Here is a 57,671-nt window from a genome sequence, read left to right on the forward strand (position 1 = left end):
AAGCAAACGAAGCCGCGCTTAAGTTAGCTCGTCGTTATGCATTGGACGTATATGGCGTTGAAAAAACGCAAATTATTGCATTTAATAAAGGTTTTCATGGTCGCACATTCTTTACAGTAACTGTGGGCGGGCAAGCGGCTTATTCAGATGGCTTTGGTCCAAAACCTGCTGACATAGTACATTGTGATTTTAACGATATAGCGGCATTTGAAGCGCTGATCAGCAATAAAACATGTGCTGTTATGATGGAACCATTACAAGGTGAAGGCGGTATTATTTCACCAACAGATGAATTTGCTAAAAAAGTACGTGAACTTTGTACTAAACATAACGCGTTACTTATTTTTGATGAAGTACAAACGGGTGTTGGCCGCACAGGCGATTTATACGCTTATGAAGGTTTAGGGGTTGTTCCTGACATTTTAACAACGGCAAAAGCATTGGGTGGTGGTTTTCCCATTGGCGCTATGATCACTCGTACACCTATTGCTGAGCATTTAAAAATTGGTACTCACGGTTCTACTTATGGCGGAAACGCACTTGCTTGTGCTGTGGCCGAAGCGGCATTTGATACAGTAAATACACCAGACGTACTAAACGGTGTTAAAGAGCGCGAGCAATTATTCCGTGACGGATTAAACGCAATTAACGGAAAATACAACGTATTTAGCGAAGTACGTGGTAAAGGCTTATTAATTGGCGCAGTACTAAATGACAAATTTGAAGGCCGCGCACGCGACTTTTTAGTAGCCAGTGCTAATAATGGTTTGATGAATCTTGTAGCGGGTATGAATGTAATTCGTTTTACACCGTCTTTAATTATTCCGTTTGAAGATATTAAAGAAGGCTTAGCGCGCTTTGAAAAAGCCGTTAGCGACGTAGTAAACGGTTAATATAGTTTAAATTAGCACGCCTACTGGCGTGCTATTGGAGCAAGCAATAAATGCAAGTATTACGTCCTATTACTGCCAATGATTTTGACGCGCTTAAACAAATAGCGATTGAATCCGGTCATGGGTTTACCTCTTTACCTGTGGACGATACACAGCTTAAAGAAAAAATTGAACGTGCTGAAAAAAGCTTTGCCAAAAACATTAACCAGCCACTTGATGAAAGCTATTTATTTGTTTTAGAAGACAGTGAAACAGGTGACGTTATTGGCACAACCGCTATAGAAGCCGCAGTAGGTTTATCGGTGCCTTTATATCATTATCATTTGGGTAAAACAGTACACCACTCGCCTACTTTAAATGTATATAACACCGTTGATATTTTAAGCATGTGTAACGACTACACTGGTTGCTCAGAAATATGTACATTATTTTTGCGCGAAAATAGCCGTAAAGGCCTAACGGGTCGATTTTTATCTCGTTCACGCTTTTTGTTTATGGCTCAGCACAGCGAGCGTTTTGCCGATACTGTTATCGCAGAAATGCGCGGTGTTAGCGACGAAGACGGTCATTCTCCTTTTTGGCAATGGCTACAAGAGCACTTTTTTAGTATCGAATTTCCACAAGCGGATCACTTAGTTGGCTTAGGCGATAAGGTGTTTATTAGCGAGTTAATGCCTAAATACCCTATTTATGTGAACTTGCTTAGTAAAAAAGCCCAAGCAGTGATTGGGCATGTGCATGAAAAAACAAAACCTGCGCTAAAACTATTAGAAAAAGAAGGTTTTGAGCACAGAGGCTACGTTGACTTATTTGATGCAGGCCCAACAGTTGAAGCAAAGCTTGGTAATATTCGCAGCATTCGCGACTCTCAAGTTTGCCCTGTTACGATTGGCGAGCTTGATCACATATCACAAAATAGCTCTGATACGCTGGCTGTATGTAATCAAGGCGTAAGTGGCTTTAGAGCAACATTTACCAAAGAAGCACATTACAATCATGCAAAACATACCCTCGTCATTAGCCAAGATGTGGCTAATGCGCTTAATTTAAGCCAAGGAGATGCAGCGCGATTTTTCCGCCTGTAAATAATTTATGAATACACACCTAATTAATAATCAGTGGCATGTGGGACTTGGTCCAGCATTTGAGTCAATCAACCCAAGTAATGGCGATGTTGTATGGCAAGGTAATGGCGCAAACGCCCAGCAAGTAGATTCTGCTATAAAAGCAGCCAGAGCTGCGCAATTACAATGGGCAGACAAACCGCTTGAAGAGCGTATCGCCATTTTAGAAAACTTCGCAGCACAATTAAAAGAACACAGCGAAGAATTTGCTACTATTATTGCACGCGAAACGGGTAAGCCATTATGGGAAACCCGCACCGAAGTGGGCGCAATGACAGGCAAAGTAGCTATATCTGTAAAAGCGTACCATGAGCGTACAGGTACAACTGAAAACCCAATGCCCGGTGCTAAAGCGTTTATTAGACACAAACCGCATGGCGTTGTGGCTATTTTTGGCCCGTATAACTTTCCGGGGCATTTACCAAACGGGCATATTGTTCCTGCAATTTTAGCCGGTAATACCGTTGTATTTAAGCCATCAGAATTGACTCCGCACGTTGCAGAATTTACCCTCTCACTTTGGTTAAAAGCAGGTTTGCCCGCGGGTGTTATTAACCTTGTCCAAGGTGAAATTGAAACAGGTAAAGCGCTTGCTTCTCATAAAAATATAGATGGCTTGTTTTTTACCGGTAGCTCAAACACAGGCCACTTATTACATAAACAGTTTGCAGGACACCCTGACAAAATTTTAGCACTTGAAATGGGCGGCAATAATCCTCTTATTGTAAAAGATGTGAGTGATGTAAGCGCTTCTGTGCACGATATTATTCAATCAGGCTTTATTACCTCAGGCCAACGTTGTACGTGTGCACGTCGCTTATTTATTGAAAAATCAGCCAACGGCGATGCTATTTTAGAAAAGCTAATAAGCGCAACTAAAAACATAGTTGTAGACGACAGTTTTGCTACAGAGCAGCCTTTTATGGGTGCAATGATAAGCGAAAAAGCAGCACTGGGTATGGTTGCCGCGCAAAGTGAATTAGTCTCAAAAGGTGCACAAATCCTTGTTGAACTTAAGCAATTAAAACCAGGCACAGGTTTTGTAAGCCCGGGTATTATTGATGTAACAAGCATTACTGACATGCCAGATGAAGAGCATTTTGGACCGCTAATTAAAGTGTATCGTTATACCGACTTTGACAGCGCAATTATTGAAGCTAACAACACAAGCTTTGGTTTATCTGCAGGTTTACTTAGCGACAGTGAAGATGACTACACTCACTTTTTAAAGCGCATTCGTGCCGGTATTGTTAACTGGAACCGCCCTATTACGGGTGCCTCTAGTGCAGCTCCATTTGGCGGTATTGGCGCCAGTGGTAATCACAGAGCAAGTGCATACTATGCCGCCGATTATTGCGCATATCCTGTAGCATCTGTGGAGTCAAACAAAGTGAGCTTACCGCAAACCCTAGCGCCGGGCTTAGTAATTGAATAAGCAATAAAACCAAATTTTAGATTTAAGGACTTAACATGCATACTGATGTAAATACATTATTTGAGAACCTTTGGGAAAACTATTTAAACGTAACTCCATCGGCAGATAAAATTCATGACCTTTTAGGTTCAACGCAAAAAGATGACATCATTAACGATCATATTGCGCTGCGTACATTTAATATAGAAAAAGTGAGTCTTGAAAAGCTCGCCGCTCACTTTTTAGCAATTGGTTACAAAGAATGTAGTGAGTACCACTTTGAAGCTAAAAAACTTTACGCAAAACACTATGAGCATAGCGATCCTAATCAGCCAAAAGTATTTATCTCTGAACTATTAGTAGAAAAATGCTCGCCAGAGTTACAAGCCATCGTGACAGATATGGTAAGTCAAATTGACGAAAGTGCAGTTACAGCAGACAACTTTTTATATTCAGGCACGCATTGGCAAGTAAGCACCGATACTTACAAACAACTGCTAGCTGAAAGCGAATATGCAGCGTGGATGTCGGCGTGGGGCTACCGCGCCAATCACTTTACCGTAAATATTAATACGCTTGCTAAGTTTGATAACATTCATGATGTTAACCAAGCCCTAAAAGATGCTGGCTTTTCGCTTAATACGTCAGGCGGCGAAGTTAAAGGCTCACCAGAGGTGTTACTAGAGCAATCGTCAACACTTGCTGATGAATACTCTGTTACCTTTAGTGACGGTGATATGAGCATCCCTAGCTGTTTTTATGAGTTTGCTATTCGTTACCCTAAAGCCGACGGTGAGCTTTATACTGGTTTTGTTGCAGCCTCAGCTGACAAAATATTTGAAAGCACCAACGCTCGATAGCAAAACCTAAAGTACTTTATTTAAAAAGCCCGTTATGGGCTTTTTTTATGTCGGTAAGTTATGTTGATTAATTATAAAAATAACGGTTTATAATCGTTTTCTAACTTTTCAAACGACAAGTCGCCAATAAAACGACCGAAGCTCAACCAAGTTGCCAAACCGCGTAAATCTTTAAAGTGTGGTGGCACAAATTGTGGACTCTCTATTACACCTAAATCATGAAGCTGCGATATTAATCTAAAATCATCTATTGATATTTTACCTACCAGTAATAAAGGGAGTCTATCTATTCGACCAAGCTGTATTGCAACGCGTATTAAGTTATAAACCAATACAAAGCCTTTAATGTAGGCAATATCTTTTGTAAAAGGCAAACCTGTTGGCGTACTGCCTCTAAATACACGCTGCGCTAATGTGTAACTGTCATCTTTTGATAAACCCTGCGCTACGTAATCACGGTAAATATCTACAAACTCAGCACCATCAATTACCTTTGTAACAGCTTGAATACGATTTACTAATTTAGATAAACGCCTTGGGGTCGATTTTAATGTAATAATTTCGGTAAGGACCGCTAAGCCTTCTTGGGTAATAGTGGAGCTAGGTGTGCCTTTACTTAAACATGTTAAATACGGCTGTGCTAAACCATTTTGAGTGGTACCTACGTGTATCCACCCTTCGTGAACTTCTAAGATATCAAGTTCACGCTGCGAAAACTTAACATCTTGATTAAGCTTTATATTATTAGCACCTGCGGCTGCATCACTGACAATACCATCGCTAAGCATTACCTCTACATTTATGCCTGCCATACTGGCATTTACTTGCTCAGACAAAATACGCACTGCATCAACAGCATCAATATTTTTAGGGTCGTCAGGCAGTATGTCGGCTATAAGTAAATTTTGCAGCGGTTTATCTAGCATATTAGCTAGCTCAGAAAGTGAGGGCTCACCGGCATGAAATAAATCTTTAGGGTGACCAAATAACTCCACCGATAAGTCATGAAACTCTGGCGTTCCACGATACTCAAGCATACTTAATACTGTTTTATACTCTGTGCACATTTTTCCCATGTATTGAGCTATGGGATTTAACTGCCCCAATTGGTTAATAATGTTACGGTGCAAAGTAGAAAACGCTTGGCGTAACTCGCTAGGTACAAAACCAAGATCGCGCTGTTGATAGTATGCACGATCGATCAGTGGATTTTTTTGACATTTTTGTCTAAAAAACTCCTCTTTAGTTTGTTTATCCCAATTAATAGCATCGAGTATCCTAATTGGCGTTTGCAATGCAATTAATTGATCCGATAACTCACGAGTTTTTAGTAGTAACGCCTTGTCTATCATGCTCTAAGCTCAACAATAAATGAGTTTTGAGCATAATTTAAAAAAGCGAAATTACAAAGTAATATCACACTTTTTTAGCTATTGTTTTTAAGATGATCGACCCTCATATCTATATCGTATTAGCTTTTTAATAAAAGGTATAAAACATGAAAAACGAACTCGACAATAAACAGATTTTAGCCGTATATGAACGCATAATTCAAAAAGGTGAAATGACTGATGAAGGCAAACATTATCAGGGAGTTACTGCATATTCAGACGTAGACGGTTACACCGTATATCTACAAGGTAGCGGCGTAGAACTGCGTTTTGGTTTTCATAATACTTACCACCTTGACTACGAACATGAAAAGCATAAAGACGACTTTTTGAAAAAATTATATAACATTGCAAACGAGAGCTAATGCACCCACGAAAACTAAGACACCGCCCGACCAGTAAGCTCAATACTACTTTTATTAATCAAGTAGTAGAAGAGCTTAAAGCTAATCCAAGTAAAGTCTCTATTATTCAAGACAACCTAGAACAGTACCGTTCTCAAACTCATTTAAAGCGTGGTTTTTTACTGGCTATAGAGCGCTTTGATTGGGTATTTGAAGCAAGCAAAGATATTGATTTCATTTGCCAGCAAATTTTAGCTGATGACTACATTGGCAATAGACTAAGACGTTACCCCCTACTTTTTAAAGGCGTTATTAATAATGCCTGACCTTCAATACCAACCGCTTTAAAACGATAAAACCACAAATTTTACTCTCTATATAAATTTATTAGAGCACTAAGCAATTGCAGGTTTAGTGCGCTTTTGTATCAAAATAATACTATTAGTACTCTAACTATTATTGCTCTAATGGTTTTTTGACATTTTATTCATTTATTGCTGTAAACAAATCATTACTATTATTTAATTTCAAAATTAAATTCACAAGCCTTTGTTTTAAATAAAATAAAACAAAGTAAAACCTTATCTTCTTTATCGCATTAGTTTCGCTTTTATTAATGATTAATCTACATTTTGGCATCTAGATATTTACTTCAGCCTTGAATTGTTAGAGCTATTACCTTAAGCTTATCTTTATTGAACGTTCAATTAATAAAAATTATGCCTAAAGTCGGAATGGAACCTGTCAGACGTCAGCAGCTAATTGACGCGACTATAGAGTCAGTTGCAACTAATGGACTACAAGGCACAACTATAAACAGCATTAGTAAAAATGCCGGTTTATCGTCAGGCATCATTAGTCATTATTTTAATGGTAAGCAGGGGTTAATTGAAGCCACTGTTAGATACTTACTAACAAGCTTAAAACAAGGCTTGATAAGTAAAGTAAATAACCAAACGAATGCCATTGAACGTTTAATGATTATTATCGAAGCCAACTTTGCGCTTGTACAACAGCGTAATGATACAACCCGAACGTGGTTAAGTTTTTGGGCGCAATCGATGCATGATGAAGAATTACACAGACTACAAAACGTAAACAGTAAACGCTTGCAAAGTAATTTAGCATTTTCTTTTAAGCAATTAATGCCTATTGAGCAAGCAAAGCAAGCTGCAGAACTTAGCGCCGCAATGATCGATGGCCTATGGTTAAGAGCAGTACTGAGTAAATCAGACAATAATCAGTTTAAACACAGTGAAAAGTTAGCAAAAAGCTATGTACTTTCACTTATCAAGCAATATGGAGCCTAGCGTGACTACACCTGTCTATCAAAATTTTATTAACGGCCATTTTCTTGCAAACCAGAGCGGCAAAACATTTGATGTAACAAACCCAGCAACGGGTGAGGTTATTTACGCAGTAGAAATTGCCGACGAATTTATTCAAAACGCAGCCATTGCCAGTGCAAAGCAAGGTTTTGCACAGTGGTCAGCAATGACACCTATTGAACGTAGTCGTATTTTATTAAAAGCAGTGGCTATTTTACGCGAGCGCAATGATGAGCTAGCACTCGTAGAAGTACTCGACACCGGCAAACCAATGCAAGAAGCTAATTGTGTTGATATTGAAACCGGCGCTGATGTAATTGAATACTTTGCAGGCCTTGCGCCAGCACAAGTAGGCCAACAACAAATGGTTGGTGATGACTTTTACTACACACGTAAAGAGCCATTAGGTATCTGTGCGGGTATAGGTGCATGGAACTACCCACTACAAATTGCATGTTGGAAGTCGGGCCCTGCCCTTGCTGCTGGTAATGCATTTATATTCAAACCATCTGAAGAAACACCACTTGGCGCAATTAAACTTGCAGAAGTATTTGTTGAAGCTGGCGTACCTGCAGGTGTGTTTAATGTTGTTCAAGGCGCAGGCGATGTAGGCCAGTGGCTAACGCAGCATAGCGATATTGATAAAGTATCGTTTACGGGTGAAGTAGGCACAGGTAAAAAAGTAGTAGCGAGTGCTGCCGGTACGTTAAAAGATGTCACGATGGAACTTGGTGGTAAATCTCCACTATTAGTATTTGATGATGCCAACATAGAGCAAGCGGTTAGCGCTGCTATGTTAGGTAACTTTTATACGCAAGGCGAAATTTGTACTAACTGTACACGTATTTACGTTCATAAAAATGTATATCAGCAGTTTATTGATGAACTTAAAGCGCGCACTGAGAAAAACATTATTGCTGGCGACCCACAAGATTTAAATACAAACTTTGGCGCACTTATCTCTAAAAAGCACCAAGAACTAGTAATGAGCTACGTGAATAAAGGCATCGAAGAAGGTGCAACGCTATTAACTGGTGGTACAACGCTTTCACCTGAATCTGCACCTAATGGCTATTTTGTAGCACCGACTGTGTTTATTGATTGCAATGACGATATGACAATCGTTAAAGAAGAAATATTTGGCCCTGTAATGAGCGTGCTTGTTTTTGACGACGAAGACGATGTTATTGCACGCGCTAACGCAACTCACCTAGGCTTAGCCGCAGGCGTATTTACTAGCGATATTAAACGTGCGCACCGCGTTATCCATAAGTTACAAGCTGGTATTTGTTGGATTAATGCATACGGTAACTCACCTGCTGAAATGCCAGTTGGCGGTTATAAACAATCGGGCATTGGCCGTGAAAATGGTATACAAACTCTTGATCAATACACGCAAACTAAGTCTATTTATGTTGGTATGGCCGACATAGAAAGCCCATTTTAAGGCGCCTTACTATGAGTAATCATTACGACTATATTATTGTTGGCGCGGGTTCGGCGGGCTGTGTTTTAGCAAACCGCTTATCTGAAGATTCAAGTAACCGCGTGTTACTACTAGAAACTGGCGGTAGCGATAAAAGTATTTTTATAAAAATGCCAACCGCGTTATCTATTCCTATGAATAGTGACAAATACGCATGGCAGTTTCATACCCAGCCCGAGCCTCATTTAGATAACCGTGAAATGCATTGTCCTCGAGGCAAAGTATTAGGCGGCTCGTCATCTATCAACGGCATGGTATACGTACGTGGCCATGCAAAAGATTTTGACGAATGGCAGCAACACGGTGCAAACGGCTGGGATTACCAATCGTGTTTACCGTATTTTCAAAAAGCAGAAAACTTTTATCTTGGTGAAAATACTTACCGTGGTGGCAAAGGCCCGCTTGGCGTTAATAACGGCAACGAAATGAAAAACCCGCTTTACCGCACCTTTATCAAAGCAGGTGTACAAGCCGGTTACGCGTCTACAGATGATTATAATGCATCGCAGCAAGAGGGTTTTGGCCCAATGCACATGACTGTAAAAGACGGCGTGCGCAGCTCTGCTTCGCGTGAGTATTTAGACCCTGTTAAATCGCGTAGTAATTTAACAATTATTACAGGTGCACTAGCACAGCGCGTGATTTTAGATGGTAAAAAAGCCACAGGCATTGAATACAAAGTAAATGGCGACGTTAAAACAGCACATGCTGCAAAAGACGTAATATTAAGTGCAGGCCCAATCGGCTCTCCACATATTTTACAACTCTCTGGTATTGGTGATACTCAATCGCTTGAAAAAGCAGGCGTTGAAGTACAGCATCATCTACCAGGTGTAGGTCAAAACTTACAAGATCATCTTGAGTTTTACTTTCAATACAAGTGTAAGCAACCTATCACGCTTAACGGCAAACTAGGCATTGTTTCAAAAGGGTTGATTGGTGCGCGCTGGTTATTAACGCGTTCGGGTTTAGGTGCAACGAATCATTTTGAATCGTGTGCGTTTATTCGCTCAAAACCAGGTGTTGAATGGCCAGATATTCAATATCACTTTTTACCAGCGGCTATGCGTTACGATGGTAGAAGTGCATTTGCAGGTCATGGTTTTCAGGTACATGTGGGTCATAACAAACCAAAAAGTCGCGGTAGTGTCACTATTGCTTCTGCGAACCCTGAGCAACCACCAACCATTTTATTTAATTACCTTGAACACCAAGACGATATTGAAGGCTTTAGAGCGTGCGTTCGCTTAACACGCGACATAATCGAACAAAGTGCCTTTGATGAATACCGCGATGAAGAAATTCAACCAGGTAAACATATTCAAACAGATGAAGAAATAGATGCCTTTGTACGCCAAGCCGTAGAAAGTGCCTACCACCCTTCTTGCTCATGCAAAATGGGTGAAGATGATATGGCCGTTGTTAATTCAAATACGCAAGTACATGGTATTGAAGGACTACGTGTTGTTGACTCATCTATATTCCCAACAGTTCCTAACGGAAACTTAAATGCGCCTACTATTATGGTTGCTGAAAAAGCAGCTGACATAATTTTAGGTAAAGAACCATTACAGAAATCGGATGTGAATGTTGCCATAACAACAGATTGGCAAGAAACACAACGTAGCTCGGAGATCTAATTTTAGCCACATGCTCAGGTTTAGCCTCGTAGGGCTAAACCGTTGCGTGCCTTGCAGTGGCACACGATGTAAATAGGTTACGTTGTGTTAATGCGAGAATAAAACAATAAAATACGGAGTGCTTATGAATTATTTTTATTCATTATTGGAGGGTAACAATGACTATTTGGCTTAATGCAGGCATCATTTTTACCTTACTTGCTATTATCACTATTTTAATTAAATGGGGTAATGTTCGCGTAGTAGGTGTAACACCAGTTAGAACCTTTACGTTTATAGCAATACTATTTACTTCTGGCCTTGATGTTGGCCTAATTATGTTTCCTTTAACTGAGTTTGCAGGTTATGCAGACATAAAAGCAAGCCCAGAATACGCGTTTGCAAATCCACTGGCTATTGAGTTTGGCTACTGGGGATTTTTGATCTGGGGATTTTACTTTCTTACGTGCTTTTATTTCTGTGTAATAGAACCTAAAGTGAAATTTTTCGAAATTCCTTGGGTTAAATTTATCAATAACGTTGTAATTATTGGTACATGTGCATTTACCGCTTATTTACTGCTTACAAACCTACCATGGTATTTACCCGTATTAGGCGATGGAACAAGTATAGTTTCTGAGTTTTATTTAATTGTATTCGCGGCTATTTGTTTTGCTGTGTACTCAAGTACTGACATTAAATATGTACGTATTTTAAGTATCTCTACTACGTGGTTATTCTTAGCCTTAATCGCCTTTATGTGGGCTGGCGCATTTGTAATAGGTGATAGTCAAATGTCAGCATTTACAGATAACTTAGGTTCTATTGGTACTTACTTTGCAAACATTAATGAATTTGTTTTACCGCTTAATGATTACCATGAGTTTTACTTATTCTGGTGGTTTGCGTGGAGCATAATGATTGGTCAATTTACATCACGCTTTGTTGGTGGACTTAAAACATACCAAGTATTAGCTGCAATGTTGATTTTCCCTTCTATTCCTATTGCGATTTGGTTTAGCGTACTTTATCACTACCATGAAGCGGGCATCCCAACTCAAGGTATTAAAAACTTCGCTATGGTATTTGTAGGTATTGTATTTGTAATTAACTCACTTGATTCGTTAGTGCGTTTATATACAGATAACCTAAACTTTACCGTAAAGCGTTTTGGCAAAATGAAATACATAATCGGAAATGTTGTTGCTCTATCATTACTTACACTATTGTTTAAATTAGAATTTTTACAAATTCAGTGGGTAGGCGCATTAGTTATTGGCTTGTTCTTTATCTGTGCAGCTTTTATTGGTTACAGTAAATTTAAAACAGTAACGAATATAGATAGCTCACCAAAAGCAAACGCAATTGATTACACAAAAATAGACACAGTACACTAGAGATTAATAATGAATAACAAACTAAAACAACTTGTAGTAGCACTACCATTTGCACTTTTATCAACAACTGCAGCAGCTGATTGGTCAACAACAATCACTGCGGCGTCTGACTACACTTTTAATGGTGTAACACAGACCGATAGCGACCCTGCAATTCAAGGCAGCTTAGATTATGCCTTTGATAGTGGTGTTTACGCTGGTGTTTGGGCTTCAAACGTAGATTTTGGTGACGACACTGATTTTGAGCTTGATGCTTACTTAGGTAAATATGTACAACTTGATGAGCAATTTAGCGTTGATTACGGTATTGCTTATTACACTTATCAAGGTAATAACAGTGACGGTAACTACGCTGAAGCTTACACTAAGTTTGGTTATGCAAGTGAATACGGCCAAACTGAGCTTAACTTTTGGTACAGCTGGGATTACTTTGGTCAAGGTGGAGGCCACGTTATTTCGATGATAGCACACACTTATGAGCTAGCTCCTAATCATGCACTACGTGCCAGCTTTGATATTTCAAACTCACTTGATGGTGATAAGTATGAGTGGGATGATATTAAGGGAGACAAATCATATTACCACTATCGCTTGGCATACCAAACAAGCTACGAAGGGTTTGGTATTGAAGTGGCAGCTGAAAATACAAGCCTTGACTACGACTATGCTGATGAGCGTATTGTACTTGCTGTTTCACGCACATTTGATCTTTAATACAATAATTACTGATTAAACAAAAAATGCCACTCTATTTAGAGTGGCATTTTTATTTGTAAAATAACTAACTAACTAACTAACTAACTAACTAACTAACTAACTAACAATATCCCACGCACTTGTACCCGATGCAGAAAGATTACTGGTGTTATTACGTAATACTTTATTGCCTACATTAGCTGATGACTCAGGTCGGCTTACTAAATACCCCTGAACAGAGCTCACCCCCATTTTTTTAACAAGCTCAAACTGCCCTATTTCTTCAACGCCTTCAGCTACAATTTTAAGGCCCAGCTTCTGTCCAAGTTCACTAATTGTATTTAATATATCATTGTATTTTTGGCTTTTATTGGCTTGAGCTATAAACGAGCGATCAATTTTAATAACATCAATTGGTAAATCCGCTAATGTACTCAACGAGCTAAAACCTGTACCAAAGTCATCAATTGCAATAGTGATGCCTTCTTCTCTTAATCTACTTAGCTCTTTAATTATTCTAGGGCTGGCTTGAATAAATGTTGATTCGGTAATTTCAAGCATTAGAGACGTCGCCGGTAAGCCGGTTTTTTTTAGCTTCTTCATTATCCAATCATAAATATCACGGTGCTTTAACTGAATGCCCGAAACGTTAACAGATATTTTTACTTTGCGCATACCTGCATTATGCCATGCAGCCATTTGCCGACACGATTCAAGCATAATCCAATCGCCAAGCTCTAATATTAAATTCGACTCTTCTGCTATTGGAATAAATTCTGAAGGTGGGATCATACCTTCAACCGGGTGGTCCCAGCGTGTAAGCGCTTCAAAATAATCAATCATACAATCTTCAACATGTACAATTGGCTGAAAAGATAAGTAAAAATCTTTACACGCGAGCGCTAAACGCAATTCTTCGAGTAAATAATGATAACGGCGCATTTTGTTACCCATTTCTGGCGAGTAAACTTTAAATACTCCTTTACCATCGCTCTTAGCTCTGTACATAGCAACATCAGCTAATTGTAAAAGTGCTTGTGGGGTTGACGCACTTTCTGGGTAAGCCGCGATACCAATACTGGCACTAATTTTGACTATTTTATTGCCAAGCACAAAGTCTTTTTCAAGCTCACTTAGCACGTGCTTCGCTATGTCAACAACTCTGTCGCTATCATCGAGTAGTTCTATAAATATGGAGAATTCGTCCCCTCCTAACCTTGATAAATTTTGCTCTAATTGGTTAGCGCTATTAATATTACTTAACTTATGGTGACGTAAAACATTTGCAAGTCGACTGGCCACTTGAACTAATATCTCATCACCAAAACTGTGGCCATACGAGTCATTTACTTGTTTAAAGCCATCCAAATCGATAAATAGAAGCGCACACTTGAGATCTTCCTGATTAGCATGATTTATTTGTCTGTCTATGTGCTCAATATATGCATGGCGGTCAATTAACTGCGTCAGTTTATCTTGACAAATACTTGTTTGAGTTTGTTTTACATAATTAACTACATGTGAGTTTAAGCTATTTATAGATTGGCTTAAGCTGCTTACACCCATAGGATTCTCTGGTGGCGTAACTTGTAAATTAAATGCCGTAAGTAAACTATTGGCTTGGCGGTTAAGCTCCGCTATTTGATTTTTATAATGACGTTTTCTACGTTCTCTACGTAAGTAGATACCTGAGCCAAATATCAATATACATAAAAATAAAAAGTTCATGGGTGATGCGAGCGTCATCATGATTAACTTATTAGAATCAGCTGCTACAAATTGGGTATCAGTGGTTTTGATAAGTAAAAAATCAGCTGTTGGCTGCTCAATTATATAATGGCCATTTAAAATGGGATTATACCAAGGAGCCATATCAAGGGAGGTATTCGTGATCTCGAAACTTCGTATATCAATATTAGTCTGAAATAGATTTATACGGTTGATCTGATTAGTTAACTCTATGTTTATGCAGAAACAAAATAGAACTATGATTAAGAAAATAAAACCGAGCGGCTTAAGTTTATTCATAAAAAAAATCCATCTATTTTGCTTCTCCTATCAAACCTATTACCAAAAACGGATTATATCGCTTGCATTTAGTACTACGCAAGCATTGATATAATCCTAAGCCATTAGAATAACAAAAAATTGTAAGTATAATGGATTAACTAACTATATCTACATTATAGTATAGGTGGGATTAATAAAAATAAACAAAAACGTTTTAATTGTTTAAAATTTAATACATTCGGTATATAAGCTTTGTCGTTTTTTTTGCCGCATTAATCTATGCCTCACCACTACAGCTTTAAGTACTTATATTTACTCAACCTTTATCGCATTTGCTCCGCTGTCGTACATCATTTAAAAATTATTCTTGCGCATGATGCATTGCTACTCAAACTAGTTAAAAATCATCGCTAGTACTGTTATTATTAAAATTTAAAGCTGCCATGCATAGCTAACTTTTGTAAATAAGGTACGCTGATCTCGCTCAATATTTTTAAGTGAATCGTCTTGGTAACCTCTATCTGAGTAACCCAAATAAAACAGTGTTTGCGCATTAATTTTATATGAGTAAACAAGCTGACTACCATAGTCTTTGTTAATTTGGCTAACTTGATAAAAGTAGGCATTTTCGTCTCTATCAATATCTTCAAATTGCAAAATAAGCTTAAGGATTGAACGCATACTAAATTTATAATGAAGCCTAAAATCAACTAAGTTAGCTGTAAATACACGCTCCCCTTGTGGGTTATCTAATTGGCTGTAGTTATGTTTTACATCGAGCTGCCAATGGTCGTTAATGTCCCACACCATTTGGGTTTGGGTGTCAAACGCGTCGCCTAATTGCTCATTTGCATAATCAATGCGGCTAGCGTATTCAACATATAATGATAACTTTAAATCTTTAGTGGGTTTAAAGCCCGTATAAATGTAACCAATATTTTGATTATAAAAATTGTCATTATAATTTTCATAACGGTGTACTAAACCAATTTCAAAAATAGATTGTTTTTGGCCTTTAAAACTCAAAAAGCCTTCGTATTCTTCTTCAAGTAAGTCGCCATTTTGCGCCCACGTTTTATCCCAGTCAGCTTCGTATGACCATGAGGTAAGTAAATCAGACTCATCTCTGTACCATGTTTGTCCGCCACCAAAGCCTACTTTTTCATAATCGACTTTAGCTTGATAACCTAAATCAGTGCGGTAGTCCTGCCCAATATTTTCATAAGATGCAAATAATTTGTAATCACGTTTATCGCGGGTAAATTCTAGAGCATAAGCTTCATCTGATTGAGTTTCAGATAAGTTATAGTTTTGAATTAAAAATTCAGAGTTACGAGTATCAGCAGATGACACTTGATACAAAAGAGTATCCGATTGATTAAACCAGTAGCTACCATCCACTGATAATACAGTGTTGTGATAATCGTCACTTTCTCTGTGCGTGCTTGAAATACCAATAGTACCTTGCTGACCTAAGTCATATTGATAACGCCCTGCGGCTGCATTCGTTTTTTCGTTTAAGCTTGCAAAGCCAGAGCCCTGATTCGCTGGCAGTAAAATATTACTATTGTCGTCATCAGCTAGCATTAGCGCATAACTATGATCACCCGTTTTACCCGTCAGCTTTGCACCTAAAGTAGGCTCTGCAATTGTACGTGTATATAAAAGCTCAAATAAGCTACTTTTAAAGTAAGAAGCACCATCTAAAAAGAAAGGACGTTTTTCAGCGTAATAAATTGAAAAGGTTGTATTTACATCAAGCTCTAAAGAGTCAGTTTCTACTTGCGAAAAATCAGGATTAATTGTCGCGTTTAAAACAGCATCTTTTGTTAAACCCCAGCGTAAATCTAAGCCCACTTCAGTATCTATATCACCCTTATCCCAATCACCTGGCAACGCGGATTTATTATCGTTACGCAGTGTGGTTAATGTAGGTGTTAATTGGATATTTTTACTTGATTCAATGTCACTAAATCCAACTAACTTATCAAACTGGCAAAGGCTGCATTTCACATTTCTATCAAACCCCATATTTGATAGCTGATATAGCACATCACGTTGGTAGTTTCTCATTACAGAAAAACCCCACGTTAGCTCATTTTTATTTTCAGGAAAACGCAGTGCTTTAAAAGGAATACGCATTTCAACAACATAACCTTTGTCGTTAATTTGTCCTGCGCTATCCCAAATAGCATTCCATGAGGTATCAGAACTCCACCCATCGGTGTCGGTCATTCGTATATCGCCTTGCGCGCCCAGCGGGTTAACATGGAATTCATAACCACTGCGTTCATCATTAAATGTATCAATAACAAGAATAACGACGTCGTCTTCCCATAGCGTATCGCGGTCACGAAGTGATGCACGAATTTGCTCAGGGTTAGGATCCTCAGCAATAAAACCAACATATAAGTTAGTGCCATCTTCGTAAATAAAGGCATCAGTTTTTACAGGGGGTGTGCCTTTTTCGTTAGGCTCATCTTGGTAAAATAAAGATATACGTGTTGCATTTTGCCAGTGCGCTTCATCCATAACACCATCAACGGTGATATTTGAATCAATACGGGACAAGGATACTTGCTGTTTTTTAGCCGCTACATCAAGGCTTGAAAGTAATAAAACAAAACTTAAAAATAGGAAGATAAACTTTTTTATTATAGTTATAAAGTACTGCATAAACATCCATTTAGACTGTAATTACTCATAAGGAGCAACTTAAGCTGAGGATTGTAATTTATCCAGGTACATTTGTTAATAATTTGAAATAAAAAAATCAACTATTTAATGATAAAGGAGTAACTAATTGTTATGTATTATGTTTCGAGTAGTTTAAGCTTATCGTCTATGCCATTCCATACATCAGCGTCCTCTGGTGCAGGTTTAACCTCTGTAATGCGCGGCCAGACCAGTGCAAGTTCAGCATTTAATTCAGTAAACTCTTTTTGAGACTCTGGTAGCTCATCTTCTTGGTATATCGCATCAGCTGAACACTCAGGGACACATAAGCCACAATCAATACAATCAATCGGGCTAATTGCTAAAAAATTAGGGCCTTCAAAAAATGCATCTGCTGGGCACACTGATACGCAATCGGTGTACTTACATTTTATACAATTTTCGGTGACAACAAACGCCATACTATTTTAATACCTAAGATTTTGAACAACAGTTGTGGATCATACCCATCCACCCCAAAAATACAATAAATAAGTGCCATATCAGGCTATTTTAACGTAAGATGCGCGCCTAATGTTTGCACACTCGTTGTGCCCTGCATCCCCTTATTGTGAGCGGTAATAATACCCCGCTATGACACCTAAAAGAGATATAAATGATACGTTTAACCGAAATAAAGCTGCCACTTGATCATGACGAAGAGGCAATTGGTCAAGCAATTGTAAATAAACTAAAAATCCAACCTGAACAATTGCACAGTTTTAATGTGTTTAAGCGTGGTTATGATGCACGTAAAAAATCAGCTATTTTACTTATTTATACACTCGATATAGAAGTTGATAACGAAGCCGAGCTACTCGCAGCATTTGAAAAAGACCAGCATGTAAAAGTAGCACCAGACACAAGTTATAAATTTGTAGCCCAAGCTAACAATAATATCAAAGAGCGCCCTGTCGTGATTGGTTTTGGTCCTTGTGGTTTATTTGCGGGCTTATTACTTGCTCAAATGGGCTTTAAACCCATTATATTAGAGCGCGGTAAAGAAGTACGTGAACGTACAAAAGACACGTTTGGCTTTTGGCGTAAACGCACACTTAATACAGAATCAAATGTACAATTTGGTGAAGGTGGCGCAGGTACATTCTCAGACGGTAAGTTATACAGCCAAGTAAAAGATCCAAAGCATTATGGCCGAAAAGTCATTACTGAATTTGTAGAAGCAGGCGCACCCGATGAAATTTTATACGTAAGTAAGCCACACATTGGTACGTTTAAACTTGTCACCATGATTGAAAAAATGCGCGCTCATATAATAGAGCTTGGCGGCGAAATTCGCTTTAGCACACGTGTTGACGATATTCATTTAGACGACGGGCAAGTAACAGGTTTAACGCTTTCAAATGGCGAGCAGCTAAACACTCGCCATGTTGTATTAGCCGTTGGCCACAGCGCACGTGACACGTTTGATATGATCCACAAAAAAGGGATTTATGTTGAAGCAAAGCCATTCTCAGTCGGTTTTAGAATCGAACATAAACAATCAATGATCGATGAATGTCGTTTTGGCACAAATGCAGGAAACCCAATTTTAGGCTCTGCCGATTATAAACTTGTGCATCACTGCGACAATGGCCGCACGGTTTACAGCTTTTGTATGTGCCCAGGTGGCACAGTAGTCGCGGCAACCTCTGAAGAAGGCCGTGTTGTTACCAATGGTATGAGTCAATATTCACGAAGTGAGCGCAACGCTAACAGCGCTATTGTGGTAGGTATATCACCAGAGCAAGATTTCCCTGGTAATCCACTTGCTGGAATAGACTTACAACGCAAACTTGAAGAGCAAGCGTATGAGCTTGGTGGTAGCAACTACGATGCACCAGCGCAGTTAATTGGAGATTTCTTAAAAGGTAAATCATCTGCAGACTTAGGTGAAGTACAACCCTCTTACACTCCTGGGATTAAGTTAACTGACTTGAGTAAAGTGTTACCACAATTTGCAATTGATGCCCTTCGCGAAGCGATACCAGCGTTTAATAAACAAATTCGTGGTTTTTCAACTAACGACGGTTTATTAACCGGTGTGGAAACACGTACTTCGTCGCCTATTAGTATTAAGCGTGATAAAACATTCCAAAGTATTAACACCAAAGGGCTTTACCCTGCAGGTGAAGGCGCAGGTTACGCTGGCGGTATTTTATCAGCGGGTATTGATGGTATTAAAGCAGCTGAAGCAGTCGCACTGTCTATGTTAGAAAACGCTTAAACCTCTTTTTTAAGCTGTTTATCGAAAAGCCTCACTTTGTGAGGTTTTTTTGTGCTAAATGTATAGAAAATAATAACACCTCAAGCACCTCAACCATGATCAAAACATTTACCTTTTCGTTGCTTAGTGTATTAGCAATTTTTAACGCTAAAGCACAAGAGCTAAAAACCATCGATGAAATCCACACTGCATATAAAAATAATTCTATTAATGCACAGCAACTCACCCAAAATTATATAGACCGAATTAATAAACTTAACCCACAATACAATGCAGTTATTAGTATTGAGCCTACAGCGATTGCTCAAGCTAAAACGTTAGATGAACTTGCCGCCAAAGGCACTTGGGCAGGTCCATTACACGGAATACCTGTACTTCTTAAAGATAATATAGAAACGAAAGGCACACTTCCCACAACGGCTGGCTCTTTAGCATTTAAAAATAACGTTACTGATAATGATGCTTTTGTTGTTAAACAACTACGTAATGCGGGCGCTATAATTTTAGGTAAAGCTAATTTAAGTGAATGGGCAAATTTTCGTTCATCCTATTCGTCGTCAGGCTGGAGTGCCGTAGGCGGACAAACACATAATGCGCACGATGTAACACGTAATCCATGTGGTTCTAGTGCAGGCTCTGCTGTGGCAGTCGAACTTAACTTTGCGCCTATAGCATTAGGGACTGAAACAGACGGTTCAATTACGTGCCCTGCCTCAGTAAATGGAGTTTATGCAATAAAACCGAGTATGGGCCAAGTATCACGCTCTGGTGTTATACCTCTTTCAAGTAGCCAAGATTCAGTAGGGCCGATGGCGCATTCACTTAAAGATGCGCTGCTGGTTTTATCAGTTTTGCAAGGTGAGGACTCCCTTGATGCGACAACTACAGGGTTTGAACTAAAAACAGGTAATATAAAATCAAAATCGTCACTTATTATTGGTGCACTCCCTAGCGATAAATTTACAATTGAAACGCAGCGCCTTTATGCCAAGCAGTTACAAGCATTACAACAGGCTGGGCACACTGTTATTAATGTAGATATTACTGATAACTTAGATACGCTATTTGTTGATGAATACTATATTTTACTTTATGACTTCAAAGCCGAAATTAATCATTACCTCGCAAGCACTCCCGCACAAGTAGCTGTTAAAAGCCTAAAAGCACTTATTAATTTTAATATTCAAAATAAAAATACAGAAATGCCCCACTTTGAGCAAGACATCCTAGTTCAATCTCAGGCTATTGATTTAACTAACAAACAAAAATACCAAGAGACTAAAGAACGCTATCGCACTTTAGCAACGACAGCCATTGTTAATGTATATAAAAACAACAAGCTTGATATTGTTATAGCGCCTACAGTATCACCCGCCTGGAAAACAGACTTAGTTAATGGTGATAATTTTAATGGTAGTAGTAGTTCGTTATCTGCTATTGCAGGCACAACGCACATAACTCTGCCGGTAGGCAAAGTAAGTGGTTTACCAGTTGGTTTGTCCATAATAGCAAATAAAGAGGGCGAGCAAGCGGCTTATGTATACGCAAATATTATTGATGAGGTGTTATCGTTAGATACAAAAAAACCTGAGTAAACTCAGGTTTTTTTAAACTAAACGGCGTTAACTATGACTTTTTAAGTGACAGTTTTTCGCCTTTTAAGCTTTTACGAACGCTTGAAATACGTGAGCGATTTACAGCTCTCGCTTCACCGGTTGCTTGTCCTGATAACTTGTTAGAACGTGTACGGCGTAAATGCGCTGGTTTTTTACCAATTTTATCAATTAGTACTTCACGGTTACTTACTTCGTAACCTTCTAAATATACACGTTTGATTTTTTGACCGATTAACGTTTCAATTTCAAACAAAGTGTTTTCTTCTTCGCGGCTAACAAATGAGATTGCTTGACCTTGGCGACCAGCACGACCTGTACGGCCAATACGGTGAACGTAATCTTCTGCAAGCCATGGTAAATCAATATTAATTACACGAGGTAAACCATCAATATCAATACCGCGAGCAGCCACTTCTGTAGCTACTAATACACGTACTTTGCCTTCTTTAAATTCACGTAAAGCACGACGACGGTTACCTTGAGATTTGTCACCGTGGCAAACGCCTGCCGGAATACCATCAAGGTTAAGCTCTTTAACAAGCTCGTCAGCTGTTTCTTTCATGTTTACGAAGACAAGCACTTGTTGCCAGTTTTTCTTACCAATCAATTCAGAAAGTAGTTCTTGCTTACGACGTTCTTCAACAGGGTAAACAACATGCTCAACAGTACTTGCTGTACTGTTAGTTTGATCAACACGCACTATTTCAGCTTGTTTTAATACTTTAGATGCAAATTGTTTAATTGCTGCAGGGAAAGTAGCAGAGAAAAGTAAAATCTGGCGCTCTTCTGCACAGCTTTTAATCACGTTTTGCATGTCTTCAATAAAGCCCATATCAAGCATACGGTCGGCTTCATCAAGAACAAGGTGCTTAACACTTGCAAGGCTTAAGTTACCTAAGCGAATATGATCAAATAAACGACCTGGTGTTGCAACAACAATATCAACACCTTCTTTTAAAGCGTTTGCTTGGCCGGCGGTACTAACACCACCAAATAAACTAACAACTTTAAGTGATGTATGCTTTGCAAAATCTCTAAAATTATTTGCAATTTGTTCTGCAAGTTCACGCGTTGGCGCAAGTACTAACGCATGAGGTGCATTCGTTGTGCTGAGTTCAGACTCAACCAATTTTTGGATGATAGGTAAAGCAAACGCGGCAGTTTTGCCGGTACCAGTTTGTGCACTGGCTAAAACGTCTTTACCTTTACGAACAGCAGGGATTGCTGCGCGCTGAATGGGCGTAAGAGTGTGATAGTTAAGTTCGTCCAACGCCTGGATGATTTCAGGAGCGAAACTAAAAGATTTAAAATTCATGCTGTATAACCTACGGCCACATTATCAAGGGTCGCAAATTATACAGCAAAAACGAGTCAACAGTTAGCTTTAAACTGGATTAAAAGCTAAAAATTAGTTTGTTAAGTCATTAAAATATTGATTATCAACTCAAGAAAGCGTTAATACCTCATTTTGTTTTAATAACTGTGCTTTACCACCGACAACTTCACGTTCGTTAAGCTCATTTATTAATGGCAAACCTACTTTTTGTTGTTCATCACTAAGCGGTAAATACGGTAATCTAAATACTGGATTTACTGCACCTGTCATCATCATCGCAGTGTTAATAGCAATAGGGTTTGGCTCACAGAACAACCAGTTCATTAATGGTTGTAATGACGTATTTAACTCATCATTTTTAGTATCCATTAATTGGCGAAACAACCCAGGAATAAGGTTAGAAGTAACCGAAATAACACCGTGAGCTTTGTGTACATGACGAGCGTCGTGTGCTTCATCGTCGTTACCAGACCAACACGCAATGCCTTGCTGCTCATACTGTGCAATGCGCTCATTGCCGCCACATTCTTTAATACCAATTAGGTTCGAATGCTGTGCTAATGGTTCAATAATATCAGGTGTTAGGTCTTGACCTGTGCGACCTGCTACGTTGTAAATAAAGGCAGGTCCAATATCAAGTACGCGTTTAAAGTGCTCTTTAACACCCGCGATTGACGTACGTCCGTAATATGGGTTAATTTGCAGCGCTGCATCCATACCGCTGGCAAAGCCATATTTAGTTGCTTTAATCGCTTCACGGGTGTTGTTACTACCGGTATTACCAACAATAACCAGTTTGTCACCATATTTGTTTGCACTGTGCGCTATAAGCATTAAATGCTCTTCCCAGTTCATTAACTGGCCTTCGCCTGTTGTGCCACCAACTACAATGCCATCAACGCCCGCTGCAATTTGTATTTCAACGAGTTCATCGTACTTTGCGAGATCAATTTCACCGTTTGCTAAATATGGCGTTTTAATAGCTGTAATAAGGCTTGCTTGTTTAATTTGGTTTAGGGTGCGCATAAAAATTCATTATTTATAAAACTTGCGCTATTTGTAACATACTTGCCGGTATTTTTGGAGGTATAAGCGCACATTTAATTATAAAATCGCTTGTGTTATTGAGTTTGGTAATACAAAATGAATAACTGTATATATAAACAGTATTTTATTTTAACGATACCAGAGGCTTTATGCGTTTATCTGACTACTTAGCAACTCATTTTTATAACACCGATGAACTGTGCCAAGCATTAAACATAGATGCAGATACACTTTTAGCTTGGCAAGAGCGAAGTGTGTTCCCCAAACCAAGTTACTGTATTAAAAGTCAACTTAGCTGCAGCTCATATTCGGGTTTGTATGAATGCGAAGAATATGACGACTATTATCCGCGCGGCTGTGTTAATTGGGGGCAAGGTCTTTTAAAACAAAAAATAGAATCATCAAGCCATGCTTTTAATTATTTTGCGCAGCAATATACTGCAACCCTAACTAAACTCGCTCAGCAAGGATTTACGTTTAGCGAAGAGCTATTTGGCTGTGAAATAGACGAGCACTTACAGCAAGTTTGGCAACAGTTTTTATGCAGTAAATATGGCGTACTTACTCAAAATGGATTAATAGACGAAATAGTCTCGGTAGACATTGGCAGGCTATTAGTTGACGACATTACAGAACTGCGCAGTAAAGCGAGTTTAAACCAAGAAGAAAGAGCGCTATTACACCCCGCCATAAAGCTTTTAAACAAAGCGCTAGGGCATGGCGCCGATCATGAAAAACAACATACATTACGCACCCGCTATATAGATGCACTTATTTTAAAATACGATTTATCTATTAAATAGTTTTGCATTAGTTTAATTATTTTAGGATTATTTGACGAACAACAAGAGCTGTTAACTTAATTGTTACGCAAAATATAATTTAAAGGCACTGACTCAATGACAATCAAAACACAAATAAGTGTAATTTCTGCTGTAATCACTATCCTGTCTTTTAATACACTAGCTAAAGCTAACCACGAAATAGTAAATGACGACATAATAAAAATACAGCGTGCAGCGCTTGCTAAAAACACCGCTAATAAAGGTTTTGGGCCACAATCTCCACGCAATATTGATAATTATAAAGGCGAAAACACGGCAGCTTTCTCTCATGCCCCAACTTCATCAAATATGAACTTATGTAATATACACTTTCATAAAAATGCTGAACATGCCGGTGGCGAGTTTAGTAAATATGCAGGAAATGGTAATGGAAAAGGTTTTCAAAGTGGCTACTTATATTCAGGCTCTTTAACTAAAGGTGAAAGTAAACCAGCAAAAATTGAAATTTGTCCGAGCGATCACGGCGCGCTTTTAGTTGGCGATACCATTGAGGTTCATAACGTTCATACGTCAGCAATTGTAAGACCAGGCCCTACCTTGGGGAGTTGTTTAAGTGATTCGATTAAAAATCCGCAACTACGTGTTGAAGCTCAAGTATATGTATTAGTAAACGATGCTAACGCACTTGATTTTACTGAAATAAGCACCGTGTCATCTGTTAATGGTTACTATCAAGCTATTGCTACACCTACAAATACGGGTAAACCTGTTGTTTATAGCGGTTCAACGACTGGTCCGAGTTACAACGAAGCAGGCTCTCCTTTTCAAGTAACATGGTCAGTTAAACCAAAAGTAGCAAAGGTTGATATAAACAGTGTTGGTAAATGGTGTGAAAGTAACGCCTTTAATGAAGATCATGCCCACGGCGTACGAAATCTCGTAATAAATCCTGCACTACTCTCTAAAATCAATAATTAAAATTTAGCCAAATAAAAACAACCCACTAATTAGTGGGTTGTTTTATTATGACCGTTAAAATGAATACTTCGCTTAATGGGATAAAAATGTCACATTAAATGTATTTAAATCTTCATATGTAATACATGTTTGCTCATTAGTATTAAGCTCAACTACGCCACAGTAAGAACCAGTTATAAACACTTGCCCTGCTTTTAAGTTAATTCCCTTTGATGATAAGTAATTAACCGCCCAATAAAGTGGAAGCTGCGCAAGTTCTGCAGGGTGCACACCCGCCAAGTTTAACTCCAGCTCAGTTTGCTTAACATTGATATTTACAGTACTTGCGTTATACGCTTTGGCTCTATCTATTTGTGGGCCTAAATACACGCCTTGATTAGATAGGCCATCGGCCAGTTTTTCAATGTGAGTGCTTGGAGTGTTTTCATCAAACCTTTTTTGAATAAGCTCAAGTGCTAAATGGGCGCTGGCAAATGCAGTATCTACGTCTTCATTTGTATAGGTTTTATTACTTGGTAAATCGCTTTGTAAAATAAATGCAATTTCTGGTTCAATAAGCGCTTTATTGTTTGTTGTATACAATGGGCAATTTTCAGCTTGTTTTATAGGTGCATGTAAAAGAGGCGCTAATATAATTGAGCCATCATCCAAAGGCAGCATACACTTCCAGCCATATACAGTTTGCTCATTTAAGTAAATCATCAACTTTTGTACTTCTATCGCATCGTCAGTCGAGTCTAGTACTAACTCTTTAGGAAAGTTTGAACGCGCTGGGTTTTCTTCTCTTTGTGCTAATAAGTGAGTAGCAATTAGTTTGAGTTGTATTGAGTTGTTCACATAAATCTCTTTAAAATACGTTACTGGTTAAGCAGTAAATAGGAAGGGTTATATTATTAATGTATTAGCTTAGGCATTAGAACATCATGTTAAATGCCTATAATTAAAATTGTATTTAAAACAAAGCGTGGGAATTATTTAAGTATCAATAGATTTAAGCGAACGTAAAAACAGCCCTAAGCCACCAAACGCTAAAATTATAATAACAATCAAATCAAACGACGTCATAGTTCGCATACTAAATCGCACACTCGATATAACGCCAAATATGAGTGCGGTTAACGAGCCAAGAGATAGTATCCAGCCTAAAATGTTTTTAGAATTATAAAAAATCAGACCCACACCAAAAATAAACGGGATCATAACCATGCCGCCTGTAACGCCAAAGCCACCTAAAGCATTAACACTATAAATGCGAGAACTTAGTCCAAAATTAGAGGTCACCGAAATTGCGTTTAGCAGCATATAAAAGCCACCGCACATCATAATTAAACCAATAAAAAAATGCCCAATACCACCAGAGCTTCCACCCGCACCTTTCATTATTAATTATTCCTTTTATATTTTTGACTTATTTGTTTTAGATGGTAATTGCTCAAGTATTCACATTGACCGCAATCTACATAATCAATCAGTGCACACGCGAAAGCACTTATCGCGTGATTAGATGCCAAATAACATAAAACCAAGATAAAAAACCGTGCAAAATTGCCCATAACACAGACTCGTTAGCACTCCATGAAATAGCAATTGCTAGGGCCGTACCAAAAGAGACTCCATATTTTACTATTTCATTTCTTGAGTTTCTCATTAATTATATTCCTAATTTTTAACTTATTAGCTGCTTGATTTGCTTACTAAAACTGAAAGCTCTTTACCATCAATATTAATACTTGCTTCTTTGCCTAGTTCAACAACTAAAGAGGGAGCCATATGTTTTCCACCTAGTTTTAGGTCAGTTGCTAAACTAACAGTAAGCTCATCAATTGGCGTTACTGTAAGAGCAAAACTATACGAATTATCAACTGAAACTGACGCCTCTTCATTTGAATTGACTACTAAAACAGGTGAGCCAATTAAGTTTTTATTATCATAAAATTTAGCATTCACTACAAAACTATCATTAGCTTGTGCAAATGAAGCAAAGCCTAACAACGCTACGATTGCGATTAATTTTTTCATTATTATCTCCATATAAATTATACAGTTTAAAGCTGTTAAGGCTTTATTGGCTGTGATTTTTTAGCTAGCAATTTACCAGCTAATGATTAAAAACTTATGTTTTAGCTCTGATGACATAACCAACGCCCAGCGAACTAATATAGAACAACACTCCAAATACACTAATATCAATGAGTAGCTTTAGAATGTCAAAAGTATCTGTAAACACAAGATACTCAAAAGAAAATAAGTGAAATATAACTTTTGATCCAAAATACGCAGCTAATAAAGGGATTACAAAAATAAGAATAGATTGATTAGATTTATTAATTTCCATACCCATGTCTCCATTATTAGTTTAATTAACTCAGCTCTAAAAATATAACACACAAAAAATATATAAATAGTTTGCTATTTTGAGTCTCTTATTCAGTACCACTCGAACTATTTACGGCTGACTAAAATGCCATGTTATATTTCTATAATTTACACCAGAGAACTTTAATGTAAACAACAAATTAAATAGGCTATTTATTAGAGTGGGTTGTGATACCAAAACGACTTTTAATAAAGTTATGAACCTCTTTTGATTTCGAAGCACTACGAATGCGAATTAACAAAAAAGAGTCCTAATAGGTTTCATTGATATTGGCGAAGTTGGGTATTTAGGCAGGTTGGAGTGTAAGAATAAAAGGTGATGTAAGATAACAGCACCTATTTGAGTATTTACTTTATGATATGTAATTTAGCTAAGTATTTTAATACGTACCATAATAGGCACTATAAAAAGAATTTAACCAATTGATTTATATACATCAATACTACTATTGGTTAAAAGCCCAGTAACTTGCGTACCAAATGCTTTAAAGTGTGGCTCGTTTTTATGCGCTTCAAAGTGCTCGTCAGACGCCCACTGTTCGCTAACAACATAATCGGTATGTTCATCATCACTTTTTACAGATAGTTCATAACGTAAGCACCCTACTTCTTGGCGCGATGACTTTTGTAAGTTTTCAAGTGCTGTAAGCATCACATCTGCATCAATATTTTTGCACGACAGTGCAGCTATAACCGTTAACATGTGTATTCCTTTTAAAAGTTAAGGTGTAGATAATCTACACCTTAAAATATTTAGTTTAACTTTGCGTTTGAGGTAAGTTTACTGATCCCACTGCGGCGCAAAGTCTGGTGTTGCTTGGCGGTCGCCACAATCAAGACCATCAATGCGGGCTATGTCTTCATCATCTAACTTAACGTGGTCGTTAAAGTTATCTTCTAAGTTTTTGCGCTTAGTTGATGATGGAATTGTCGTCATGCCGCTTGCGTTAACCCATGCTAAAACAACTTGTGCTGGACTTGCATCGTGCTTTTTAGCAATGTCGATAATGGTTTGATCTTTAAGTACTTTGCCTACTACAAATGGCATGTACGCTGTCACGTGTATATCGTGCTGAGCACAAAATGCACGCAATTTAGTATTAGTTAAATATGGGTGAACCTCAACCTGATTGGTAAATATTTCACGCGAGTCAAGTGTTTGCATTGCTTCATTTAAGTTTGCAATGGTGAAGTTTGATACACCAATGTGCTTAGTTAAACCAAGCTGCTTCGCTTTTAGTAATTCAGTGAGGTATTCACTCATTGGCTCGTCGTTAGCAGGCGATGGCCAATGAATTAGCAGTAAGTCGACCGAATCAACTTGTAGCTTTTCAAGTGACTTTTTAACGCTTGGGATAAAGTCGCTTTTATTTAATTTGTTATTCCACACTTTGGTGGTTAAGAATATTTCACTGCGCGGAATATTACTATCTTTTATGGCTTGACCTACTTGCTCTTCGTTGCCATAAATTTGTGCGGTATCAATATGGCGAAACCCAACTTCGAGTGCCATTTTTACTGAGTTATAGGCAGTGTCGCCCTCTAAGCGTAATGTTCCCATACCTAGTTCTGGCATTTCTATTACACGTTTTGTCATGGTTTATCCTTATAAAATAATCGGTTTTGAAATACAAACTTCACTAGGGCGTGTTGTCCTTTGTGGATTGAAATTTGTTCAATCTAGGAGCGATTTAATCGCGGCGCGAGGTTTGTAACCTAGTGGGCTAAGTAAAAACCGAGCAACAAAGAGTTAACCGCTCCTAGAAAGAACCCAACGGGCAGTGTATGTTTGGTTTTTATGCTGCGTTATCGCCTATTTATGGGGAACAACCACACTACATAGGCTCTGCCTTGCCTAAAAACCAAACTTACTACTGCAAATTCAACAACCAAAGATCAACACGCCCTATAGTTTTACGAAATACACCTTTTACTTATTATTACGACTGTCACTTAAAATTCTATGACCTCATAATAGGTATGAGGTCATTAATTTTAGTTTCAACCTTAACAGAAGATAGTTTACGCTTGCTGAATTTCACGTTTATCAAGCATACCGCTGTAGCGTGTAACACCAAGTGCTAAAACAGAGATAACGGCGCCTATCCATGCTGTATCATGCAGGCTCATATTCTCTACTACGCTACCGCCAATAATTGACCCAAGTGCAATACCAATATTAAATGCGGCTATGTTCAAACCTGATGCAACATCCACCGCATTTGGCGTGTGCTTTTGTGCTTGCTTTACAACATAAAGTTGCAAGCCTGGCACATTGCCAAAAGCAAATGCGCCCCAGACTAAAATAGTAAGTACAGCGGCAATTTTTGATTCCATCGTAAAGGTAAATATCAGTAAAATAACACTCAAAGCGCTGAATATAATACTCAGTGCACTAATTGGGCCCCGTTTGTCGGCCAACTTTCCACCCCAAATATTACCTACCGCTACCGATACACCGTAAACAAGCATTATTAAGGCAATAGCCGAAGGTGCAAAACCTGTTTGTTGCTCTAAAATAGGTGCTAAATAAGTAAACGCTGTAAACGTGCCGCCATAGCCCAATATCGTCATTAAATATACGAGTAATAAACGCGGTTTTACGATTACTTGTAGTTGCTCTTTAAACGTCGCTGGTATTGATTGTTTTAAATTTTTTGGCACTAAAATAGAGCTGCCGATTAATGCAATTAAACCTAATACCGACACAACTAAAAACGTTGCACGCCAACCAAAGTGTTGTCCAATCCATGTACCTAGTGGCACACCAGTTACTAGTGCTACAGTAAGCCCGGTAAACATAATGGCTATTGCACTGGCTTCTTTGTCTTTGCTTACTAGACTTGTGGCAATCATCGATCCGATTGAAAAAAAACACACCATGGGCAAGCCCCGTTAAAATGCGCGCAAGTATTAATGTTTCGTAACTTGGCGCTTGCCATGCAAGTAGGTTACCTAAAACAAATAAGCCCATTAAGCTTATTAGTACCACTTTACGATTCCAACGACCCGTTAAAGCTGTTAGCACCGGCGCACCAATGGCAACGCCAACCGCATATAAACTTACAAGCAAACCTGCTGAAGGTAGGCTTACGCCTAAGTCGTTTGCAATGGTGGGTACTAATCCCACTATTACAAACTCAGTTGTTCCTATTGCAAATGCGCTTAAGGTAAGCGCCCACAAAGCCAATGGCATAGTTATATCCTCATTAATATTTGAAGAATGTAGTTTGGCTAAAATATCGTTTGCAAAAAATAGCAATAGTGACAAAATACTTTTGTTAATAATGCAAAGATGGTGTTGGTATACTTATGGCAGTTCATTCAAAAACTGAAGATTTAGAAACGTTTATAACGGTAGTAGATTGTGGAAGCTTTTCGGGAGCGGCTAATTTGCTCGATCAACAGGTGGCTAAAGTGTCGCGAGCTGTATCACGCCTTGAAAATACATTGCAATGTACTTTGCTAAACAGAACAACACGCCGATTAGAGCTTACTGAAGAAGGCCATACTTTTATAAAATTTGCGCGTGAAGGGTTAAATACGCTTTATACCGGTGAAGAGGCCATAAAGCTTTTAAAACAAGCGCCAAGTGGCAAGCTGCGAATAGATGCTGCAAGCCCTTTTGTATTGCACCAACTTACGCCTTTAATTGGCGAATTTGCCAAGCAATACCCCCACATAACGCTTGATATAACCTCCCACGACAGCATTATTGATTTACTTGAACATAAAACCGATTTAGCCATACGTATTGGTGATTTAAAAGACTCAAATTTACATGCTCGTAAACTTGGCAGCAGCCAGTTACGTATTGTAGCCAGCCCAGAATATATAAAAAACAACACAGCAATTACGCAAATAGATGACTTACAAAATCACAAGATAATTGGCTTTAGTGACTCCCCTAAATTAAACACTTGGCCGTTAGTAAGGCCCGCTTTATTTACGTTTTCGCTTAGCGCAAGCAGCGGCGAAACAGTGCGCCAACTATGTATTGCAAACCAAGGTGTGGCACTACTTTCTCACTTTATGATTGGCAACGACCTAAAAACAGGTAAATTAGTTGAAGTGTTACCCAGTGCAGTTAGCTCTCCTAATAACCGAGAGGTTGTACAAGCCGTGTATTATAAAAACAGTGCGGTATCGTCTCGAATTGTGGCTTTTTTAGATTTTATAAAGCCACGACTAAGCTTATAACTATATTAAAAAGCAAGTTAAATTATGCTTGGTTATTAAAAAGCAAACCTGAATTTTTATTATCTGAAGATGATGAAAACATTGAATCCATTAAAGTAGATACATTTTTTCGCACTGTCAATTGTATCGACGATAGCTCACTATCGAGTTGCTTTTTAAGTTCGCTTAGCTCTTCTATCGCTTCCCCTGTGGGCGTATCAGAACTATTGGTCATTTCTCTTATTTTACTCTGTAAATCTTTAATTGACTCGATCGCTTTATTCATTTGAACTGCTGAATTGTCACTCGAATCTTCTGTTTCGCTGCTAATGATAGACTTTGCGTCTTCAGTAGCTGCAGTAGAGCTCGTAGTTTTTTCGGCGTCTTTATTTAAAGAAGAGTCTGCTTTAGCCTCTGGACTTTTACTAGGATCATCCGTTTTTACAGTGTTTTTATTTAAATTACTTAGATTCGAATAGCTATTGTCATTGTATAACTGTGAAGAAAGAGTTCCAAAATTCATTTTTGCCTCATGTGTCTAAAAATTGACGACTTTATTTTTATAATTAGAAGCAATTATCATTCCAAACATGGTAACAAATTGACCGTCCGCACTTTAAACGGCAACAGGATTTATAAGTCGCCACGGGGTATTATTTTGCTTAATTTAAAATGCTAGGAAAGCTATACTTTTAAAATACGCCTGCGAAAGGCTAAATATTTTATGCACAGATGAAAACGCCATAAAGCTTTAAAACAATCGCCAAATGGCAAGCAGCTAATAGATTCGGCAAACCCTTTTGTATTGCATCAACTTACGCCTTTAATTGGTGAATTCGCTAAGTAATACTCTCACATAACGCTTGATATAACCTCACACGGCAGTACTATTAATTTACTCGAGCATAAAACAGACTTAGCCATACGTATTGGTGATTTATAAGATTCGAACTTACATGCTCGTAAACTTGGCCGTTAGTAAAACTCATTTTATTTACGTTTTCTCTTAGCGCAAGCAGCGGCGAAAAAATGCGGTATCACCGCGAATTGTGGCGTTTTTAGATTTTATAAGGCTTAGGCTTAGGCTTAGGCTTAGTTTATAAGTTCTGCGTATTGATATTGATATTGATATGCTTATTAAACGTTTTAACCGATTTTTTGATGCTTTTTAATAATCAAAAAGTATAAATAATAAAAGTAGTAATTAAAGGTATTAATCAAAATGGATTCTTTAACGCAGATAGCATTAGGCAGTGCTGTAGGTTATGCGGTATTAGGCAATAAAATAGGTCGAAAAGCCGTTTTATGGGGAGCAATTTTAGGCACACTTCCTGATTTAGATGTATTTTTGCCTTATGGTGGCTCTGTAGAAGCATTTACTTACCACCGTAGCTTTAGCCATTCGTTATTAATACATTTATTAATTAGCCCGATCATTGTATGGCTAATATTAAAAATACACACCGGAATGAAAACTTATAAAGTGCGCTGGTTTTGGCTGGTATTTTTAAGTTTATCTACACATGCCATATTAGACAGCCTAACAGTATACGGTACACAACTACTTTGGCCTTTTACTGAGTACCCCTTTGCAGTTTCTAGCGTGTTTATTATTGACCCCGCTTACACGCTTCCTTTATTAATTGGCGTAATATGTACGCTAATACCCAAAATAAAACCAACAACGGCTTATCGTATAAATGCAGTGACCTTAGTTTTAAGTAGCTTATATTTATTTTGCGCTTTAATTTTAAAAGTAAATATTGATAACAAAGTAAAAACAGCACTCAACAGCACTCAACAACAGGCAAATACCAGTAAATGCATATGTTAGTACACCTGCACCGCTAACCACTTTACTGTGGCGTATTGTTGTGATGTCTGACGGGCAATACTACGAAGGTTATGCATCAGTATTTGACGCGCCCAGCGATGTTACATTAACGGCTTATCGAACAACGCCTTCATTGTTAAATAATATTAGCGATGAATGGGCTATAAAACGCTTGCAGTGGTTTACTAAAGGGTTTTATTCGGTGCGCCAACAGCAAAGCAATATTGTACTTTCTGATTTACGTATGGGGATGGAGTGCAACTATGTGTTTAATTTTGTAGTGGGTCAAAAAAATGATTCAGAGGTGAGCATTGGTAACTTTGAAAAAATAAGTCAAAGACCAAACTTAAACAATCTTCATAAAATATGGGACAGGATTTGGCAACCAAATGTGTCTTTAGCATCACCCGCTGCAAAAAATGACTGCAATAGCCAATAACTACCTATTATAAGATTCGTACTAGCATGAGGGAGTTAAGTGAAGTTCAAGCAGCAATTAAACTAAATAGCTCACTAAAGTGATTGCTGCTTTTTTTGCTGATACATAGCGCAATCAGCATCTTGAATCATATCCTCAACCGATTTATTTGTATCGTGTTTAAAGTGTGTTACTCCTACACTGTAATCAATTTTGTAAGGCTTATTTAAAATATTATTAGCATGCGCTATTACATCCGCAAACCTTTGTAAAACAAACTCAGCTTTTGTTTCATCTAAGTCACTTAACATTACTACAAACTCGTCACCGCCAAGTCGACCTATTACTTCACAATCACGAAATGAACTAAGCATAATTTGCGCAAATTTATTCAATACAAAATCGCCTTCGTGGTGCCCATAAATATCATTAATTTGTTTAAACTTATTAAGATCAAACACTATAAACGACATTGATACTTTGTTTCGCCTACATATATTTAGCGTATACTCGGCAAAGTTTAAAAAGCCACGTCGGTTAGAGATTTTTGTTAACTCGTCAATTGTGGCTAGTTGAATCGATTGAATCTCTCGCTCGACTAACGTGCCTAAATCTCTTAGTAATTGTTTTTCTTCATCATTAAGGTGTCTAGGTTTATTATCGGCAAGGCATAAAGTGCCTATAATAACCCCTTGCCTTAATTTTAAAGGAAAGCCAGCATAAAAGCGTACCTTAGGATCGCCTGTAACAAAAGGGTTATCAAAAAACCTTTTATCTTGGGCTGTATCTGGGATTATTAATAGCTCGTCTTGATTTATGGTATGGCCACAAAATGAGGTTTCGCGAGGAAGCTCAGGCGCATCAAGCCCCTGCCTAGATTTAAACCATTGGCGGTCTTCGTCAATTAAAGTAACTAATGAAATAGAAACATTAAACATACGCTTGGCAATACGAGTAACACGATCAAAGCGCTCTTCATGCGACGTATCTAGAATTTTTAATGTTTTTAACGCATGTAATCGCTCTGCTTCGTTACTTGGGATCTCAGGTTTAATTATTAAAGCTCAATTAATTTTAAGTGTTTTATAAATTACGAAATGGGAGCGAATATTTTCGAGTATATAACCCATAAACTTATTTAAATTATAAACAGTCTGTCTATTAAAACTAGAACATTACCTTAAAATAGCAATAAATACTTATGAATATCAGTAAGTCGTACCTAAATAAAGATTAGATTAAATCCGCAAAAAATTATGATGAAAACAGGTGGGAGTAGTGGTTGATACAACATTACTACTTTCTAGTTAAAAAGTAGTAGTGGCTATTTAGTTTTATTTAAATAACCACTGGATTTGGCATACTTACAAAAATAAACACTTTAATTTTGGTGCTCATATTGTCCACGGTAAACTTCAAATACTTTTAAAACAGTATGTTGCTCTTTAGTTAGGTTATCAAACCAAGTATCAAACAGCTCATCATCTTCTTGCTCGCTTAGTGCCATATACCTTGCAAGTAACTCTACAATATCGTTATGGTTGCAGGTTAAAGGATTTACTTGTTGCGCCAAAGTACTGTGGTCGCGCTCTCTTAGGGTTTCCATCACCCCTTGATCAATTTGTTCTTGTTGTTGTGTTGCGTCACTCATACATAACCTCTGTAATAACTTTATAACCGTATTTGTTAACGTTTTAACTCTTAAATATAGTTATAACAGCCTAAACGCCAATAGCCAGCATTTTTGATTCAAGTGCTTATTTTTTGATTTATTTGCGCAAATAGCCAGCAATTACGGCCTTTTTGAGGAACATTTAAATAATTTGCAATGGGAGAATAAATACGGTAAATTAAAGTGATATATTATCACATATCATTTATTGAGGCGTATTATGAAACCAAATATTCATCCTGATTACCACGTGGTTGCTTTTCACGATACCGCTGCCGATTCTTACTTTATTATTGGCTCAACCATAAAAACGAGCCGCACAGTAGAAATAGACGGTAATACATATCCATACGTACCTATTGATGTATCAAGTGACTCGCACCCATTTTATACAGGCAAGCAAAAAACAGCCGCTACAGATGGCCGCGTTGCACAGTTTAATCGTCGTTTTAAAAGTTTATCGACTGTTAAAAAGGAAAAGGTATGAAAGTATTAAGCTCTCTTAAAAGTGCAAAGCAACGTCCGGGGTGTCAAATTGTAAAACGCAAAGGCCGCGTATTTGTAATTTGTAAAAACAACCCACGCTTTAAAGCAGTACAAGGAATGAAAAAGAAATAAGTTAAACGGGGATGCTCAACATATAATTAGGTAGCTTGCTTAAGCTACCTAATTTAGGGGGGACTATTTTACCACTACTGAAAACTCTGGCACTGCCTGAATTACTTTTTTTACCGTACAGGTATTAACGGCTGCAATAAGCGCCTTTTTATATTTATCAGGGAAGCCTTCTGGTAAGTTAATCTCAATTGAAAATAGCTTTTTACCGTTGTCATCTACATTTTCGTTATTTTGAGTAAGCGTCATACCTTGCGTTGAAATATCACGCTGCTCGCAAAACTTACGCGCATAAAAACCTGCACATAAAACCATACTTACTAAAAAATAATCAAACGGTTCTGGATACTCTGCATTGCCACCAGCGTTTACGCTTTGATCGCTTATTACTTCTAGGTCGCCAAATTTAGCGCTTTGCTTTTGGCCTTCTAACATTGAAACTGAAATTTCCATTGTGTTTCCTTATATTTATTGCTGCAGATACCTTTAACGCAATTAGCTTAAAAGTAGCTACTAAAGACACATATAGTCTAGGTTTATGAACCGAACAGTAATTCAAAGAACCCTGGAGGCTCGTGTAACTCATGATATTTTTTACGTAAATTATCTATATTTTTCAGTGGTTCTTTTGCCGCACTTAACCCCTGCTCGTTTGCTGCTTTTTTTGCAAGTTCAGCTTGAGCAATCACTTTATCAAGGCCCTGCAATGACTGCTCAGGTTTTTTGTAAAACTTACCTGTTTTACTCACTTTAACCAGCTTTATAAATTCATCAATCGCAGTATTAAATTCACTAAGTTGAGTTGCCTGCACCGCTTGTTTATATGCAAGGCCCGTGTTTTTCATATTTACTTCAAGATCGACAGGTTCCTCGGCTAAAACCAATGAGCTAAATAATAACGTAATAGCTAAATAAAAATACTTCATGAAAAACCCTATAAATAAAAGAAGGCTAATTGTATCAATTATGCTCATAAAAGTAACTCAACAGATATAGTGAACCGTTAAGTGCTGTAAAGGGGCTTTACAGTAAGTAACTACAACGTTTAGACAATAAAAAAGTCTGCATTTGCAGACTTTTTAAAGTGTTAGCATTTATTTAATATTACTCAGCCACACGCTTTGGTATGGTTCTAGCTCTATTGTCAATTGGCTTTCTTCAATTGTTTTATCGGCAACTAAATCAAACCACTTTTGGGTGTTAATCAAATTTAGGTCAGCCAATGTAAGTGTTTGTGGTTTATCGCTAATGTTATAAACACAAAATATGCTTTGGCGTCTGTCTATACTTTGTCGCCAAAAACCAAATAATCCCCCTGCTAAATGCAGCGTAAACTGTGTAGCATTTGGGTGGAAGGCACTTTGCTTTTTGCGTACTGCCAATAAACTTTTTATGCCGTTAAACACTTTATGATGATGACTGTACTTTTCACCAATTGCCGCCAGTAGCTTTGACTCTTGCCAACGATGGCGGTTAATAGCACGGTTATGCTGTGAATTTTCAAAGCGTTCGTAATCGTTAGTTGTACCCAACAAACTATGAATATAAAGCCCTGGGATACCTTCAAGCGCAAACATAATTGCGTGAGCACACATAAACCGCTCCAGGCCAAACTTATCTGGGCCATTGTGCGTCCCTTGGAGAGCATCAAATAAAGCAATATTTAGCTCGTACGGTGTATGCGTGCCATCGTTACTGGTTCGCATAGATACACGACCACCAAATTGCATAGTGGTGCTTACTAGAGATGCAACTTCGCTGGGTTGCAATAAACCTTCAATTGGTCTGAGCCCTATTCCATCGTGCGAGGCTATAAAATTAAAGTATGCCGTACCATTTTGCGCAGGCGGCATGCTCATCATCCAATGCTTAATTGCAGTGCTATCGCCACTAAGTAATGTATGAAGCAATAAAGGCGGCAGTGCAAAGTTATAAATACTGTGCGCTTCGTTGGCATTACCAAAATAAGATAAGTTTTCTTGGTTTGGAATATTGGTTTCGGTAATTATAACTACGCTCGGCTCTGCGTGCTCAATAAGTGTTCGCATTAGCCTTACGGCTTCATGTGTTTGCGGCAAGTTAATACAACTTGTATTAATCTGTTTCCACAAAAATGCGACCGCATCGAGTCTAAATAAACGCACGCCATTGTCTAAATAATGCCTAATTATTCCCACAAACTCTTTAAGTACCTCGGGGTTTGCAAAATCAAAATCAACCTGATCGTGACTAAACGTACACCACACGTGTTTTTCGCCGCTTGGCGTAGTTACAGTATTTAATAACGATGAGGTTCGCGGGCGAACAACTTGGCTTAAATCATCCGTTAAGCTCGCCGTTTTGAAATAATCTTTACCCGGGTGTAAATCATTTAAAAAGTTCTCAAACCATACACTTCTGCTTGAGCAATGGTTAATAACTAAATCCGCCATTAGCTTTACGTCTTTAGCGATGTTTTGAATATCTCCCCAATCACCCAAGGACTCGTTCACTTGCACGTAGTTCATTACGGCAAAGCCTTCGTCTGAGCTGTACGGGTAAAATGGCAATATATGCAGCGCATTTAACTGCATATCACATTGCTCTTTTATAAACCTGTGTAGTGTTTTAAGCGGTGCCTCCATTGGGCTCGATACGGCAAATTCGCTATCATCGTGTTTTATAATAGAGTCGCCATAAGCAATCAATACTATATCTTGTTCATCCCATCGGTTTGTATGGGGTGTCGGGTCGCGCAGTGCATTGCTACCTAATATAATTTTAATAAGTTGCTGAGCAAGCTCAGTAACCGATAAAGGCAGCTCAAAACCCTCATAAATAGTATGAAGATGTTGCTCTACTCGTTGTAAAAATAATTCGCTAACTGTGCTCACATGCGCCCCTAATATTTATTGTTTAGACTTATAGGCTAGTTAACCTGCACGCAGGTTAACTATATTCTTCGTTATCTAGCTCTACGGCTTCTTTTAAGCGCTCAAGTACGTCTGGCATTGCAGATACAACACGGTTCCAACTTGGCACAAATGGCGCTTCCATTGGGTTTTCTAAAAAGTGTTGCCCTGCTTCCATAATATTTTGTGCAAACATTTCTACTGCTTTTTCTTCTTGGTGTACATCAAGCGTTAACCCGTTCATTAGCGCGTCGTTATGATAAGTTTCAATAAAATCTAAACCGATACGGTAATAAGTCGCTTTTAATGAACGAATTGTTTCGCTGGTAAAAGTAACACCTTGAGTCGCCAGCTTTCTAAACAATGCCTTAGTAATATCAATCGACATTTTAGACAAACCTGCACTTTGGTCATCAAGTGAAAGTTCTTGGTGCTTATGATCGTAGTTATCGGCAATATCTACTTGGCACAAGCGGTTATGCGAATAGTTACGATACATTTCACTCAGTACGCCTATTTCAAGGCCCCAATCACTTGGAATACGAATATCGTTTAGTACATCGCGTCTAAACGAAAACTCACCTGCAAGTGGGTATCTAAAAGAGTCCATATATTCAAGGTAGTCGGTATTGCCTAAAATTGTTTTAAACGAGCGAAGCAAAGGCGTGACTAATAAGCGCGATACACGTCCATTAATTTTGCCATTAGCAGTACGAGGGTAAAACCCTTTACAAAATTCATAGTTAAATCGCGGGTGTGCTACAGGGTAAATTAAACGCGCAAGTAGGCTTCTGTCGTAAGTTAAAATATCACAATCATGCAGCGCGATAGACTCTACTTCTGCTGTTGCTAATTTATAGCCCATGCAGTACCACACATTACGCCCTTTACCCAGCTCGCGTGGTGCAACGCCTAGCTCTTGTAGTCCTTTATCAAGTGCTTGTAAGCGTGGGCCGTCATTCCATAATACTTTATGATTTTGGTTTAGCTCTTTAAAAAAGCCAAGTGCATGGCGGTACTGTGCTTCGTCGGCTCTATCTAGGCCTATGGTAATTTGTGATAAATACGGTACTTGGCGTAATTCACTTACTATATTTTGCAGCGCAGGGCCTTCAAGTTCACTAAATAACGAAGGAAGTATTAACCCCATAGGGCGCTGCTTACTAAAGGTAAGTAGCTCTTTTTCTAGGTCTTCTATTGGTCTATCGGCAATGTTATGTAATGTTGTAATAATGCCATTTTGGTAAAAATCAGCCATGAGATGTTTGCTCCTCAGAAATACTTAAAATACTGCTAATACATGGCAACGACGTTATTTCTTCAATCCAGCCCAGCGGTGCTGGTGATTGAGAATATCGTGCTTTGTTGTGCGACAATTTAACCGGCTTTTTACTCGCCGGATTGGCAATAATAATGGCGATATTTGCGTGTTCTAACATTTGCTTATCGTTATCGCTATCACCCAGTGCTATAACCGTGAGAGGCTTTCTGAAATGATGGGTAAACTGTTTAACTAACCACTGCTGTGCAGCGCTTTTATCGGTATTTTTGGCAATATGAATGAAGCGTCCGCCAATTTTTATATCGTAGCCGAGTGCTTCAACATCGTTTACAAAGGCTGTGAGTAATTCGTCATTGCCATACCAATAAAGAGGGTCTGAATAATCGCGAGTTTGTGCGCGTCTTGCTTGTGCATCGTTTAGCCCGGTAAGCTCTGAAATTTGCTCACTCGATAAGTCACTAAACAATTTGTAATGCGCTTTATAATCCGCCTTTAAAGTATTTAAATCATTTAATAAACTCGATAACGGCTTTGCCATTGCGTAGCACCAATAAGCGCCTACTTTTTTACAACCAATTGGCTTTAATTCAAAATAGTCTTCTGGAATAAATACTGCTGCACCGTTTTCGACAATAAAAGGCTGTTGAATATTTAAATCGTTTTTAAGCTCTATAACTTCGCAAAAAGTTTTGCTGGTATTAAACACCACAGGAATATGTGCATTTTGCAGCTGCTGTAATAACTCACTGATATTATTTGTATTGTAATCGACGTGATCGAGTAATGTGCCGTCCAAATCTGTAAAAATAATAGGTTGAAGGGTGTCATCACTCGTTAGGTGCATACCGCTAATATCGCGGTTGCTATCAAGTTCAATTAAAGCGTTTGCTTTAGCGCTCAGTGTGTTTAAGTTCTCACGCGTAATGCGCTCAAAATGAGAAATAAAATACACCAATTGCTCGTTAGTCATGGTGCCTGAGCCTTCACCTTTTTTGGCTATTAGCTTTTGTTCTTGCTCTTGTCGCCATGTAAAAACATCACTAAAACTCGGTGCTTTTAGCATAACGGTATAATCAATTAGGTTAAAAACGGCTTTATATTCGTTTGCCAAACAGCTATTTACACAGCGGCGCCAAACGCCTTCTTTATCAAACTGTTGCTCTAACTCGTTAAGCGGCTCACTCAATGAAAACAACGGTTGTGGCTCACTGCCTACACACCACCCTTCTAAAATAACAATATCAACTGGCTTTTCATTTGTTAGCCAATCACTTGCTGGCACGCTGTCGTCTTCGTGTTTATTAAAACGTGGAAGCGGTACGTTTACCTCTCCTGCCAGTAAGTTAGTTATTGTGCTATTCATTAACGCTACATCGTGAGTACCCGGTACTCCGCGAGTAGTAAAAAGAGGATGTACGTCTTTGGCAAGTTCACTACGTGCTTGTTTTGCTAAATAAAAGTCATCAATAGACAATGCAACACTGTTAAGTGGTGTGTTTTTAGAAAACCAGGTAACTAAAAAATCTGCGAGTGTTGTTTTTCCTGAGCCCTGGCATCCATTTATGGCAACAAAAATAGGAGTATTTGTTTTTTTAGATTCGAGGATGTCATGCGCAAGTGGAACAAAATATTGCTCACTCAAATATTGATACTTTAAAGGCAGTTGGTGTTTTGCTAAAAACGGGGTTATATCCACAATATTGGCCTCTGACATAGTAACTCCTTTGCATACGATGCGTTCTGGAAATTAAATGCAGATACTAGACCATTATTATTTTTGTATATTTATTAACAAGTTAAAAAAATAGCGCATTGAAAATGCGCTATTTTGGTGCAATATTTTTAACTTACGTGCACTATTAACTCTCTTGAGGCTGCGCCTTAGGTAATACAAGGTTGAGCACAATGCCTAAAATAGCGCATAAACTTACGCCCTCTAAACTAAATTGGCTACCACCAATATGCATACCGCCAATACCGCACACCAAAATAAGTGCAACAATACTTAAGTTGCGTGGTGCTGTTAAATCATCGCCCGACTTAACTAATGTATTTAAACCCACTACAGCAATAGAGCCAAAAAGTAGAATCATAATGCCGCCCATTACAGGGACAGGTATAGTCTGTAAGCCAGATCCCATTTTAGCAACAAAGGCTAAAATAATGGCGATAATGGCTGTCCACATCATTACTTTAGGATTGAAGTTTTTGGTAAGCATAACTGCTCCCGTTACCTCTGAGTAAGTTGTGTTAGGCGGGCCCCCAAATAATGATGCGGCAGACGTCGCAAGGCCGTCACCAAACAAAGTACGGTGAAGCCCAGGCTTTTTCAAAAAGTCTTTATTGGTTACTTGGCTAATAGCCATCATATCGCCAATATGCTCAATTGCAGGTGCTATTGCTACAGGCACCATAAACAAAATAGCCTGCCATTTAAACTCAGGCCATGTGAAGTTTGGTACAGCAAACCACTGTGCGTTAGTTACTGCGTCAAATTGCACAACGCCCATTGCAAGCGATAAACAATAACCCGCTACAACCCCTGCCAGAATAGGTATAAGCTTAAATACGCCTTTTCCCCACACTGCAAAAATAAGCGTAACCACTAACGAGAACAACGAAATATAAATAGCGCTGTTGTAATCAATAATTTGAATACTGCCGTCGCCACTTTTACCCATCGCCATATTTACAGCAACAGGTGCAAGCGCTAAACCAATAACCATAATTACAGGGCCTACAACCACAGGCGGTAAAATTTTATGAAGCGTTGCAACGCCTTTAAATTTCACTAATAAACTTAAAAGCATATAAGCAAAGCCGGCCACCATTAAGCCGCCCATAGTGGCCGGCACGCCCCACATTTGCACAGCGGCAATAATGGGTGCAATAAAAGCAAATGATGAAGCTAAAAATATAGGCACTTGGCCTTTAGTCACTACCTGAAACAGCAAAGTACCAATGCCAGCGGTAAAAAGCGCAACATTAGGATCCAAGCCCGTTAAAAGTGGCACTAATACCAGCGCACCAAATGCTACAAACAGCATTTGCGCGCCTGTTAAAATAGTTTTTATTGAAAAGGTGTCATTATTTTGCACTTAAAGACTCCTAAACAGTACCGAATATTTTGTCGCCCGCATCGCCTAAACCAGGGATAATATAGCCCTTTTCGTTTAAGTGGCTATCTACAGAGGCTGTAAATATTTCTACGTCGGGATGTGCTGTAAGTGTTTTTTCCACACCTTCTGGAGCAGCTACTAATACAATTACTTTGATTTCTTTACAGCCTGCTTTTTTAAGCATATCGATTGTGGCAATCATTGAGCCACCTGTTGCAAGCATAGGGTCAATAACTAAGCTTAAGCGCTCATCAATATTACCAACGAGCTTTTCAAAATATGGTACTGGTTCTAGTGTTTCTTCGTTACGTTCAAGACCAACCACACTTACTTTAGCCGCTGGTAATAACTGCATAACACCATCCATCATGCCAAGACCTGCGCGTAAAATAGGCACTACGGTAATTTTTTTACCTTTAATATGCTCTACTTTTAATTTATTGCCATCCCAGCCTGTAATTTCGTTATCTTCTAACTGTAGGTTTTTAGTTGCTTCGTAAGTTAATAAGGTTCCAACTTCAGAACATAATTCACGAAAGCTTTTAGTACTAATACCATGCGCTCGCATTAGGCCTAGTTTATGTTGAACAAGAGGGTGAGAAATAACGTGAATTGCCATGATATAAACCTACTGATACAAGAATTTGCAGTATTTTATATTAAAAAAGGTCATTTGACCTGTAGTTTTAAAGAGATTTTCATACATCGTGCCAAAATGCATTGTTTTGCTTGATATTTATGCAAGCAATCAACCCGTTGTGTTTATTAAATGTTACTCGCTAACCAGCTGTTTACTTGCTGTTGCATATAACTATTTATTTTTTGGTGCTCGGGGCTCCAGCCAGCTAAAAATCGATAAAAGTCAGCCCATGCAGTAGGCCATAGAGCGAGCCAATCGTCAGCTATTTTACCTGCTGGTGCTGTAGGATGATAAGTTGTAATAGCAGCCTTTAAATTATCAAAATAATACGCAAGATATTCATCAGCGCACTCGTGTAATTGTGCATCACTTAAGCAACTGGTCATAAAATACATTACATCAATTATCCCAGAACCTGCACCTATATACTGAAAATCATAACCGAGTATTTCATCGCGCTCATTTGCTGCAAAGTTAGCAAGTTTTGCATCGCCATGAATCAGCGTTTTATATGCACAACTTTGTAGCTGCTCATCTATTTTATGTGCAGCATTTTTAATATCGGACTTTTTATCAAGGTTATCTTTTAGTTTATTAAACTCATCTGGGCGCGTGCTTAAATGCCAGTAGTTGCCTTGCTGCCATAACCCTTCAGCGGGTTTACTTAAGTTAAACGCATGAAAGTGTGCAAGCCACTTTAATATAGCTTTAACATGTTGTGGCCCTGCTTGAGCAAACCCATGTTTGGTGAAATCCTTAAACACCAGCGCATATTCATCATCTTTATTAATTGCACCTATACATTCAATACTTTGCGCATGTACTGGTAAATGCTGGCTATAAAGCTTATAAAAAGTGTATTCAACACTATATGAGTGCTGCTTTCTTTTAAGCGCAAATTCGCTTTGTTTAATTTTAGGATGGTGTATATAACTGGGTATTTTAATCGCTTTAATAACACATGGCTCATCATCAAGCTGGCACTGCACAATACTGCCACATCCACTCCAAAGTGATGTAAGCGTATCGCCAATTTCAATGTGCTTAAAGTGAGGTTGTAATAAAGGAATGTAAAATGCCATAGCTATATTAAGTAATTAAGTTTTTTGTAGTTTAACATTAGTGGACGTTTTTAATAAAACTAAGGCATAAAAAAGCTCCACTTGGTTTTATACAAGTTTGTATGTAAATAGTGGCCAAAATCACTATGCCACAACATGGTGAAGCAATCATCACATTGAATACTTTAGCTTCGTAACTCATAACCTGAACTCTCCTTGTAAATATAACGCCTCATTAAGAGGCTAAAAATAGTTGGTTAAAATAAGCGACGAAGGAGCAAAAACCAACTGTTTTTTGTCCTTTTGAATGACTTGTTATACGTATATTTCACTAGGCTTAAGTTTGGAGCTAGATAAATTCTTTGTTACAGATGAATTCTGATACCAATTATTAAAAACAAGCTCTAAGGAATTTATTTCTAATGTACCAAAATCATAATCCCGATATTTAGATAATACAGCCATAAGTTCATTGTTATTTTTAAATGGTGCCATACACCTCACCACAGTTGTATGTGCTGTTGATAATTTATATCGTGAATCAATAGTTGATTCGAGTTTAGATGCTTTAAAACTTGCCCGTAGAGAATCTCTCAAGTGATTTAACTGCTCACTATCAGGGAACCCTTGAATTAAAATACAGGATGGTGAAACTGTAATACCTTTAAAATTAATTTTAAATCGATCAATATTTCTAATTGTTTCTTGAAATATTGATGAATACGCTTCGACATTAATACTTGATAATTTAAACCCTGTTATGCAGGATATTACAGATAAGATAGTCAAATGTAATTCACTTCTTGGGTAGTAATATTGCTCTGGTTCTATAATTTTCAATTCATCTAAAAAGTTAGATATGTTTTCTACAACCGAATTATCAAGGTAGGATAAAACCGTAATTCCTCGTCTCATGTCTGATTGAACATTAATTAATGGATCTAGTTCACAATTATTATTCTTGAACTTATCGATGGAATCTATCCACATTTGAGAATATAAGTTTTTAAGATCAAACATATTCGATAATTGCCTATACGTATAACGCCCGCTTCAGCTGCGCCGAATACGTAGCGGTTTTTGTGTTAATGTTTGAGCGCAGCGAGTGACACAAAAACCGTGTAGTATTTGGCGTCAGACTGCAAGCGCTTGTTAGGTTTGACTTGCCGCCTTGTAGAGATTTGATACTATCTCCTCAGTTAGCTCAACCATTGCAGTAAGCATTTTCAAAACCTCGCCATCAAACATATACTCACCAATTGAGAAAACAACGCTAACTGGAACATTAATAAGCCTCTCGAATTTACATGTGGTGGGAGGAATTATTTTTCCAAGCTCCATTAAACGTAATAATGATGGATTAGTACGCCAACCAACATCACGGCGATTACCGCCAAACCCCATCTCTCCAGTAATATTTGGGAAGTCTGGAACTTGACTCCGTATGAGTTCCGCATTCACTTTTGTAAAATCACCAACAGGCGTAGGAAATTTATGTTTATCGGATATGTCTAGCTCGTGAATCAGAGTAAATAATTTGTTTCCATTAATTTTGTACGGTTTCATAGCCGTAATTTCAGAGACAAATTTTTTGCCCACCTTGTCGGCCTGTCGACGCTTAATTAAGTCGGCCAAATTTTCTTGCTTTTCGCAAAACGGAAACTGAATATTTCTTTCTTGATTCTTATCATTAACATACTTTGAAACGATATCCCAATAGGCGTTATCTATAGCAGTTCTTAGGTTATGAATAACGTCGCCCGATATTATTTTTATCTGGTCAATTACATTTTTGTTTTCCCTAGAAAAAGTCGCTCGCTCACCAGTAGAGGTGTCTGTTTCGACGATATAATGAAATGGATTCGAGTTCGATATCAATAAGTCGATCTCTTCTAGGTGCTTTTTTGCTCTTTCAATTCTAAGTTGAGAATTTTCCACTTATGATACTTTCCTGGTCAGATACCTAACGCTTTGCTCACCGGAAAATTAGGAGCGAAGCGAGTAATTTTTCCGAGTGCAGCAACTTGTTATAAGCCTTTGATGTTAACCTCTGCGGGGAAACTTTCGCCCTAAAGAAGCCATTTCAAACTCTTCTATTTTATCAAAATCAACATTCACATTTAAAACCATATCACCTACAGAAGCTTTGATCTCATTCGCCAAATCAAACAACCCCGCTTTTTCGTTGTTATAATCGTTAAATATAGAAACCGGTGCTTCTAGCCTAAATTGACTTTCCTTCTCTCCCTCTCCCAAAACCACGTAGCTTTTTATCAAACTTTTGAAACATGGCTCAGCAGCAATTCCACACATAATCGCCATCATGATTGAATTAGTCATATCTTGTTGCATGTTTATGTCAACATTAAGTCCATTAACTTCCATAATTATCGTTTGGCTTTCTTCGTGAAATCCTGCATTTTTTACATCGAGATTCCTTTTTCGGCACTGAATAAAAAACAAATATGTTAGTCCCCTTATTTTTTCTTTTAATGTAACTTTCTCACTAGAAATTATTGCTTCAATCTTAATATCTAAAGGCTGCTGAAGATCTTTACGCTCACTATGTGTGAGAACTTCATCTAGGTATTTATGCCTGATTCTCTCATCCGATTTTATTTCATCTGAAATATCAAGGTTAAACATATCGACTGCGTAATCAATCAATTGGGTTAAACTTATTAGTTCTATTATATGTTCTTGGATCTGAATATTCGTCCAAACAACCGATTCTACTTTAGGTGGCTTCCCCCTTTTTATGCTCTTAAAGATAACTTTATTTTTCTCATAACTCACCCCGTCAGTACCTATATGAGAAGTAGCGTTACGTACGATAGGGTTATATGAATGAAATAAGCTCGTGTTATTTAATTTCGAAGTGCAGAGCTCAACCTTATTTCTCTCTCCTTGCCCTAAATTTGAAACAATGTAGTTATCAAATTTTCCTTCTGTATATTGGATGGATGCATATATTAAAGTTATATAGGGATCAAACAAATCTGATATTAAACTTCTGTATATGTTAACAAGAAAGATTGCTTCCTCTTTACTGTCTGGCTTAAATTCATCTAGCCGAGCCATTTCTCCGTAAAGCCTATCTTGATGAGGTTTTACTTTATGTTTTGATGCCTGAAATTCAAATAGTATATCCAATATATATTTCTGACTATCTATTGAATGGGCTCTATGCATTATATTTAAAATTTGCTCTAAATTTGAAATATTTTTCGAATTACTCAAAATGGATTCAGACTTTTCTTGAAGGCGATTAAATTCTTCAGTAACACTTTCAGGATTTGATTTAAGCTTAAAAAAGTTCTTTATGTCCAAGTTAACTACCCATTCAGATTAATATACTGGCTTATAACAATTTAATAGTGCGCTCATCGCGCATATTTCTGCCAACGATACGCTCATGTATTTTATAAATCATTTTTACCAAATAACTTAACACATTGCTATATATAATTTTTATTAACATTCAAACTCTCAATAAAAGAGAAAATGCGCTCGCCGCTCATTTTCTTGAATATGTGTGCATCACAACTATACTGTATATAAAAACAGCACCATTATTCGTAATAGTATGAAAACACGTTCCCCATTTTTAAATTACATAGCTGAATATATGCTAGTTCGTCAATATTCATTACGCACCGTAGATACCTACCTAAGATGGATTGCATCTTATATCCATTTTCATAATAAACGCCATCCCGCCTCAATGGGGGACAATGAAGTCGAACGCTACTTAGAACATTTAGTGTTAAAGCAAAACGTTGCACCACGTACGCAAGCCACCGCACTCAATTCATTGTCATTTTTATACAAGCACATAATAAAAAAAGAACTCTCATTAAATTTAAATTTTGCCCGTAGTAAAAAACAAGCAAAGCTCCCTGTAGTTATGACCCCAGAGGAAGTTAAAATGTTGATGGCTCATTTAAATAAGCGCTATTATTTAATTGCAGCCCTCATGTATGGAAGTGGCTTAAGAGTAATGGAAGCGGTGCAATTAAGGGTGAAAGATATTGATTTTGATTATAAATGCATTCAAGTATGGAATGGAAAAGGTAATAAACACCGCATTGTTACGCTGGCCACAGAGCTAATACCTATGCTGAGAAATCAAATTTTGAACGTTGATGACTATTTAAAACTGGATTTAAATAATACGGAATATTCTGGCGTATGGATGCCATATGCTTTAACAAAAAAATATCCAAGTGCCGCAAAATCGCTTGCGTGGCAGTATTTATTTCCTTCTCATATATTAAGTTCAGATCCTCAAAGTGGTGAAATAAGACGACATCATTTTCATCACTCTTGTATTAGAAAAGAGGTGAAAAAAGCCGTCAAAAAATCAGGATTAACAAAAATAATAACACCTCATACATTAAGACACTCTTTTGCTACTCATCTACTGCAAAATGGCGCCGATATAAGAACTGTTCAAGCTCAGCTTGGCCATTCTGATGTTAAAACCACACAAATATATACCCATGTACTGCAACAAGGTGCCAACGGGGTTGTTAGCCCTTTTTCAAGATTATAAGCGTCTCTTTTTAATCCTCTATGCATACATATTCGCTTTAAGACCAATACCGCTATCTATTTCTACTTTGAAAACCCATAAAAAAGCCCCGCTTGATGTTACTCAAGCAGGACTCCACACTAATTTTGTATCAATAAAAGCGCCTAAACTGCAGGCGCTTTGCATCATTGAATTTAATTACTTTAACTTACTGATTAACTACACTTTTAAGCGGGTTAATCGGCTGTGCGTTATCGTCTAGTAGGTTCATATCAAAATCGAACTCATCTACACGAATCGCTTTTTCACGTTTGATGTTGTAATCAATTAACTGAACGTGTTCAGCTTGCGTGATTACGTTTGCCGCTAGTGCGTTATCAAGCGTGATGTTAAAGCGTATACCTGGTTTAATTACTTTAGCACGTAATGCTTTTTTAACTTTAGCCAGCTCGCCAAGTGATGCCATTTTAGCTTTGTAAGCTTGCTCATTAATATGATGGCCATCGCCCACTACTGGTTTAACTAAATGCGTGATTTGCGCTTTAAATGCGGTATCTAGCTGAGCTTGCTTAGCTAGTTCGCGGATTAAATCATCGCTAATTTTTGGCATTTTAGTTGAGTAGTTCATTGTAATGAAACGAATAAACTTACGAGTACCACTTGCAGGGAAGTTATCTAAGAACTTATGCAATGCTTCTTCAGCACTTTGTAGTGCAAAACGAGTCGCGTAATGGAAATACGGCGCTGCTTGCTCACGGTCACTACTTGATACTTTTTGCTCGTAGTATTTAATTGATGCCATAGCTGCGTACAAGAAGCTCATTACATCGCCTAAACGCGCCGATAGCATTTCTGCTTGCTTTAATTTACCGCCAAGTACAAGTAACGAAAAGTCTGCGTACACTGCAAGTTTTGCAGATAACTTATGTACTGCTTTTTCGTAGTCGCGTACTTCTGGTAAATCAGAGTTTGCACTTGCTGTAAATGGTAAAACACCTAAGCGGAAAGCACGTAAGCTGTTTGCTGTGCTGTAACCAATTGTTTTACGTAAAATACCGTTAAATTCTTTATCTGCGCCTTTATCTTCACTATGGATAGATTCAACCATAGATTGTAAATATGGATGACAACGCATAACACCTTGACCAAAGATCATTAGGTTACGAGTAAGAATGTTCGCGCCTTCTACGGTAATGGCAATCGGCTGAGCAACATAACCACTTGCTAAGGTATTTTGTGGACCGTTTTGAATCGCTTTACCCGCTTGAATATCCATTGCTGAATCAAGCACGTCGCGACCAAGCTCTGTCATGTGGTATTTAGCGATTGCAGTTACTACTGATGGTTTTAAGCCCATGCCTAAGCCTTCAGTTGTAAGTACGCGCATTGCTTCTTGTAGGTATGTTTTACCTGCAATGTCAGCTAGTTTTTCTTGAATACCTTCAAACTGACCAATGGCTAAACCAAACTGTTCACGCACTGCTGCATATTCAGATGCTGATTTAAATGCAACTTGTGCTGTACTAACACCTAGCGCAGGTAATGAAATACCACGGCCAGCACCTAAACAGCTAACCAGCATTTGCCAACCACGGCCGATGTTTTTCTGTCCACCAATAACAAAGTCCATTGGTACAAATACTTTGTTACCACGTGTAGTACCGTTGTAAAAACGAATACCCATTGGGTCGTGACGATTACCAAGCTCAACACCTGGGTGCTCTTTAGGAATAAGTGCACAGGTAATGCCTAGGTTTTCTTTACCACCTAGCAGACCATCAGGGTCAACTACTTTAAATGCTAAACCAAGTACGGTAGCAATAGGTGCAAGTGTAATGTAGCGCTTGTCCCAGGTAATTTCTAAACCAAGGACTTCTTCGCCGTTGTACATACCTTTAGTTACTTTACCAACATCAGGAATACCACCTGCATCAGAACCCGCTTCTGGGCTTGTTAATGCAAAACATGGAATGTCTGTACCATTTGCTAGGCGTGGTAAGTAATGTGCTTGTTGCTCTTGCGTACCAAAGTGAAGTAATAACTCACCTGGGCCTAACGAGTTAGGAACCATTACGGTTACCGCAACTGCTGAGCTTTTAGTCGCAATTGTGCCAACAATAGTAGAGTTTGCATAAGGGCTAAACTCTAAACCACCAAACGACTTAGGAATGATAAGCGAGAAAAAACGCTCTTTTTTCAAAAATTCTAAGATGTCATTTGGTAAATGAATGCCGTTTTGAATGACTGAATCGTCAATCATGCCAAGTAATTCTTGTACTGGGCCATCTAGGAACGCTTGCTCGTCTGCGGTTAATTTAGCCGCAGGTACGTCGCGTAGCGCGCTGAAATCTGGTTTACCTTGATAGATAGACCCTTCTAGCCATACATCACCCGCGTCTAACGCTTCTTGCTCAGTAACTGAAATGCTTGGTAGTACTTTTTTTAATTTTGTACGTAAACTCATAACGAACTCATCCGACCAGATAAATAATAACTACATTACGTCATAAAAAATCGTTTAGATCAATTACTCTATTCAATTAATTAACAGTTTTTTCAATTTATTTTCTTTACCTGAACGTAAACTGTTGAAACACAAAGGCTTACAGTTGTACTCTGAAAAAAAGTATTTTAGCTAAAATGATGAATAAAACAGCAAAAGCTCTAGCGCTGTATCTATTTTTTTATGGGCATAAAAAAACGCAGCACAAATAGGCTACGTTTTTATTCAATTTGTAGAGGCTATATTATCAGTTAATCTAGCTAAAACTACCTAAATTTAAATCACATTGTATAAGCGCTTCACTTAGCAACTTTAACAACTTGCTTGCCGGTAAAACCACCAGCAAGTTGTTTATTAAGCGCTTGCGATACTGACTCAGCACTAAAATCTACGGGCGTTATTTCAGGGTGTTTAATGTCGCCACTAACAGCGCCTTCAAGTAACAGGTTGCCCATAAAACTCAAACGTTGTTGTGCACATAAACTATTAGCAAGCCATGCTCCACCAATCGATACAACGCTAATATTGGGCGCTCGGTGATACATTAAGTCTTGATCAAAACAAGGTAGCGGATTTAAGCAGGCAATACGTCCGCAAAAACGCATTAACTCAATATTACGCTGAGTACACTCACCACCTATCGTATCAATAACCGCATCAAAGCCTTGTGGGCCAAGTTCTCTGCGGATTTTTTCGCATAGCTTTTTATCGCTATAGTCAAAAACCACATCAGCGCCTAGCTGCTTAACCAATTTATGGTTACGCTTTGATGCCGTGGTAAATACATCTGCGCCACGCTGTTTTGCATATTGAATAGCAAACTGCCCTACTGCTCCGGCTCCGCTTTCAATAAAAATAGTATCGCCTTCACTAATGCCTATTTTATCTAAGCTGATGAGTGCTGCCATACCGGCGCATGGAAGTGTTGCTGCAATGGCCGGATTTAAACCGCTTGGCACAACCGACACTGCAAAGTTAGATACTTTGGTGTATTCGCTCAAAGCACCTTGCTCACCAATGTTGGCATGCCACATAACGCGCTCGCCAACATTTGGAAACACACCTTTATTAGCTTTAACCACAACACCTACGGCGTCTAAGCCTAAAATATGTGGATACTGCCATTTACAAAAGCCTGTTTTAGCAAATTGACCATCAACTGGATTTAAACCAACGTACTCTACTTTTACAAGCAGCTCGTTATCTGCACAGTCTGGAACAGGCAGCTCAGCATCCGCTAAGTCAATTGCTTCATTTGGTTCTGGCAGTACAATAGCGCGCATTGTTTGCGGGATAATGTATTCATGTAAATTTTCAGTATTTGGCATCAATATAACTCTACTTATTAGTGTCGTTTAACGCATAACTCCATTGGCCATTAAATGACTGGTAAGCATTTACTTTGGCAAGCAGTGAAGAAATTGTTGTTTCAACAGCATTTTCTTGTGCTATTAAAACATCCTGGCGCGCATCTAACAACTCAAGGTAAGGAATTTGCCCTTCTTCGTACATTGCTTGGGCTTGTAAAAATGCTTTATTAGCAAAGTCATAGCGCTCATCGGCAAAGCGTTTTTGCTGTGCTTGATTGACCAACAATTGCAGTGAAAGTTCACTTTCACTTAGTGCAGTTAATACCACTTGTTGATAATCGCTGTATGCGGCTTCACTTAAAAACTGCTGCGCGTCGCGCTGTGCTAATAATGCTGGGTAGCTTAATAACGACCATTGTAACTGCGGCGCTACTTGCCACTGCTGATCGGTATTTTTTAAGCCTGTGCTGTCTATACTCACAACCCCTGCAAATGCAGATAAGCTAATATCGGGTAATAACGCTTTGCTCGCTGCAACACTTAAACTATTTGCTTGGCTAAAATCAAACAGCGCGCGGCTAATATCAGGGCGTAAGGCAATAGCGTTATTAGCATTTTTTAGTGCGACGCTAAAGTCACGTTCAAGCACGCTTTGCTCGTTTTCAATAGCAATATTTTGCGCTAGCTTACCGCTTAGTACTGCAAGCGCAGATAAGTCGCTATATTTTGCATACTCAATGGCAGGCATAAGTGCTTGTTGCTGCCTAAGCTGCGCCATAGTACGGTTTAAATCAAGCTCGTTTGCTACACCTTCGTCAACACGGGCTTGCAAAACGTCAATACTTTGCTCAAGCGCTTCTATTTGAAGCGCTACAATGTGTTGTTTTTCAACATTACCCTGATAGCTCACAAAGCCTTTAACAACTGACGATACTACTTCTATTTGTAATAAGCGTACTTGCTCTGCTTGGCTCATGGCCGATGCATTTGCAGCATCAACCAACGCCGTTATGCGACCAAATAAATCTAGCTGCCAATCAAGTGCAACGTTTGCACTTGATTGGCGGTCAAACACGCTTGGTGCATCGCTTCGGGCTGCGCCAACATTTACGCCACCTTGCGGAAGGTACTGGGCTTTTTGCTCTCCTAATCGCGCTAATGCGCTTTTAAGTGTCAGCTGGCTGGTTTGCAAATTATAGTTATTTGCAAGCGCGCCAGTAACAAGCTCATTTAGTTGATCAGAATTAAGCTTTTTCCACCAGTTTGTTTCATCAGCAACGCTAACGTTACTAGCAATATTAGCTTTAGCAACAAATTCGTTAACCGCTTTTTGCTCGCTCATGGTGTCTATTTTACTCGCGCACCCTGCTAAAAACGCAGCGACTAATACCGCACTGACGGTTAGACTTGTTTTAAGCCTTTTTTGCATTAATTTAGTCATGAGTATTCTCCTGCGCTTTCTCTTTTTTATTAGTCACTAGCATATAAAATACCGGCGTAAACAATAGGCCAAACACGGTTACACCTATCATGCCTGAGAATACTGCGTTACCCATTGCGTGTCGCATTTCGGCGCCCGCACCGGTGGCAAGTACTAACGGTACAACACCTGCTGTAAATGCAATCGACGTCATTAATATTGGGCGCAAGCGCATACGACATGCCTCAAGTATTGCCTCTAAGTGCGATAAGCCTGAGTCGTGTCTATCTTTTGCAAACTCAACCATCAATATCGCATTTTTAGAAGCCAACGCAACCAGAACTATGAGCGCTATTTGGGTGAATATGTTGTTGTCAGAGCCAACAAACCACACACCTAACAAGGCTGAGAAGATAGTCATTGGTACAATTAATATAATTGCCAGTGGTAAACGTAAGCTCTCGTACTGCGCTGCAAGTACCATAAATACAAGTAATACAACTAACGGGAATACATAAACCATGGTGTTACCGGCAAGTACTTGTTGGTACGTTACTTCAGTCCACTCATATTCAATACCTGTTGGTAGTGTGTCTGCGAGTACTTTTTCAATAGCAACTTGTGCTTGATCAGAGCTATAGCCTGGCGCTGGGCTACCATTTAGTTCTGCACTTGGGTAACCGTTGTAATGCATAACACGGTCAGGACCAATTGTTGGTGTTACTGTTAATACAGAGCCTAATGGCACCATATTACCTGAGCGATTACGTACTTTTAAATTAAGTATTTGATCAGGGTCTAAGCGGTAGTCAGCATCGGCCTGTGCATTTACTTGGTACGTACGACCAAACATATTAAAGTCATTTACGTACACAGAGCCTAAGTAAATTTGCAGGGCATTAAATACTTCATCAAGTGGAATACCTTGAATAAGCGCTTGCTCACGGTCAATATCAATATCCATTTGTGGAACTTGGATACGGAAACTTGAGTACAGGCCCATTAATGCAGGGTCTTGTTGCGCTTTACCAATAACGGCTTGCAGGCTATTAAATAGTGCTTCAAACCCTTTATTAGCTCTGTCTTCTATTTGCAGTTTAAAACCACCTGTAGTGCCCAAACCTTGAATTGGCGGCGGTGGAAATACCGCTACAAATGCCTCATCAATGGCAGCAAAACGTTTATTCAACTGCGCCGCTATCGCCATCGCTGATTGGCTCGGATCGGTACGTTTGTCAAAGCTTTCAAGTGGTGTAAATACAATGCCGCTGTTAGGGCTATTGGTAAAACCGTTAACCGATAAACCTGGGAATGCGACAGTATTTGCAACGCCTGGTACTTCTAGTGCAATTTGCTGCATTTGAGCAAGTACGTCTTCAGTACGATCAAGGCTTGAAGCGTCAGGTAACTGCGCAATAGCCACTAAATATTGTTTATCTTGCTGTGGAATAAAGCCACCTGGTACGGTATCAAATAACTTAATTGTGCCGCCAACAAGTGCAATATAAGCCACCATTACAACAACGGTCATACGAATTAGTTTTTGTACCAGTTTTTCGTACCCTTTAGCACCACGATTAAATACGCGGTTAAATGGTTTAAACAACCAACGACCAAACAATTTATTAAGTAAACGCGTGAACGCATCTGGTTTTGCATCGTGCGATTTTAATAACAATGCAGCAAGCGCAGGCGATAACGTTAATGAGTTAAACGCTGAGATAATAGTCGAAATTGTAATTGTAAGTGCAAATTGCTTATAAAATTGACCTGATAAACCGGTAATAAACGCAGTAGGAATAAATACAGCACTTAGTACTAGCGCAATGGCAATAATAGGGCCTGTTACTTCGCTCATTGCAACGCGGGTTGCTTCAAGTGGCGATAAGCCTTTTTCAATATTACGCTCTACGTTTTCAACAACTACAATCGCATCATCTACAACAATACCTATGGCCAATACTAAACCAAACAACGACAAGGTATTAATTGAGACACCTAACCACTGCATTACGGCAAATGTACCAATGAGCGAAATAGGCACAGCAATTAGCGGAATAATAGATGCACGCCACGTTTGTAAAAATACAATAACAACAATAACTACCAGTACAATTGCTTCAAGCAAAGTGGCAATTACCGCGTCAATTGAGCCGCGAACAAATACCGTAGGGTCGTACACAATGTCGTATTCAACACCAGTAGGGAAATCTTTTGATAAGCGCGCCATTGTTTCGCGTACTTGATCGGAAAGCTCAATAGCGTTTGAACCTGGGCGTTGGAATATTGGAATTGCAAGTGCTGGTTGGTTGTCAAGCTCTGCACGCAGTGCGTAAGTGTCTTGACCTAAATCAACACGGGCTATATCAGATAAACGCGTTAACTGACCTTCATCGCCTACTTTAATAATAACTTGTTCAAATTCTTCAATACTGTTTAAACGACCTTTAACATTTAACAGTATTTGAAATTGACTGTCGTTTGAAATAGGTTGCGCGCCTAAGCTACCTGCAGCAACTTGCTGGTTTTGCGATCGAAGCGCTGTTACTACATC

General features: G+C 38.5%; 50 protein-coding genes and 3 pseudogenes (2 of these 53 running past the window's edge). 22 read left to right on the forward strand and 31 right to left on the reverse strand.

The window, feature by feature from the left end; all coding sequences use genetic code 11:
- The 4 genes in view from ABX891_RS18490 to ABX891_RS18505 are tightly spaced (at most 50 nt apart) and all read left to right on the forward strand, a layout consistent with a single transcriptional unit that may run on beyond the window.
- A protein-coding gene (locus ABX891_RS18490) for an aspartate aminotransferase family protein (protein ID WP_354630337.1) crosses the window boundary here: on the forward strand, positions 1-893 show its 3' portion. The gene continues 313 nt to the left of window position 1, outside the view; only the last 893 of its 1,206 coding nucleotides appear in the window; the start codon falls outside the window, past its left edge; the stop codon is at positions 891-893.
- Positions 894-943: 50 nt separating this feature from the next.
- Positions 944-1,978: an arginine N-succinyltransferase gene (gene astA / locus ABX891_RS18495; protein ID WP_138490431.1), complete on the forward strand. Its 1,035-nt coding sequence runs from the start codon at positions 944-946 to the stop codon at positions 1,976-1,978.
- A gap of 7 nt (positions 1,979-1,985) precedes the next feature.
- On the forward strand, positions 1,986-3,452 hold the full coding sequence (astD, locus tag ABX891_RS18500; RefSeq protein WP_354630338.1) for a succinylglutamate-semialdehyde dehydrogenase: 1,467 nt from the start codon (positions 1,986-1,988) through the stop codon (positions 3,450-3,452).
- Between the two features lie 35 nt (positions 3,453-3,487).
- Positions 3,488-4,291 carry a DUF1338 domain-containing protein gene (locus ABX891_RS18505; protein ID WP_165744721.1) on the forward strand — a complete coding sequence of 268 codons (804 nt, stop codon included), beginning with the start codon at positions 3,488-3,490 and terminating at the stop codon, positions 4,289-4,291.
- Positions 4,292-4,362: 71 nt separating this feature from the next.
- On the opposite strand, the gene ABX891_RS18510 is transcribed toward ABX891_RS18505, so the two are convergent.
- Positions 4,363-5,643 carry a flavohemoglobin expression-modulating QEGLA motif protein gene (locus ABX891_RS18510; RefSeq protein WP_008169642.1) on the reverse strand — a complete coding sequence of 427 codons (1,281 nt, stop codon included), beginning with the start codon at positions 5,641-5,643 and terminating at the stop codon, positions 4,363-4,365.
- A 146-nt stretch (positions 5,644-5,789) separates the two neighbouring features.
- On the opposite strand from ABX891_RS18510, the gene ABX891_RS18515 reads away from it, so the two are divergent.
- The 7 genes from ABX891_RS18515 (at position 5,790) to ABX891_RS18545 (ending at position 12,570) form a co-directional block, all read left to right on the forward strand.
- The gene (locus ABX891_RS18515; RefSeq protein WP_008169639.1) at positions 5,790-6,047 is read left to right on the forward strand and encodes a DUF3081 domain-containing protein; all 258 of its coding nucleotides are present in this window, start codon (positions 5,790-5,792) and stop codon (positions 6,045-6,047) included.
- Entirely contained in the window at positions 6,047-6,352 is a 306-nt protein-coding gene (locus tag ABX891_RS18520) for a hypothetical protein (RefSeq protein WP_002958617.1), read from the forward strand. The genes ABX891_RS18515 and ABX891_RS18520 overlap by 1 nt, the downstream gene beginning before the upstream one ends.
- Before the next feature lie 408 nt (positions 6,353-6,760).
- A complete protein-coding gene (gene betI, locus ABX891_RS18525) occupies positions 6,761-7,336 on the forward strand; it encodes a transcriptional regulator BetI (protein WP_354630509.1) in 576 nt (191 codons plus the stop codon).
- Between the two features lies 1 nt (position 7,337).
- Complete coding sequence (gene betB / locus ABX891_RS18530; protein ID WP_002958619.1) at positions 7,338-8,801, forward strand: betaine-aldehyde dehydrogenase; 1,464 nt, start codon at positions 7,338-7,340, stop codon at positions 8,799-8,801.
- An 11-nt stretch (positions 8,802-8,812) separates the two neighbouring features.
- Entirely contained in the window at positions 8,813-10,480 is a 1,668-nt protein-coding gene (betA, locus tag ABX891_RS18535; protein ID WP_354630339.1) for a choline dehydrogenase, read from the forward strand.
- Between the two features lie 158 nt (positions 10,481-10,638).
- Entirely contained in the window at positions 10,639-11,856 is a 1,218-nt protein-coding gene (locus ABX891_RS18540) for a BCCT family transporter (RefSeq protein WP_165744717.1), read from the forward strand.
- 9 nt (positions 11,857-11,865) lie between these two features.
- Positions 11,866-12,570 carry a TorF family putative porin gene (locus ABX891_RS18545; RefSeq protein ID WP_354630340.1) on the forward strand — a complete coding sequence of 235 codons (705 nt, stop codon included), beginning with the start codon at positions 11,866-11,868 and terminating at the stop codon, positions 12,568-12,570.
- 99 nt (positions 12,571-12,669) lie between these two features.
- Here ABX891_RS18545 and ABX891_RS18550 read toward each other — a convergent pair whose 3' ends face one another.
- From ABX891_RS18550 to fdxA, 3 genes are all read right to left on the reverse strand, one after another.
- The gene (locus ABX891_RS18550) at positions 12,670-14,424 is read right to left on the reverse strand and encodes a putative bifunctional diguanylate cyclase/phosphodiesterase (RefSeq protein ID WP_502936058.1); all 1,755 of its coding nucleotides are present in this window, start codon (positions 14,422-14,424) and stop codon (positions 12,670-12,672) included.
- 570 nt (positions 14,425-14,994) lie between these two features.
- Positions 14,995-17,238, reverse strand: coding sequence for a carbohydrate binding family 9 domain-containing protein (locus tag ABX891_RS18555; RefSeq protein WP_354630342.1), 2,244 nt, complete (start codon positions 17,236-17,238; stop codon positions 14,995-14,997).
- A 137-nt stretch (positions 17,239-17,375) separates the two neighbouring features.
- Positions 17,376-17,699 carry a ferredoxin FdxA gene (gene fdxA / locus ABX891_RS18560; RefSeq protein WP_002958626.1) on the reverse strand — a complete coding sequence of 108 codons (324 nt, stop codon included), beginning with the start codon at positions 17,697-17,699 and terminating at the stop codon, positions 17,376-17,378.
- Between the two features lie 194 nt (positions 17,700-17,893).
- On the opposite strand from fdxA, the gene ABX891_RS18565 reads away from it, so the two are divergent.
- Together ABX891_RS18565 and ABX891_RS18570 are read left to right on the forward strand one after the other, a co-directional pair.
- Positions 17,894-19,501, forward strand: a complete 1,608-nt coding sequence (locus ABX891_RS18565; protein ID WP_354630343.1) for an NAD(P)/FAD-dependent oxidoreductase — start codon at positions 17,894-17,896, stop codon at positions 19,499-19,501.
- Between the two features lie 95 nt (positions 19,502-19,596).
- The gene (locus tag ABX891_RS18570; RefSeq protein ID WP_354630344.1) at positions 19,597-21,096 is read left to right on the forward strand and encodes an amidase family protein; all 1,500 of its coding nucleotides are present in this window, start codon (positions 19,597-19,599) and stop codon (positions 21,094-21,096) included.
- Positions 21,097-21,127: 31 nt separating this feature from the next.
- On the opposite strand, the gene ABX891_RS18575 is transcribed toward ABX891_RS18570, so the two are convergent.
- Both ABX891_RS18575 and dapA read right to left on the reverse strand, forming a co-directional pair.
- A complete protein-coding gene (locus tag ABX891_RS18575) occupies positions 21,128-22,432 on the reverse strand; it encodes a DEAD/DEAH box helicase (RefSeq protein ID WP_002958629.1) in 1,305 nt (434 codons plus the stop codon).
- A gap of 129 nt (positions 22,433-22,561) precedes the next feature.
- A complete protein-coding gene (dapA, locus tag ABX891_RS18580; RefSeq protein WP_354630345.1) occupies positions 22,562-23,479 on the reverse strand; it encodes a 4-hydroxy-tetrahydrodipicolinate synthase in 918 nt (305 codons plus the stop codon).
- 170 nt (positions 23,480-23,649) lie between these two features.
- Here dapA and ABX891_RS18585 point away from each other — a divergent pair, with 170 nt between their 5' ends.
- Both ABX891_RS18585 and ABX891_RS18590 read left to right on the forward strand, forming a co-directional pair.
- Complete coding sequence (locus ABX891_RS18585; RefSeq protein WP_354630346.1) at positions 23,650-24,303, forward strand: DUF6058 family natural product biosynthesis protein; 654 nt, start codon at positions 23,650-23,652, stop codon at positions 24,301-24,303.
- A 96-nt stretch (positions 24,304-24,399) separates the two neighbouring features.
- Positions 24,400-25,263 (forward strand): delta-class carbonic anhydrase, encoded by an 864-nt coding sequence (locus tag ABX891_RS18590; RefSeq protein WP_354630347.1) that lies wholly within the window; start codon positions 24,400-24,402, stop codon positions 25,261-25,263.
- Positions 25,264-25,335: 72 nt separating this feature from the next.
- Here the strand turns inward: ABX891_RS18590 and ABX891_RS18595 are convergent, their stop codons facing one another.
- The 7 genes and pseudogenes from ABX891_RS18595 to ABX891_RS18625 all read right to left on the reverse strand — a co-directional run bounded on the left by ABX891_RS18595 (position 25,336) and on the right by ABX891_RS18625 (position 30,793).
- A complete protein-coding gene (locus ABX891_RS18595) occupies positions 25,336-26,100 on the reverse strand; it encodes a 2-keto-4-pentenoate hydratase (protein WP_354630348.1) in 765 nt (254 codons plus the stop codon).
- A gap of 138 nt (positions 26,101-26,238) precedes the next feature.
- Positions 26,239-26,643, reverse strand: a complete 405-nt coding sequence (locus ABX891_RS18600; RefSeq protein WP_007580845.1) for a hypothetical protein — start codon at positions 26,641-26,643, stop codon at positions 26,239-26,241.
- A gap of 294 nt (positions 26,644-26,937) precedes the next feature.
- Positions 26,938-27,282 carry a hypothetical protein gene (locus ABX891_RS18605; protein ID WP_024595990.1) on the reverse strand — a complete coding sequence of 115 codons (345 nt, stop codon included), beginning with the start codon at positions 27,280-27,282 and terminating at the stop codon, positions 26,938-26,940.
- Between the two features lie 94 nt (positions 27,283-27,376).
- Positions 27,377-27,598 carry a hypothetical protein gene (locus ABX891_RS18610; protein WP_165744742.1) on the reverse strand — a complete coding sequence of 74 codons (222 nt, stop codon included), beginning with the start codon at positions 27,596-27,598 and terminating at the stop codon, positions 27,377-27,379.
- Positions 27,599-28,054: 456 nt separating this feature from the next.
- Complete coding sequence (locus ABX891_RS18615) at positions 28,055-28,342, reverse strand: putative quinol monooxygenase (RefSeq protein ID WP_002958660.1); 288 nt, start codon at positions 28,340-28,342, stop codon at positions 28,055-28,057.
- Between the two features lie 78 nt (positions 28,343-28,420).
- Positions 28,421-29,236, reverse strand: a complete 816-nt coding sequence (gene dkgB, locus ABX891_RS18620; protein ID WP_197099232.1) for a 2,5-didehydrogluconate reductase DkgB — start codon at positions 29,234-29,236, stop codon at positions 28,421-28,423.
- A gap of 425 nt (positions 29,237-29,661) precedes the next feature.
- Positions 29,662-30,793: pseudogene (locus tag ABX891_RS18625) on the reverse strand (MFS transporter).
- Here ABX891_RS18625 and ABX891_RS18630 point away from each other — a divergent pair.
- Positions 30,678-30,974, forward strand: a complete 297-nt coding sequence (locus ABX891_RS18630) for a hypothetical protein (protein ID WP_354630513.1) — start codon at positions 30,678-30,680, stop codon at positions 30,972-30,974. The pseudogene ABX891_RS18625 and the gene ABX891_RS18630 sit on opposite strands and share 116 nt — an antisense overlap.
- Positions 30,952-31,839, forward strand: coding sequence for a LysR family transcriptional regulator (locus ABX891_RS18635; protein ID WP_354630349.1), 888 nt, complete (start codon positions 30,952-30,954; stop codon positions 31,837-31,839). The genes ABX891_RS18630 and ABX891_RS18635 overlap by 23 nt, the downstream gene beginning before the upstream one ends.
- Before the next feature lie 22 nt (positions 31,840-31,861).
- On the opposite strand, the gene ABX891_RS18640 is transcribed toward ABX891_RS18635, so the two are convergent.
- Positions 31,862-32,341 (reverse strand): hypothetical protein, encoded by a 480-nt coding sequence (locus ABX891_RS18640; RefSeq protein ID WP_024595984.1) that lies wholly within the window; start codon positions 32,339-32,341, stop codon positions 31,862-31,864.
- 169 nt (positions 32,342-32,510) lie between these two features.
- Here ABX891_RS18640 and ABX891_RS18645 point away from each other — a divergent pair.
- Positions 32,511-32,758, forward strand: a pseudogene (locus ABX891_RS18645) (LysR family transcriptional regulator); the annotation flags it as partial.
- A 282-nt stretch (positions 32,759-33,040) separates the two neighbouring features.
- Positions 33,041-34,091 (forward strand): annotated as a pseudogene (locus tag ABX891_RS18650) (metal-dependent hydrolase).
- 74 nt (positions 34,092-34,165) lie between these two features.
- On the opposite strand, the gene ABX891_RS18655 reads toward ABX891_RS18650, so the two are convergent.
- Together ABX891_RS18655 and ABX891_RS18660 are read right to left on the reverse strand one after the other, a co-directional pair.
- The gene (locus ABX891_RS18655; protein ID WP_354630510.1) at positions 34,166-35,128 is read right to left on the reverse strand and encodes a sensor domain-containing diguanylate cyclase; all 963 of its coding nucleotides are present in this window, start codon (positions 35,126-35,128) and stop codon (positions 34,166-34,168) included.
- 323 nt (positions 35,129-35,451) lie between these two features.
- Entirely contained in the window at positions 35,452-35,721 is a 270-nt protein-coding gene (locus ABX891_RS18660; RefSeq protein WP_039487544.1) for a hypothetical protein, read from the reverse strand.
- Positions 35,722-35,962: 241 nt separating this feature from the next.
- On the opposite strand from ABX891_RS18660, the gene ABX891_RS18665 reads away from it, so the two are divergent.
- Positions 35,963-36,229: a type B 50S ribosomal protein L31 gene (locus ABX891_RS18665; RefSeq protein WP_165723509.1), complete on the forward strand. Its 267-nt coding sequence runs from the start codon at positions 35,963-35,965 to the stop codon at positions 36,227-36,229.
- Positions 36,226-36,360 (forward strand): type B 50S ribosomal protein L36, encoded by a 135-nt coding sequence (gene ykgO, locus ABX891_RS18670; RefSeq protein WP_002958669.1) that lies wholly within the window; start codon positions 36,226-36,228, stop codon positions 36,358-36,360. Before ABX891_RS18665 ends, ykgO begins: the two co-directional genes overlap by 4 nt.
- A gap of 63 nt (positions 36,361-36,423) precedes the next feature.
- Here ykgO and ABX891_RS18675 read toward each other — a convergent pair whose 3' ends face one another.
- The 11 genes from ABX891_RS18675 to ABX891_RS18725 all read right to left on the reverse strand — a co-directional run bounded on the left by ABX891_RS18675 (position 36,424) and on the right by ABX891_RS18725 (position 48,680).
- Positions 36,424-36,810, reverse strand: coding sequence for an OsmC family protein (locus ABX891_RS18675; protein WP_024591728.1), 387 nt, complete (start codon positions 36,808-36,810; stop codon positions 36,424-36,426).
- A gap of 83 nt (positions 36,811-36,893) precedes the next feature.
- Entirely contained in the window at positions 36,894-37,283 is a 390-nt protein-coding gene (locus ABX891_RS18680; RefSeq protein WP_354630350.1) for a cytochrome b562, read from the reverse strand.
- Between the two features lie 168 nt (positions 37,284-37,451).
- Positions 37,452-39,230, reverse strand: coding sequence for a sugar phosphorylase (locus ABX891_RS18685; RefSeq protein ID WP_354630351.1), 1,779 nt, complete (start codon positions 39,228-39,230; stop codon positions 37,452-37,454).
- 55 nt (positions 39,231-39,285) lie between these two features.
- Complete coding sequence (locus ABX891_RS18690; protein ID WP_354630352.1) at positions 39,286-40,506, reverse strand: glycosyltransferase family protein; 1,221 nt, start codon at positions 40,504-40,506, stop codon at positions 39,286-39,288.
- Complete coding sequence (locus ABX891_RS18695; protein WP_354630353.1) at positions 40,499-42,244, reverse strand: HAD-IIB family hydrolase; 1,746 nt, start codon at positions 42,242-42,244, stop codon at positions 40,499-40,501. The genes ABX891_RS18690 and ABX891_RS18695 overlap by 8 nt, the downstream gene beginning before the upstream one ends.
- Positions 42,245-42,389: 145 nt before the next feature.
- A complete protein-coding gene (locus tag ABX891_RS18700) occupies positions 42,390-43,628 on the reverse strand; it encodes a uracil-xanthine permease family protein (protein WP_138490411.1) in 1,239 nt (412 codons plus the stop codon).
- A gap of 10 nt (positions 43,629-43,638) precedes the next feature.
- On the reverse strand, positions 43,639-44,268 hold the full coding sequence (gene upp / locus ABX891_RS18705; RefSeq protein ID WP_002958676.1) for a uracil phosphoribosyltransferase: 630 nt from the start codon (positions 44,266-44,268) through the stop codon (positions 43,639-43,641).
- A gap of 146 nt (positions 44,269-44,414) precedes the next feature.
- The gene (locus ABX891_RS18710) at positions 44,415-45,371 is read right to left on the reverse strand and encodes a phosphotransferase (protein ID WP_354630354.1); all 957 of its coding nucleotides are present in this window, start codon (positions 45,369-45,371) and stop codon (positions 44,415-44,417) included.
- Positions 45,372-45,665: 294 nt separating this feature from the next.
- Entirely contained in the window at positions 45,666-46,370 is a 705-nt protein-coding gene (locus ABX891_RS18715; RefSeq protein WP_354630355.1) for an AKAP7-like phosphoesterase domain-containing protein, read from the reverse strand.
- A gap of 132 nt (positions 46,371-46,502) precedes the next feature.
- Positions 46,503-47,288 carry a hypothetical protein gene (locus ABX891_RS18720; RefSeq protein WP_354630356.1) on the reverse strand — a complete coding sequence of 262 codons (786 nt, stop codon included), beginning with the start codon at positions 47,286-47,288 and terminating at the stop codon, positions 46,503-46,505.
- A gap of 105 nt (positions 47,289-47,393) precedes the next feature.
- Positions 47,394-48,680, reverse strand: a complete 1,287-nt coding sequence (locus tag ABX891_RS18725) for a hypothetical protein (RefSeq protein ID WP_354630357.1) — start codon at positions 48,678-48,680, stop codon at positions 47,394-47,396.
- A gap of 256 nt (positions 48,681-48,936) precedes the next feature.
- Between ABX891_RS18725 and ABX891_RS18730 the strand changes: the two genes are divergently transcribed.
- Complete coding sequence (locus tag ABX891_RS18730; RefSeq protein WP_354630358.1) at positions 48,937-49,905, forward strand: integron integrase; 969 nt, start codon at positions 48,937-48,939, stop codon at positions 49,903-49,905.
- 187 nt (positions 49,906-50,092) lie between these two features.
- Here the strand turns inward: ABX891_RS18730 and ABX891_RS18735 are convergent, their stop codons facing one another.
- The 4 genes from ABX891_RS18735 to ABX891_RS18750 all read right to left on the reverse strand — a co-directional run.
- Positions 50,093-52,348: an acyl-CoA dehydrogenase gene (locus ABX891_RS18735; RefSeq protein ID WP_354630359.1), complete on the reverse strand. Its 2,256-nt coding sequence runs from the start codon at positions 52,346-52,348 to the stop codon at positions 50,093-50,095.
- A 338-nt stretch (positions 52,349-52,686) separates the two neighbouring features.
- Complete coding sequence (locus ABX891_RS18740) at positions 52,687-53,715, reverse strand: zinc-binding dehydrogenase (protein ID WP_354630360.1); 1,029 nt, start codon at positions 53,713-53,715, stop codon at positions 52,687-52,689.
- A gap of 10 nt (positions 53,716-53,725) precedes the next feature.
- Entirely contained in the window at positions 53,726-55,138 is a 1,413-nt protein-coding gene (locus ABX891_RS18745; protein ID WP_354630361.1) for a TolC family protein, read from the reverse strand.
- Positions 55,131-57,671: the 3' portion of an efflux RND transporter permease subunit gene (locus ABX891_RS18750; RefSeq protein ID WP_354630362.1), read on the reverse strand. Its footprint extends 612 nt past the window's final position; the window shows 2,541 of its 3,153 coding nt (coding positions 613-3,153); the start codon falls outside the window, past its right edge; the stop codon is at positions 55,131-55,133. The genes ABX891_RS18745 and ABX891_RS18750 overlap by 8 nt, the downstream gene beginning before the upstream one ends.

The organism is Pseudoalteromonas sp. NCIMB 1079 (assembly GCF_040567695.1).
In the GTDB taxonomy this organism is placed as follows: domain Bacteria; phylum Pseudomonadota; class Gammaproteobacteria; order Enterobacterales; family Alteromonadaceae; genus Pseudoalteromonas; species Pseudoalteromonas distincta.

Excerpts from the sequence above, each read along its gene's own strand:
- astA (WP_138490431.1), top strand. The coding sequence starts at position 944 with ATGCAAGTATTACGTCCTATTACTGCCAATGATTTTGACGCGCTTAAA.
- astD (WP_354630338.1), top strand. The coding sequence starts at position 1,986 with ATGAATACACACCTAATTAATAATCAGTGGCATGTGGGACTTGGTCCA.
- ABX891_RS18505 (WP_165744721.1), top strand. The coding sequence starts at position 3,488 with ATGCATACTGATGTAAATACATTATTTGAGAACCTTTGGGAAAACTAT.
- ABX891_RS18510 (WP_008169642.1), bottom strand. The coding sequence starts at position 5,643 with ATGATAGACAAGGCGTTACTACTAAAAACTCGTGAGTTATCGGATCAA.
- ABX891_RS18515 (WP_008169639.1), top strand. The coding sequence starts at position 5,790 with ATGAAAAACGAACTCGACAATAAACAGATTTTAGCCGTATATGAACGC.
- ABX891_RS18520 (WP_002958617.1), top strand. The coding sequence starts at position 6,047 with ATGCACCCACGAAAACTAAGACACCGCCCGACCAGTAAGCTCAATACT.
- betI (WP_354630509.1), top strand. The coding sequence starts at position 6,761 with ATGGAACCTGTCAGACGTCAGCAGCTAATTGACGCGACTATAGAGTCA.
- betA (WP_354630339.1), top strand. The coding sequence starts at position 8,813 with ATGAGTAATCATTACGACTATATTATTGTTGGCGCGGGTTCGGCGGGC.
- ABX891_RS18540 (WP_165744717.1), top strand. The coding sequence starts at position 10,639 with ATGACTATTTGGCTTAATGCAGGCATCATTTTTACCTTACTTGCTATT.
- ABX891_RS18545 (WP_354630340.1), top strand. The coding sequence starts at position 11,866 with ATGAATAACAAACTAAAACAACTTGTAGTAGCACTACCATTTGCACTT.
- ABX891_RS18550 (WP_502936058.1), bottom strand. The coding sequence starts at position 14,424 with ATGGCTCCTTGGTATAATCCCATTTTAAATGGCCATTATATAATTGAG.
- ABX891_RS18555 (WP_354630342.1), bottom strand. The coding sequence starts at position 17,238 with ATGCAGTACTTTATAACTATAATAAAAAAGTTTATCTTCCTATTTTTA.
- fdxA (WP_002958626.1), bottom strand. The coding sequence starts at position 17,699 with ATGGCGTTTGTTGTCACCGAAAATTGTATAAAATGTAAGTACACCGAT.
- ABX891_RS18565 (WP_354630343.1), top strand. The coding sequence starts at position 17,894 with ATGATACGTTTAACCGAAATAAAGCTGCCACTTGATCATGACGAAGAG.
- ABX891_RS18570 (WP_354630344.1), top strand. The coding sequence starts at position 19,597 with ATGATCAAAACATTTACCTTTTCGTTGCTTAGTGTATTAGCAATTTTT.
- ABX891_RS18575 (WP_002958629.1), bottom strand. The coding sequence starts at position 22,432 with ATGAATTTTAAATCTTTTAGTTTCGCTCCTGAAATCATCCAGGCGTTG.
- dapA (WP_354630345.1), bottom strand. The coding sequence starts at position 23,479 with ATGCGCACCCTAAACCAAATTAAACAAGCAAGCCTTATTACAGCTATT.
- ABX891_RS18585 (WP_354630346.1), top strand. The coding sequence starts at position 23,650 with ATGCGTTTATCTGACTACTTAGCAACTCATTTTTATAACACCGATGAA.
- ABX891_RS18590 (WP_354630347.1), top strand. The coding sequence starts at position 24,400 with ATGACAATCAAAACACAAATAAGTGTAATTTCTGCTGTAATCACTATC.
- ABX891_RS18600 (WP_007580845.1), bottom strand. The coding sequence starts at position 26,643 with ATGAAAGGTGCGGGTGGAAGCTCTGGTGGTATTGGGCATTTTTTTATT.
- ABX891_RS18605 (WP_024595990.1), bottom strand. The coding sequence starts at position 27,282 with ATGAAAAAATTAATCGCAATCGTAGCGTTGTTAGGCTTTGCTTCATTT.
- ABX891_RS18610 (WP_165744742.1), bottom strand. The coding sequence starts at position 27,598 with ATGGAAATTAATAAATCTAATCAATCTATTCTTATTTTTGTAATCCCT.
- ABX891_RS18615 (WP_002958660.1), bottom strand. The coding sequence starts at position 28,342 with ATGTTAACGGTTATAGCTGCACTGTCGTGCAAAAATATTGATGCAGAT.
- dkgB (WP_197099232.1), bottom strand. The coding sequence starts at position 29,236 with ATGACAAAACGTGTAATAGAAATGCCAGAACTAGGTATGGGAACATTA.
- ABX891_RS18630 (WP_354630513.1), top strand. The coding sequence starts at position 30,678 with ATGGCAACGCCAACCGCATATAAACTTACAAGCAAACCTGCTGAAGGT.
- ABX891_RS18635 (WP_354630349.1), top strand. The coding sequence starts at position 30,952 with ATGGCAGTTCATTCAAAAACTGAAGATTTAGAAACGTTTATAACGGTA.
- ABX891_RS18640 (WP_024595984.1), bottom strand. The coding sequence starts at position 32,341 with ATGAATTTTGGAACTCTTTCTTCACAGTTATACAATGACAATAGCTAT.
- ABX891_RS18660 (WP_039487544.1), bottom strand. The coding sequence starts at position 35,721 with ATGAGTGACGCAACACAACAACAAGAACAAATTGATCAAGGGGTGATG.
- ABX891_RS18665 (WP_165723509.1), top strand. The coding sequence starts at position 35,963 with ATGAAACCAAATATTCATCCTGATTACCACGTGGTTGCTTTTCACGAT.
- ykgO (WP_002958669.1), top strand. The coding sequence starts at position 36,226 with ATGAAAGTATTAAGCTCTCTTAAAAGTGCAAAGCAACGTCCGGGGTGT.
- ABX891_RS18675 (WP_024591728.1), bottom strand. The coding sequence starts at position 36,810 with ATGGAAATTTCAGTTTCAATGTTAGAAGGCCAAAAGCAAAGCGCTAAA.
- ABX891_RS18680 (WP_354630350.1), bottom strand. The coding sequence starts at position 37,283 with ATGAAGTATTTTTATTTAGCTATTACGTTATTATTTAGCTCATTGGTT.
- ABX891_RS18690 (WP_354630352.1), bottom strand. The coding sequence starts at position 40,506 with ATGGCTGATTTTTACCAAAATGGCATTATTACAACATTACATAACATT.
- ABX891_RS18695 (WP_354630353.1), bottom strand. The coding sequence starts at position 42,244 with ATGTCAGAGGCCAATATTGTGGATATAACCCCGTTTTTAGCAAAACAC.
- upp (WP_002958676.1), bottom strand. The coding sequence starts at position 44,268 with ATGGCAATTCACGTTATTTCTCACCCTCTTGTTCAACATAAACTAGGC.
- ABX891_RS18710 (WP_354630354.1), bottom strand. The coding sequence starts at position 45,371 with ATGGCATTTTACATTCCTTTATTACAACCTCACTTTAAGCACATTGAA.
- ABX891_RS18715 (WP_354630355.1), bottom strand. The coding sequence starts at position 46,370 with ATGTTTGATCTTAAAAACTTATATTCTCAAATGTGGATAGATTCCATC.
- ABX891_RS18730 (WP_354630358.1), top strand. The coding sequence starts at position 48,937 with ATGAAAACACGTTCCCCATTTTTAAATTACATAGCTGAATATATGCTA.
- ABX891_RS18735 (WP_354630359.1), bottom strand. The coding sequence starts at position 52,348 with ATGAGTTTACGTACAAAATTAAAAAAAGTACTACCAAGCATTTCAGTT.
- ABX891_RS18740 (WP_354630360.1), bottom strand. The coding sequence starts at position 53,715 with ATGCCAAATACTGAAAATTTACATGAATACATTATCCCGCAAACAATG.
- ABX891_RS18745 (WP_354630361.1), bottom strand. The coding sequence starts at position 55,138 with ATGACTAAATTAATGCAAAAAAGGCTTAAAACAAGTCTAACCGTCAGT.